This is a genomic window from Nitrosomonas sp. Nm84, assembly GCF_003201565.1.
Lineage (GTDB): Bacteria > Pseudomonadota > Gammaproteobacteria > Burkholderiales > Nitrosomonadaceae > Nitrosomonas.
Map to the genome: position 1 here is coordinate 1 of NZ_QJJP01000020.1, position 57,671 is coordinate 57,671.

Annotated in this window: 60 protein-coding genes and 5 tRNA genes (1 of these 65 running past the window's edge); 21 read left to right on the plus strand and 44 right to left on the minus strand. The window is 43.6% G+C overall.

Going from position 1 to position 57,671, the window contains the following annotated elements:
* The 6 genes from C8R34_RS10590 to C8R34_RS10615 form a co-directional block, all read right to left on the minus strand.
* Nucleotides 1-90: GTP-binding protein (locus tag C8R34_RS10590; protein WP_074720022.1), on the minus strand; the 90-nt coding region annotated here is incomplete at its 3' end.
* A gap of 55 nt (nt 91-145) precedes the next feature.
* Nucleotides 146-220: transfer RNA gene (locus tag C8R34_RS10595), tRNA-Thr, on the minus strand.
* A gap of 29 nt (nt 221-249) precedes the next feature.
* Nucleotides 250-323, minus strand: a tRNA-Gly gene (locus C8R34_RS10600).
* A gap of 91 nt (nt 324-414) precedes the next feature.
* Nucleotides 415-499 (minus strand) — tRNA-Tyr (locus tag C8R34_RS10605).
* A 160-nt stretch (nt 500-659) separates the two neighbouring features.
* Nucleotides 660-1,637 carry an ABC transporter permease gene (locus C8R34_RS10610; RefSeq protein ID WP_110340520.1) on the minus strand — a complete coding sequence of 326 codons (978 nt, stop codon included), beginning with the start codon at nt 1,635-1,637 and terminating at the stop codon, nt 660-662.
* 17 nt (nt 1,638-1,654) lie between these two features.
* Nucleotides 1,655-3,850 (minus strand): ABC transporter substrate-binding protein, encoded by a 2,196-nt coding sequence (locus C8R34_RS10615; RefSeq protein WP_110340521.1) that lies wholly within the window; start codon nt 3,848-3,850, stop codon nt 1,655-1,657.
* A 134-nt stretch (nt 3,851-3,984) separates the two neighbouring features.
* Between C8R34_RS10615 and fabI the strand changes: the two genes are divergently transcribed.
* Nucleotides 3,985-4,770: an enoyl-ACP reductase FabI gene (gene fabI / locus C8R34_RS10620; protein ID WP_110340523.1), complete on the plus strand. Its 786-nt coding sequence runs from the start codon at nt 3,985-3,987 to the stop codon at nt 4,768-4,770.
* A 2-nt stretch (nt 4,771-4,772) separates the two neighbouring features.
* Here fabI and C8R34_RS10625 read toward each other — a convergent pair whose 3' ends face one another.
* From C8R34_RS10625 to C8R34_RS10665, 9 genes are all read right to left on the minus strand, one after another.
* On the minus strand, nt 4,773-6,659 hold the full coding sequence (locus C8R34_RS10625; RefSeq protein ID WP_110340525.1) for a SurA N-terminal domain-containing protein: 1,887 nt from the start codon (nt 6,657-6,659) through the stop codon (nt 4,773-4,775).
* A gap of 66 nt (nt 6,660-6,725) precedes the next feature.
* Nucleotides 6,726-6,802: transfer RNA gene (locus C8R34_RS10630), tRNA-Asp, on the minus strand.
* Between the two features lie 18 nt (nt 6,803-6,820).
* Nucleotides 6,821-6,896: transfer RNA gene (locus C8R34_RS10635), tRNA-Val, on the minus strand.
* Nucleotides 6,897-6,910: 14 nt separating this feature from the next.
* Entirely contained in the window at nt 6,911-7,183 is a 273-nt protein-coding gene (locus C8R34_RS10640; RefSeq protein WP_110340527.1) for an HU family DNA-binding protein, read from the minus strand.
* A 237-nt stretch (nt 7,184-7,420) separates the two neighbouring features.
* Complete coding sequence (locus C8R34_RS10645; RefSeq protein ID WP_110340529.1) at nt 7,421-8,413, minus strand: NAD(P)H-dependent glycerol-3-phosphate dehydrogenase; 993 nt, start codon at nt 8,411-8,413, stop codon at nt 7,421-7,423.
* Nucleotides 8,410-8,814 carry an SH3 domain-containing protein gene (locus C8R34_RS10650; RefSeq protein WP_309146186.1) on the minus strand — a complete coding sequence of 135 codons (405 nt, stop codon included), beginning with the start codon at nt 8,812-8,814 and terminating at the stop codon, nt 8,410-8,412. The genes C8R34_RS10645 and C8R34_RS10650 overlap by 4 nt, the downstream gene beginning before the upstream one ends.
* Nucleotides 8,815-8,927: 113 nt before the next feature.
* Nucleotides 8,928-9,365: a protein-export chaperone SecB gene (secB, locus tag C8R34_RS10655; protein WP_110340531.1), complete on the minus strand. Its 438-nt coding sequence runs from the start codon at nt 9,363-9,365 to the stop codon at nt 8,928-8,930.
* A gap of 58 nt (nt 9,366-9,423) precedes the next feature.
* Nucleotides 9,424-9,681 (minus strand): glutaredoxin 3, encoded by a 258-nt coding sequence (grxC, locus tag C8R34_RS10660; RefSeq protein ID WP_110340533.1) that lies wholly within the window; start codon nt 9,679-9,681, stop codon nt 9,424-9,426.
* An 8-nt stretch (nt 9,682-9,689) separates the two neighbouring features.
* The gene (locus tag C8R34_RS10665; RefSeq protein WP_309146188.1) at nt 9,690-10,067 is read right to left on the minus strand and encodes a rhodanese-like domain-containing protein; all 378 of its coding nucleotides are present in this window, start codon (nt 10,065-10,067) and stop codon (nt 9,690-9,692) included.
* Between the two features lie 358 nt (nt 10,068-10,425).
* On the opposite strand from C8R34_RS10665, the gene gpmA reads away from it, so the two are divergent.
* The 4 genes from gpmA to C8R34_RS10690 are packed head-to-tail and all read left to right on the plus strand — an operon-like array spanning nt 10,426 to nt 14,723.
* The gene (gene gpmA / locus C8R34_RS10675) at nt 10,426-11,175 is read left to right on the plus strand and encodes a 2,3-diphosphoglycerate-dependent phosphoglycerate mutase (RefSeq protein ID WP_110340539.1); all 750 of its coding nucleotides are present in this window, start codon (nt 10,426-10,428) and stop codon (nt 11,173-11,175) included.
* Nucleotides 11,176-11,231: 56 nt separating this feature from the next.
* A complete protein-coding gene (locus C8R34_RS10680) occupies nt 11,232-12,431 on the plus strand; it encodes a murein hydrolase activator EnvC (RefSeq protein WP_258364463.1) in 1,200 nt (399 codons plus the stop codon).
* A gap of 46 nt (nt 12,432-12,477) precedes the next feature.
* Complete coding sequence (locus C8R34_RS10685) at nt 12,478-13,935, plus strand: S41 family peptidase (protein ID WP_110340541.1); 1,458 nt, start codon at nt 12,478-12,480, stop codon at nt 13,933-13,935.
* Nucleotides 13,936-13,946: 11 nt separating this feature from the next.
* Complete coding sequence (locus C8R34_RS10690; RefSeq protein ID WP_110340543.1) at nt 13,947-14,723, plus strand: molybdopterin-synthase adenylyltransferase MoeB; 777 nt, start codon at nt 13,947-13,949, stop codon at nt 14,721-14,723.
* Between the two features lie 18 nt (nt 14,724-14,741).
* On the opposite strand, the gene slmA is transcribed toward C8R34_RS10690, so the two are convergent.
* Both slmA and C8R34_RS10700 read right to left on the minus strand, forming a co-directional pair.
* Nucleotides 14,742-15,344: a nucleoid occlusion factor SlmA gene (gene slmA / locus C8R34_RS10695; RefSeq protein ID WP_110340545.1), complete on the minus strand. Its 603-nt coding sequence runs from the start codon at nt 15,342-15,344 to the stop codon at nt 14,742-14,744.
* A 92-nt stretch (nt 15,345-15,436) separates the two neighbouring features.
* Nucleotides 15,437-16,591: a glycoside hydrolase gene (locus C8R34_RS10700; protein ID WP_110340547.1), complete on the minus strand. Its 1,155-nt coding sequence runs from the start codon at nt 16,589-16,591 to the stop codon at nt 15,437-15,439.
* A gap of 608 nt (nt 16,592-17,199) precedes the next feature.
* On the opposite strand from C8R34_RS10700, the gene C8R34_RS10705 reads away from it, so the two are divergent.
* Nucleotides 17,200-17,493 carry a transposase gene (locus C8R34_RS10705; protein ID WP_110340549.1) on the plus strand — a complete coding sequence of 98 codons (294 nt, stop codon included), beginning with the start codon at nt 17,200-17,202 and terminating at the stop codon, nt 17,491-17,493.
* 31 nt (nt 17,494-17,524) lie between these two features.
* Entirely contained in the window at nt 17,525-17,716 is a 192-nt protein-coding gene (locus C8R34_RS10710; protein ID WP_110340551.1) for a hypothetical protein, read from the plus strand.
* 158 nt (nt 17,717-17,874) lie between these two features.
* On the opposite strand, the gene C8R34_RS17285 is transcribed toward C8R34_RS10710, so the two are convergent.
* Nucleotides 17,875-19,695: a methyl-accepting chemotaxis protein gene (locus tag C8R34_RS17285; protein ID WP_110340553.1), complete on the minus strand. Its 1,821-nt coding sequence runs from the start codon at nt 19,693-19,695 to the stop codon at nt 17,875-17,877.
* A gap of 258 nt (nt 19,696-19,953) precedes the next feature.
* Between C8R34_RS17285 and C8R34_RS17390 the strand changes: the two genes are divergently transcribed.
* From C8R34_RS17390 to C8R34_RS17395, 3 genes are read left to right on the plus strand one after another with little or no spacing between them, the layout of a single operon-like run.
* Nucleotides 19,954-20,118 carry a hypothetical protein gene (locus tag C8R34_RS17390; protein WP_165872559.1) on the plus strand — a complete coding sequence of 55 codons (165 nt, stop codon included), beginning with the start codon at nt 19,954-19,956 and terminating at the stop codon, nt 20,116-20,118.
* A gap of 28 nt (nt 20,119-20,146) precedes the next feature.
* Entirely contained in the window at nt 20,147-20,605 is a 459-nt protein-coding gene (locus C8R34_RS17075) for a transposase (RefSeq protein ID WP_110340555.1), read from the plus strand.
* Entirely contained in the window at nt 20,598-20,909 is a 312-nt protein-coding gene (locus C8R34_RS17395) for a hypothetical protein (protein WP_110340557.1), read from the plus strand. The genes C8R34_RS17075 and C8R34_RS17395 overlap by 8 nt, the downstream gene beginning before the upstream one ends.
* 410 nt (nt 20,910-21,319) lie before the next feature.
* On the opposite strand, the gene C8R34_RS10730 is transcribed toward C8R34_RS17395, so the two are convergent.
* From C8R34_RS10730 to rnk, 5 genes are all read right to left on the minus strand, one after another.
* Entirely contained in the window at nt 21,320-21,592 is a 273-nt protein-coding gene (locus C8R34_RS10730; protein WP_110340559.1) for a hypothetical protein, read from the minus strand.
* Between the two features lie 18 nt (nt 21,593-21,610).
* Nucleotides 21,611-22,933: an alkaline phosphatase PhoX gene (locus tag C8R34_RS10735; protein WP_110340561.1), complete on the minus strand. Its 1,323-nt coding sequence runs from the start codon at nt 22,931-22,933 to the stop codon at nt 21,611-21,613.
* Nucleotides 22,934-23,245: 312 nt separating this feature from the next.
* On the minus strand, nt 23,246-24,859 hold the full coding sequence (locus tag C8R34_RS10740) for a hypothetical protein (protein ID WP_110340563.1): 1,614 nt from the start codon (nt 24,857-24,859) through the stop codon (nt 23,246-23,248).
* 159 nt (nt 24,860-25,018) lie between these two features.
* Nucleotides 25,019-25,297, minus strand: coding sequence for a hypothetical protein (locus C8R34_RS10745; RefSeq protein WP_110340565.1), 279 nt, complete (start codon nt 25,295-25,297; stop codon nt 25,019-25,021).
* A 451-nt stretch (nt 25,298-25,748) separates the two neighbouring features.
* Entirely contained in the window at nt 25,749-26,162 is a 414-nt protein-coding gene (gene rnk / locus C8R34_RS10755) for a nucleoside diphosphate kinase regulator (protein ID WP_110340569.1), read from the minus strand.
* Nucleotides 26,163-26,307: 145 nt separating this feature from the next.
* Between rnk and C8R34_RS16500 the strand changes: the two genes are divergently transcribed.
* Nucleotides 26,308-26,478: a hypothetical protein gene (locus C8R34_RS16500; RefSeq protein WP_219999588.1), complete on the plus strand. Its 171-nt coding sequence runs from the start codon at nt 26,308-26,310 to the stop codon at nt 26,476-26,478.
* 246 nt (nt 26,479-26,724) lie between these two features.
* On the opposite strand, the gene C8R34_RS17400 is transcribed toward C8R34_RS16500, so the two are convergent.
* From C8R34_RS17400 to C8R34_RS10800, 8 genes are all read right to left on the minus strand, one after another.
* Complete coding sequence (locus C8R34_RS17400) at nt 26,725-27,624, minus strand: PEP-CTERM sorting domain-containing protein (RefSeq protein WP_375342125.1); 900 nt, start codon at nt 27,622-27,624, stop codon at nt 26,725-26,727.
* 334 nt (nt 27,625-27,958) lie between these two features.
* A complete protein-coding gene (locus tag C8R34_RS10770) occupies nt 27,959-31,141 on the minus strand; it encodes a TonB-dependent receptor (protein WP_258364464.1) in 3,183 nt (1,060 codons plus the stop codon).
* 211 nt (nt 31,142-31,352) lie between these two features.
* Complete coding sequence (locus tag C8R34_RS10775; protein WP_258364465.1) at nt 31,353-32,531, minus strand: lipopolysaccharide assembly protein LapB; 1,179 nt, start codon at nt 32,529-32,531, stop codon at nt 31,353-31,355.
* Nucleotides 32,532-32,555: 24 nt separating this feature from the next.
* The gene (locus C8R34_RS10780; RefSeq protein WP_258364466.1) at nt 32,556-33,194 is read right to left on the minus strand and encodes an energy transducer TonB; all 639 of its coding nucleotides are present in this window, start codon (nt 33,192-33,194) and stop codon (nt 32,556-32,558) included.
* 6 nt (nt 33,195-33,200) lie between these two features.
* Nucleotides 33,201-33,605, minus strand: coding sequence for a biopolymer transporter ExbD (locus tag C8R34_RS10785; RefSeq protein ID WP_110340575.1), 405 nt, complete (start codon nt 33,603-33,605; stop codon nt 33,201-33,203).
* Complete coding sequence (locus tag C8R34_RS10790) at nt 33,602-34,234, minus strand: MotA/TolQ/ExbB proton channel family protein (protein ID WP_110340577.1); 633 nt, start codon at nt 34,232-34,234, stop codon at nt 33,602-33,604. The genes C8R34_RS10785 and C8R34_RS10790 overlap by 4 nt, the downstream gene beginning before the upstream one ends.
* 8 nt (nt 34,235-34,242) lie before the next feature.
* Entirely contained in the window at nt 34,243-35,730 is a 1,488-nt protein-coding gene (locus C8R34_RS10795; RefSeq protein WP_110340579.1) for a MotA/TolQ/ExbB proton channel family protein, read from the minus strand.
* A complete protein-coding gene (locus C8R34_RS10800; protein WP_110340581.1) occupies nt 35,727-36,494 on the minus strand; it encodes a DUF3450 domain-containing protein in 768 nt (255 codons plus the stop codon). Before C8R34_RS10800 ends, C8R34_RS10795 begins: the two co-directional genes overlap by 4 nt.
* A gap of 333 nt (nt 36,495-36,827) precedes the next feature.
* Between C8R34_RS10800 and phoB the strand changes: the two genes are divergently transcribed.
* Nucleotides 36,828-37,556 (plus strand): phosphate regulon transcriptional regulator PhoB, encoded by a 729-nt coding sequence (gene phoB / locus C8R34_RS10805; RefSeq protein ID WP_110340583.1) that lies wholly within the window; start codon nt 36,828-36,830, stop codon nt 37,554-37,556.
* Nucleotides 37,557-37,586: 30 nt separating this feature from the next.
* On the opposite strand, the gene C8R34_RS10810 is transcribed toward phoB, so the two are convergent.
* The gene (locus tag C8R34_RS10810; RefSeq protein WP_110340585.1) at nt 37,587-38,261 is read right to left on the minus strand and encodes a tetratricopeptide repeat protein; all 675 of its coding nucleotides are present in this window, start codon (nt 38,259-38,261) and stop codon (nt 37,587-37,589) included.
* Between the two features lie 84 nt (nt 38,262-38,345).
* Nucleotides 38,346-39,017 (minus strand): ankyrin repeat domain-containing protein, encoded by a 672-nt coding sequence (locus C8R34_RS10815; protein WP_258364467.1) that lies wholly within the window; start codon nt 39,015-39,017, stop codon nt 38,346-38,348.
* 413 nt (nt 39,018-39,430) lie between these two features.
* On the opposite strand from C8R34_RS10815, the gene C8R34_RS10820 reads away from it, so the two are divergent.
* The 5 genes from C8R34_RS10820 (at nt 39,431) to purD (ending at nt 44,915) form a co-directional block, all read left to right on the plus strand.
* Nucleotides 39,431-40,603, plus strand: a complete 1,173-nt coding sequence (locus C8R34_RS10820; RefSeq protein ID WP_110340589.1) for an FAD-dependent monooxygenase — start codon at nt 39,431-39,433, stop codon at nt 40,601-40,603.
* A 183-nt stretch (nt 40,604-40,786) separates the two neighbouring features.
* Nucleotides 40,787-41,821: a tRNA dihydrouridine synthase DusB gene (gene dusB, locus C8R34_RS10825; protein ID WP_110340591.1), complete on the plus strand. Its 1,035-nt coding sequence runs from the start codon at nt 40,787-40,789 to the stop codon at nt 41,819-41,821.
* A complete protein-coding gene (locus tag C8R34_RS10830) occupies nt 41,799-42,041 on the plus strand; it encodes a helix-turn-helix domain-containing protein (protein ID WP_110340593.1) in 243 nt (80 codons plus the stop codon). The genes dusB and C8R34_RS10830 overlap by 23 nt, the downstream gene beginning before the upstream one ends.
* Complete coding sequence (purH, locus tag C8R34_RS10835; RefSeq protein ID WP_110340595.1) at nt 42,038-43,594, plus strand: bifunctional phosphoribosylaminoimidazolecarboxamide formyltransferase/IMP cyclohydrolase; 1,557 nt, start codon at nt 42,038-42,040, stop codon at nt 43,592-43,594. Before C8R34_RS10830 ends, purH begins: the two co-directional genes overlap by 4 nt.
* Before the next feature lie 16 nt (nt 43,595-43,610).
* On the plus strand, nt 43,611-44,915 hold the full coding sequence (purD, locus tag C8R34_RS10840) for a phosphoribosylamine--glycine ligase (RefSeq protein WP_110340598.1): 1,305 nt from the start codon (nt 43,611-43,613) through the stop codon (nt 44,913-44,915).
* A gap of 16 nt (nt 44,916-44,931) precedes the next feature.
* Here the strand turns inward: purD and flgL are convergent, their stop codons facing one another.
* The 11 genes from flgL to flgB form a co-directional block, all read right to left on the minus strand.
* A complete protein-coding gene (gene flgL, locus C8R34_RS10845) occupies nt 44,932-46,140 on the minus strand; it encodes a flagellar hook-associated protein FlgL (RefSeq protein ID WP_110340600.1) in 1,209 nt (402 codons plus the stop codon).
* A gap of 24 nt (nt 46,141-46,164) precedes the next feature.
* On the minus strand, nt 46,165-48,084 hold the full coding sequence (flgK, locus tag C8R34_RS10850) for a flagellar hook-associated protein FlgK (protein ID WP_110340602.1): 1,920 nt from the start codon (nt 48,082-48,084) through the stop codon (nt 46,165-46,167).
* An 86-nt stretch (nt 48,085-48,170) separates the two neighbouring features.
* Nucleotides 48,171-49,178, minus strand: coding sequence for a flagellar assembly peptidoglycan hydrolase FlgJ (flgJ, locus tag C8R34_RS10855; RefSeq protein WP_110340604.1), 1,008 nt, complete (start codon nt 49,176-49,178; stop codon nt 48,171-48,173).
* 22 nt (nt 49,179-49,200) lie between these two features.
* On the minus strand, nt 49,201-50,310 hold the full coding sequence (locus C8R34_RS10860) for a flagellar basal body P-ring protein FlgI (protein WP_110340606.1): 1,110 nt from the start codon (nt 50,308-50,310) through the stop codon (nt 49,201-49,203).
* Nucleotides 50,311-50,356: 46 nt separating this feature from the next.
* The gene (locus tag C8R34_RS10865; RefSeq protein WP_110340608.1) at nt 50,357-51,070 is read right to left on the minus strand and encodes a flagellar basal body L-ring protein FlgH; all 714 of its coding nucleotides are present in this window, start codon (nt 51,068-51,070) and stop codon (nt 50,357-50,359) included.
* A gap of 26 nt (nt 51,071-51,096) precedes the next feature.
* On the minus strand, nt 51,097-51,879 hold the full coding sequence (gene flgG, locus C8R34_RS10870; RefSeq protein ID WP_110340610.1) for a flagellar basal-body rod protein FlgG: 783 nt from the start codon (nt 51,877-51,879) through the stop codon (nt 51,097-51,099).
* 29 nt (nt 51,880-51,908) lie between these two features.
* Nucleotides 51,909-52,652: a flagellar basal-body rod protein FlgF gene (gene flgF, locus C8R34_RS10875; RefSeq protein ID WP_110340612.1), complete on the minus strand. Its 744-nt coding sequence runs from the start codon at nt 52,650-52,652 to the stop codon at nt 51,909-51,911.
* 68 nt (nt 52,653-52,720) lie between these two features.
* Entirely contained in the window at nt 52,721-53,971 is a 1,251-nt protein-coding gene (flgE, locus tag C8R34_RS10880) for a flagellar hook protein FlgE (protein WP_110340614.1), read from the minus strand.
* Between the two features lie 13 nt (nt 53,972-53,984).
* A complete protein-coding gene (locus C8R34_RS10885) occupies nt 53,985-54,653 on the minus strand; it encodes a flagellar hook assembly protein FlgD (protein ID WP_309146187.1) in 669 nt (222 codons plus the stop codon).
* 8 nt (nt 54,654-54,661) lie between these two features.
* Complete coding sequence (flgC, locus tag C8R34_RS10890) at nt 54,662-55,066, minus strand: flagellar basal body rod protein FlgC (RefSeq protein WP_110340618.1); 405 nt, start codon at nt 55,064-55,066, stop codon at nt 54,662-54,664.
* 2 nt (nt 55,067-55,068) lie between these two features.
* Complete coding sequence (gene flgB / locus C8R34_RS10895) at nt 55,069-55,479, minus strand: flagellar basal body rod protein FlgB (RefSeq protein ID WP_110340619.1); 411 nt, start codon at nt 55,477-55,479, stop codon at nt 55,069-55,071.
* 209 nt (nt 55,480-55,688) lie between these two features.
* Between flgB and flgA the strand changes: the two genes are divergently transcribed.
* From flgA to C8R34_RS10915, 4 genes are all read left to right on the plus strand, one after another.
* Nucleotides 55,689-56,408: a flagellar basal body P-ring formation chaperone FlgA gene (gene flgA, locus C8R34_RS10900; RefSeq protein WP_258364468.1), complete on the plus strand. Its 720-nt coding sequence runs from the start codon at nt 55,689-55,691 to the stop codon at nt 56,406-56,408.
* A gap of 157 nt (nt 56,409-56,565) precedes the next feature.
* Entirely contained in the window at nt 56,566-56,835 is a 270-nt protein-coding gene (locus C8R34_RS10905) for an acyl carrier protein (protein ID WP_110340621.1), read from the plus strand.
* A 138-nt stretch (nt 56,836-56,973) separates the two neighbouring features.
* Nucleotides 56,974-57,348, plus strand: coding sequence for an Mth938-like domain-containing protein (locus C8R34_RS10910; protein WP_181415495.1), 375 nt, complete (start codon nt 56,974-56,976; stop codon nt 57,346-57,348).
* 207 nt (nt 57,349-57,555) lie between these two features.
* Nucleotides 57,556-57,671, plus strand: the beginning of a protein-coding gene (locus C8R34_RS10915; RefSeq protein WP_110340625.1) for a hypothetical protein. The gene runs 133 nt beyond the window's last position; only the first 116 of its 249 coding nucleotides appear in the window; it begins with the start codon at nt 57,556-57,558; its stop codon lies off the right edge, out of view.

Here is a 57,671-nt window from a genome sequence, read left to right on the forward strand (position 1 = left end):
CGCTGTCAGCGTCGTCTTTCCATGATCCACGTGACCTATCGTCCCAACATTTACGTGTGGCTTCGATCGCTCAAATTTACTTTTTGCCATGACCTGTTCCCCTTTTACGTGCTTTAACCATACCAATCTACTATACAACCACCTATGGAGCCCATGGCCAGAATTGAACTGGCGACCTCTCCCTTACCAAGGGAGTGCTCTACCACTGAGCTACATGGGCAAGCATAAACAACCTTTAACCCATCAAACTGGAGCGGGTGAAGGGAATCGAACCCTCGTCGTAAGCTTGGAAGGCTTCTGCTCTACCATTGAGCTACACCCGCGTCTACCAAATACAAAGAGACAAAACCATCAATTAAGACAGGCTTCCCTCGCTTCCACAACAATCTAATAATATTGTGCTAATCAAAAACTTGGTGGAGGGGGAAGGATTCGAACCTTCGAAGGCAGAGCCGTCAGATTTACAGTCTGATCCCTTTGACCGCTCGGGAACCCCTCCGAACGAAACTGGCAATTATGAATACATTGCACTTATAAGTCAATCTAGTTTTAGATTGAAAACAATGTAAAACTTATGACCAAGCTATTCTCTTCACATTTCATAGCTCGAATTGATTTGTCGCATACTTTACATCAGTACTCGAGGATCATATCATCATTTATGACAATCGTATTCTTGGGTCGACAAATGTATAAGATATATCCGTCAGGATTAAACCAACGATATAAAGCATTGAACCCAAAAAAACCATCGCTCTTACAATCGCAAAATCCTGTGAATTGATTGCATCAATAGTATAACTTCCTAGCCCCGGTATACCAAAAAAAGACTCAACTAGCAAACTGCCCAAAAATAATAATGGCACCACCACAACCGCGCCTGTTAAAATTGGAATCATTGCATTCTTTAGTACGTGCCTAAACAAAACAATGTGTTCAGACAATCCTTTTGCTCTGGCCGTACGCACATATTCTTTATTCATTTCTTCCAGAAAAATTGTGCGGTACCAGCGGGTACTGGATCCAGCACTGCTCACTATACCTATAATAATGGGTAATAATAAAAATTTCCCGGCACTCAATCCACTGCCATAACCTGAGATAGGTACCAGATGCCAAAGCTTACTCACTAAAAATTGCCCGGAAATAATATAAAATAAGCTGGAAATCGACATTAGCGCAACGCATAGTACCACTCCCCAGAAATCGATGTAAGTAGCACGAAAAAAAACCATCAATAATGCACAAGTGATGTATACAATTAATCCCAAGACAAATACGGGTAGTGCAATAGCCAAACTGGGCATCATACGTGACTTGATCTCTTGCGTAATATCACGTCCGTCATCTGCTTGTCCAAAATTGAATATAAACATCGTCACTGATTTTTCAAAGAAAATTGTCTCAGTTAACTTTCTCCATTTCTCTTCTTTATGATTCAAAAGTAGTGGCTTATCATAACCTCGCTCGGTTTTCCATTTTTCTATAGCTTCAGGTGTAACATATTTAATGCCCAGTTGCATTCGCGCCATATCGTCAGGCGTATTCACCACAAAAAACAAAGTGAATGTAAGGAGATTGACACCGATAAGAATCGGTATTGCATACAGAATACGCCGAAGAATATAGTTAAGCATCGTAATTGTTCATCACTTTAAGATGATATCGCACCGCTAACCGCGGTACTGCTTTCACGACGACGAAAAATCATTACTGCCGGAATAAAACTGATTATCAGCATAACTACCGTCAATGCAATTGGCCACAACACCGGTCCATTCCAGTCGCGGCGTTTTTGTTCCCTCAGGTTTGCATCAATCTTGAAATACTTTACGTTGTTATTGGATATTCTGTTCGGCTTCACATTTTGATACCAGGAATGATACAACCCATAATCTTTTGGATGATAACCCCACAACCAAGGAGCATCGTATCGCAGTATCTCCAACATACGATCAATTATTTGTTGCCGCTCCGATCCATCTTCCATATTCTTCATCCGCTCAAACAATTGATTATATTCTGTATTATCATAGTTGGCAGCATTCTCACCATTATTACCTACTTTCCGTTGTGGCCCATACAGTAAAAACAGAAAATTTTCCGGATCAGGATAATCTGCGTTCCAACCCCATTCAAAAATCTGCGCATTGCCTTTGCGGATTTTATCTTGGAAGCGATTGTAATCCGTACTTCTAACAATCAGCTGTATATTTAATTTCTGGAATTGCTTACGCATCCAGTCGAGCTTAGACCTATCTTCTGAACTACGTGCGGTTACGTCAAAATGCAGGATCAATGGCGCACCTGTCCTCTGATCTATTCCATTTGGATAGCCCGCTTTCGCCAATAAAGCCTTTGCCGCTCGAATTGATTTGCGCTGCGGCTGGCCATTGATCCAATCATATACTACTGAGTTAATACCTTCCGCTCCATCGCGATAACCCGCAATACCTGGTGCAATAGGGCTTTGTGCCGGTAAACCGCGACCATTTGCAAAAATTGAAATAAACTCTTCATAATCCACAGCGATCGAAATTGCCTGTCGCAACTTTCTAGCCGACTCGCGTTGACGCTCATTACTTCCGCCGACAATCGGATCCAACATATTAAAACCCATATAATATGTTGATACCGCCACAGTTGTCTCCAACCTGATTCCCTGTACCGCCATTTCTTCCGTTACTGTCGCCTCCCCTTGGCCGACCAACTGCACGGCTTGATCAAAACTATCTGAACCAATTCCGGTAGCATCATAATAGCCTTGCAAGAACTTATTCCACCGCGGAATACTTTCTTTTTCCCGGGTAAAAATAATTTTGTCGATAAATGGCAATTCTTTACCCGCATCGACCAACAAACCATTTTCTTGATCACCCGGCATACCCTCCATTGGATAGTATTCGCCATGAAAATTTGGATTTTTTTCTAATACCATCCTCAGATTGGGATTATTTTCAGTGAGCATATAAGGACCCGTACCAATCGGATACCAATCCAATGTAATATTTCTTTGTATCAACCCCTTCTGAGAATAAAACTGATCAGCCTCCCAAGGAATGGGTGCGAAAAAAGGCATGGCCAGCCAATAAAGAAATTGTGGATACTTACCTTTTATTTTTATATGGTAGGTATAGGTATCGACCACTTGTGCCCCCTCTAATGGATAATCTCTTAGATCGAGATATGTTTTTCCTTGAGATCGCTCTTGATCGGCTTGCTTTAATGCATGCGCATAATCCGCAAGCCCCACTATATAGTCCGCCATGAGTCCATAGATCGGCGAATGCAATCTCGGATGCGCCAGACGCTTAATTTGGTATACATAGTCCTCTGCTGTTAGCTCACGTGTATCCGTTTGAGAAAAATCAGATAACTTAAATATCGCTGCCAACTCTTGATCACTCAGATTATGATAAAACCAATCACCCTGCTCATTTTTTGCAAATGCTGGATGAGGCTGAAAGAAAATTCCCGGTTTGACTGAAATTTCATAAATGCTATAAGCAATATCGGCGGCTCGCGTATTATCCGGCAACTGATTATCTTCAGCGTCGAAATACTTTGCGACAGGAATTTCCTTTGCGGTTGCCGGAATTAATGCGAAAGGGCGTTTTAAGTAATGATATTGCAATGGAGGCTCATAAATCTGTGCAGTAAATTGAATCTCATTGGAACTATAGGACTGCACCGGATCAAGATGCTTGGGACGCTCACTAAATACATTATAAAGGACATTCTTTCCAGCATCGGTTGTAGCGTATGGATTATTCCAGCTATGTTCACCGCAAGCGGATAGTAAGGCTATCAATAACATTAACAACCAAGATGTATTAACTACTTTTCTCATTGTAATAAATAAAGTCCATCTAAATTAACTTATCTTAAGAAATGTGCATCGCACATATCTTCTCTCACACAACGCCACTTTTCTTGTCCTTCAGCTATAATTCGTTAATTCTCTAAATTTTACAAGGAAATTTTATGGGGTTTCTCGCGGACAAACGTGTACTCATCACCGGTCTTCTCAGCAATCGCTCAATCGCTTACGGTATCGCCAAAGCCATGAAGCGCGAAGGAGCGGCGCTGGCATTTACCTATCAAGGAGAAGATATACGTGAGCGAGTTGAGAAGTTAGCCGCTGAATTTGACAGCAACTTGTTATTTCCTTGTGATGTAGCGAACGATAACGAAATCGCCCGATGCTTTGAGAACTTACAGAAACATTGGGATGGACTGGATTGCATTATCCACTCGATTGCTTTTGCACCACGTGAGGCATTAACGGGCGATTACTTGGAAAGCGTCAATAGAGAGGCTTTTCGCATTGCACACGATATTAGCGCATACAGTTTCTCCGCGCTTGCTAAAGCAGCCCTACCATTGATGCAAAACAGAAACGCTTCACTTCTGACGTTAAGCTATCTGGGTGCAGTACGGGTCATGCCAAACTACAATGTCATGGGGCTGGCTAAAGCCAGCTTGGAAGCCAATGTTCGCTTCATGGCTTCCAGTTTAGGCCCCAAAGGAATACGTGTAAACGCTATATCTGCTGGACCTATCAAAACCCTCGCTGCTGCCGGTATTGGAAATTTCGGAAAATTACTAGGTTATACTGAGAAAGTTTCACCATTACGGCGTAACGTTACAACAGACGAAGTAGGTAATGTTGCTGCTTTCTTATGCAGCGACTTGGCCAGTGGTATTACCGGAGAAATTACTTATGTAGACGCCGGCTTTAATACCGTCGCATTTGATCTCATCAATTAGACTTAGAAATTATCTTGTTTAACCTTTACCTCATACTGCTTTCTAAGCACTGAAAAATAAGAAGAAATTTCTTCTTGAGTAATCATTTGCTGCAGTTGCTTATTAAAATTATTAAGATTCATTTCTTCTGTAAATTTCGGCTCTGTGACTTTACTAATTCGTATCAGACTAAATCCACCGCTCGGGCTAACTGCACCTACATAAGCAGGTAGATTATTCACTTGTGCTCTAAAGATTGCGCGCAAGGTTTCATGATCCACCCCTTGTGATTGCATATAAGAAATCTGCTTTGCTTCAGTCCATTCAACATCAATACTACTATCCCCACCAGCTTGCAGGCGTGCAAGCTTCGCCTCTCCTTCCTCGATTGCTTCGGCTTTAGCCATTTGCATCTTAAGCTTCTCAACAATTTGATCCTTAACCACCATGAGTGATTGGGCAGTGGCTGGTTTATGCTCAATAATACGAGCCGACACAAATGTATCTGGCTTTATTTCTATAGCTTCAGTATTACGCTGCTTGGAAACTGTATCTTCTAAAAAAATGGCTGACAACAGCTTTTCATTAGCAAGAATCGACGGTTCTGTAGAACTTCTTGTGATCCAGTCACTTTGTTGTATCGTTAACTCAAATTTTTCCGCCGCCGATTGAAGGCTATCGCTTTGCTCATAAACCGCATTACCAAAATCTTCAGCAATTTCTCCAAAAACACTGCCTGCCATCTGTATTTTGAGCTTATCCGCAATCTGCTCTCGCACGTCTTCCAGAGTCGAACGTTTTTCTTCCTTAATGTCAGTTAATTTTATTACATGCAAACCAAAATCCGTTTCCACAATATCACTGATTTCATCCAGTTGCATCGAGAAAATTTCATCCTCAAATGATTTCACCATGACGCCACGACCAAAGAAACCAAGATCTCCACCCAAAGTCGCCGAACCAGAATCATCCGAATGCTCCTTTGCAATCTCCGCAAATTGCTCTGGATTCTGTTTAACTTGTTCTAATAAATTTTCTGCCTTTTTTCGCGCTATTTGTTTTTCATCTTCCGATGCACCAACCGGCAAACTAATCAAAATATGACTAGCTTTCCGCTCTTCAGGTTGACTGAATTCGTCGCCATGTTCCGTAAAATATGCATTGATTGCTTCATCGCTTACCGCTTCATTCTTAGCTACCGCATCCAATGATAGAACCAGATACTCAACTCGAGCACGTTCAGGCAGATGAAAATCCGCCTTATGTTTCTCATAATAAGCGTCAATAGCTGCTTCTGCTGGTATTACTTGTGATAAAAACTGCTCCGGTTCAATTTGCAATTGACTAATTTCACGCTGCACCTCACTTAAATACCTCACTCTTTCAGCAACAGCCTTTGGTGCAAATCCATTCTCGCTATAACCATCCAGTAATTGCTGTAATAAGAGTTCCTGGCGCACACGCGATTCAAATACTGCAGGAGTAAGTCCCTGAGCACGCAACAACTCCTCATATTGCTGCTTAGAAAACTTACTATCCTTCTGAAATGCGGGTATATCACGAATTGTCTTTACTAGCTGTGAATCCAGAACAATAAATCCATTACTAACAGCTTCTCTATTCAACAATCGTTGTTGAATCAATCTTTCCAAAACCGAGTTTCTTACTTCGAAAGTATCCAGCATTGCACTGTCAAAATTTGCACCCAACATGCCACGCATTCTCTCATGATGATCACGCAATGCTTGCTCATACTCGCGGCGCGGTATCTCTTCGCCGTCAACTATTGCGACATAGCCTTCGCCACCCTGATCACGGTACGACTCAACGCCCCAAAATAAAAAAGGCAATACTGCCAAGCCCATGATGACCTGAACGACACGTTTCTTACGATTGACGAAATCAAACACAATTAAAGCCTGAGAATACTAAAAAATAAAATTGAAGAATTTCTATTGTATCAAAACTGACATTTTTGGCGGAGTGGACGGGACTCGAACCCGCGACCCCCGGCGTGACAGGCCGGTATTCTAACCAACTGAACTACCACTCCTAGAACTAATTATTTGACTGGTGGGTGCTGACGGGATCGAACCGCCGACATTCGCCTTGTAAGGGCGACGCTCTACCAGCTGAGCTAAGCACCCAGTCATAAAGTCCGCTAGTTTACTGCATCTTTGAGTGCTTTACCAGCACTGAATTTAGGAACCTTTGCTGCCTTGATTTTAATGGCAGCACCTGTGCGTGGATTACGACCTGTGCGAGCAGCTCTAGTACCTACTTTAAAAGTCCCAAATCCGACCAGAGTTACACTTTCATTCTTTTTAAGCGCTCCTTTTATTGCAGATAATGCTCCATCCAATGCACTACCCGCAGAGGCTTTGGAAATTTTAGCTGATTTTGCGATAGCTTCAATAAGTTCGGATTTGTTCATATAATTCCCCTTCTAAGTTAATGGTAATTAAATCACAAGCAAGTACTGCAAGCGTTCTTATATCAAGCCGTCAACGCCTGGTCAAGCAAATTAAGGGTTTCCGTTACCTTATTGATTTCGCCATCGCGTTAATTTTAGTAAGCACCACTCATTAATATAAATTATATAACTTCATAAAAACAAATAACTAGTTATCAAATCCACAAACTACTTGAAGTTCTGTCAATTAATTTCGTATTAATAAATTTCTGTTTTCTGTTCACGATTTAACAACACTTCAACAGCATTCCTAGCCGGCACGCCTTCATGAAGGATACTGCAAACTGCTTGTGTTATCGGCATTTCAATATGCAATCGATTACCTAATTGCAACACCGATCTTGCCGTATGCACCCCTTCAGCAACATGCCCTAATTCATTCAAAATATCATGCAATGACTTTCCATCTGCCAGCATCAATCCTACTTGCCGATTTCGCGACAGGTCCCCAGTACTCGTAAGAATTAAATCACCAACCCCAGCCAATCCCATAAAGGTTTTCATACTTCCACCCAAACCGAGCCCTAAGCGGGTAATTTCCATCAATCCGCGCGTTATCAATGCTGCACGTGCATTATGTCCAAATCCAATACCATCAGAGATGCCTGCTGCGATAGTAATAACATTCTTTATCGCACCACCTGTTTCCACACCAATGACATCCTGGCTGGTATAAATACGTAATCTTGGGCTATGTAATTCAGAAGCTACTTTGCTGGAAAAATCAGCATCCTTAGACGCTAATGTTAATGCAGTGGGCAGACCTTGCGCTACTTCTTCCGCGAAGCTGGGACCGGATAACACACCACAGTATGGCAATATGTCGGAATATTCTTCTTCAACTACTTGGTGAGGCAATTTGGAAGATTCTGATTCAAATCCCTTGCATCCCCATATGACAGGCACTTTAATTTTGCTTGCAACAATCGCACGCAGAGTCTCACGTAAACCTACAATAGGCACAACGATTAAAGCAAGATCTACCCCGTCTAACGCTTCATTGAGTACTGCTGTAATTTGCAAAGATTCTGGTAATACATGGCCCGGCAAGAAACTTTGATTAATTCGATGCTTATCTATTTCAATTGCATGATCCGGATCCTTCGTCCACAGCCTGATTTGATGACGTGCCGATAAACTGATCGCTAATGCCGAACCCCATGCACCTGCACCCAATACAGCAATTCTCATGAACCCCAAACCTGACTGACTTTGACATAACCAGTTTGCCCATCAGAATGACGCACTTTCACCCAGCCCTGCGCATCAGAATCCAGCCACTCCATAACGATATTCTCTTCCGCTTGAAAAACCAGCGTTGAACTCATATCAGCTGACTGATGTATATCAGCCAACGGCACTGTCACAACCACATAGCGTTGCGGACTTAATGCCTTCTTCTCAACCCAAGCAAGACTGCCGCTACTATCGCGCACTTTTGCCCAGCCTTCAACGTTTACCACAATCTCAACCGGAAGATACAGGCTCGCCACATACAACTTATCAGCTCTAAGAGACGGTGCGTCATACATAATGACCGCATTCTCAGCGATCGAGGAATATTCGATCTCTGCCATTACATAGCTAGACACACATAGCAAAACGCCTGTCGCTAGCACGCGCCCCCGGCTTATTAATCTCAATAACTTATACAACAAGCTTTTTCGCATCGACATCTTTACCTTCTACGATTTTCGGTTCTTTTCTAGTTTTGATTGGTCTCTGCCTTTTTCTGATGATAGACAGCTTCAAAATTTACTGGACTGAGAATTACGGGAGGGAAACCGGCTCGTGTCACAATATCCGATACAACCTCGCGCAAATAAGGAAAAAGAATATTGGGACATCCGATCCCTAATACAGGATCAATCTCTTCATCGGACAAATTACGAATACGAAAAATACCTGCTTGCTGCACTTCAACCAAAAACATAATTTTGTCTTTAATCTTTGCGGTTACCGTCACAGTTAACAGCACTTCATACAATCCTTCATCGATACTCTGATTCTTACCTCCGAGCTGCATATTAATCTCGGGGGTGTCTCTCTCCAAGAAAATATTGGGGGCATTAGGAATTTCCACAGATAAATCTTTTACATAAATCTTCTCTATGGCAAAAACCGGTTGCAGTTGTTCATTCATATTTATCTACCAAGTATATTTAATTAAGAAGTAACCTACACTCACTTCAATCATGCGATCAAGTTGCAAGCAACGCCAACAACTCACCCTTACGATCGAGCTGCGTTAAATCATCATAGCCACCAACATGTCTTTCTCCGATGTAAATCTGTGGCACCGTACGACGGCCTGTTTTATCCATCATCTCAGCACGTTGCGCTGGCTCCAGATCAATACGGATTTTCTCAATATCCTGAACTCCTTTAGCACGCAGCAAATTTTCCGCCATCTTGCAATAAGGGCAAAAACCGGTTGTGTACATAATAACCTTTGCCATAGCTTCCTTTAGCGCTTGACGATAGGCAAGTTTGCGCGTTTCCAGGTATCAATTCCTCCCATTAGATTAAATACCTGAGCAAATCCATTCTTTTTAAGAACCACGCTTGCGCGATTTGATCGAATACCGCTACGATATATGATTACAATAGGTTTCTCCTTAAATTTTTGTATCTCAATCCAACGCTCCTCTATCTTTTCAGATGGAATGTGTCTTGAGTTAGGCAAATGGCCCGCGGCATATTCACTGTCATCACGCACATCGAGCACCAATGCGTCTTGATGATTGATTAATTGGATAGCAACGCGTGTATCTATCTCCTTGATACCACGCTGTGATATCAATGGCCATAATAATAATAAGCCGCTGATCACAGCTGTAATCACAAACAACAAGTTCTCCAGCTTAAGAAGAAAATGGTCTTGAAACAATGATAAGTCCATATAGTTTTATTCTATTATTTAAATGTTAATTTTATCAGAAACGAAATTGAAAAATCGCAGACACATAAAGATCCAATGAATCTCACCAACCAAACCTGCGCATATTAACATTATGCATACAAATGCATAATCATTCGACATTTCCGCTATATCATTTTCCACAAAAATGTATATTACCCATAAATATTCGCACAGAAAATCAGTCAGATGCTGCATTCCCCAATAAAATATAATAAAATATCACCCTATCAGTGGCTCTCACTTACCTGATAATCATCTCCTTTTTCACGAAAAGATAACTATGAAGAAAATTGTTCTCCTACGACATGGAGAAAGTACTTGGAATAAAGAAAATCGTTTTACTGGTTGGACAGACGTCGACTTAACACCCAAAGGCTTACAGGAAGCCAAAAATGCTGGGCGACTTCTACAAGAACAGGGATATAGATTTGATATTGCCTACACATCAGTTCTCAAGCGCGCCATCCGCACGCTATGGATAGCGCTTGACGAAATGGACCAGATGTGGATTCCGATTCAACACACTTGGCGACTGAATGAACGACATTATGGTTCACTGCAAGGATTGAACAAAGCTGAAATCGCTGCCAAATACGGCGATGAGCAGGTCTTAATTTGGCGCCGTAGCTATGATACTAGACCGCCTGCATTAACCACCGATGATGATCGTTACCCAGGCGCTGATCCTCGTTATAAAAATCTAGCTCTCGACGATATACCTTTGACTGAATGTCTCAAAGATACTGTTGCAAGATTTTTACCTTATTGGAATACAACCATCGCACCACAAGTTCAAGCAGGTAAAAATGTCATCATTGCAGCGCATGGTAATTCATTACGAGCACTTGTAAAGTATTTGGATAACATGTCTGAAGAAGAAATTCTAAACTGCAATATACCTACCGGCATTCCACTGGTTTATGAACTTGATGACAATATGCAGCCAATTAAAAACTATTATTTGGGAAACCAAGCAGAAATTCAGGAAGCGATGCAGATTGTGGCTAATCAGGGCAAGGCAAAAATTTAAAGTATTTATCAGCTCACTTATTCACGAACAAACGTATTATCTTGAAAAAATCATGCTTGGAAATCAGTACGTTTAATTTTATTTACTTTCAATACCTCAAATTAATGCTGATTTTCGCTTTGGCTTCTCTCTATCCACTCTCAGCTTTCTCGGATAATCAGGAAAGTCTCAAAACATTACGTGAACGTATCCAATTATTGCAAAAAGAACTGGCAAATAAAGAAACTCTAAAGCAAAAAACATCAGATGCAGTGCAGGAAACTGAGCGTGCGATCAACACGATAAATCACAGATTGACCAAACTCATTGAGCATGACCGGCAGGCCAATGAGGATTTCAAACAATTACAAACACAGTATCAGCAAACTGACAACGAAATTCAGATAGAACGCAATCAATTAGAGCAGCTACTCTATCGACAATACTTAGGAGGACGGCAAGACTATCTGCAATTAATGCTGAAGCAGCAAGATCCTAATCAAATCGCCAGAGATATTCATTATTACAAACAGCTTTCACTTGCTTACTCGGGGAGTATTGAAAACCTTCAAAATAATCAATACAAAATAGCAGCATTGACTCAGGCTAGTCGCCAAAAGAAAGAAGAAATCACTACTATTCAAACCGAATATTTCGCGCAACGAAAAAAACTTGAACAAGAGAAAAATAAGCATCAGACCATGCTTTCACAGATATCCGGGCAAATTACCCAACAACAACAAGAAATTAACAAGCTGGAGAATGATGAAAAACGCATAACCAACTTGGTCAATGAAATCAATAAATTGCTAGTTCAAGAAAAACCCAGGGGCGCGTCGATTAACAACAAGCTCCCCGATACTTCTACAGCAGGCATTCCTTTCTTATCACTCAAAGGCAAATTAAATTTACCAGTGCGCGGGAAACTTATGAATAGCTTTGGTGGTCAACGCTCAGGTAAGCATGTGACATGGAAAGGATTGTTTATTCAATCATCTATCGGTAATGATGTAAAAGCTATCTCTGAGGGAAGGGTGGTATTTGCGGATTGGTTGAGAGGCTTCGGTAATCTGATTATCTTAGATCATGGCGGCGGATATATGAGCCTTTATGGTAATAATGCAACACTTCAAAAACAAGTGGGCAATATTATTCGCGGAGGCGATACAATTGCAATCGTTGGAAATAGCGGTGGTAATGCAGATTCAGGTTTATACTTTGAACTTCGTCATAAAGGCAAGCCATTTGACCCTTTGACGTGGATAAAAATAGAGTAATCGTAAAATACATCTTCATAAATTCGATTAATGCGGAGATAGCATCATGAGTAACGGAATTAAAAAAACAGGCCTAATTCTAATTGGCATAATCACTGGAATGATGCTCAGTCTGAATTTCTCTGCGATTGCCAAAAAAGACAGCATAGAAGCAATTCATCCGCTGCCAATCGAAGAATTGCGCACATTCGCCCAAGTATTCGGTCGCATCAAAAGCGATTACGTCGAATCTGTAGAAGACAAGAAGCTCATTACTGAAGCTATCAATGGCATGCTAGTTGGACTGGACCCTCATTCATCCTATCTCGACAAAGACGATTACAAAGAATTGCAAATCGGCACACAAGGTGAGTTCGGCGGGCTAGGCATTCAGGTCACCATGGAAGACGGTGTGGTAAAAGTCATCTCGCCGATTGAAGATACACCCGCATTTCGTGCAGGTATCAAAACCGGCGACCTGATTGTTAAACTGGATGACACGGTGGTCAAAGGTATGACACTGAATGATGCGATCAAGCTCATGCGTGGCAAACCCAAGACTTCGATAAAAATCACCATTATGCGTGAAGGTGAAACAGAGCCACTAATTTTCAATTTAGTACGCGACATCATCAAAATCCAGAGTGTCAAATCAAAAATGATTGAACCTGGCTACGCTTATATCCGCATCACACAATTTCAAGAACAAACCGGTGAAAATCTGGCACAAGCCATTAGAACACTGTTTGCTGAAAACACCGGATCCATGAAAGGATTGATATTGGACTTGCGTAATGACCCGGGCGGATTACTCAATGGTGCTGTTGCCGTATCTGCTGCTTTTCTGCCAGAAAATGCATTGGTTGTTTACACCGAAGGACGTAGCGCCGATGCCAAAATGAAGCTGCACGCGAACCCTGAGTATTATCTGCGCGGACCGGATGATGATTACCTAAAAGGACTCCCTTCTGAGGTCAAGACAGTACCGATGATTACGTTAGTTAATGGAGGCTCCGCTTCAGCATCTGAAATCGTAGCAGGTGCCCTGCAAGATCATAAACGTTCTATCGTAATGGGATCGCAGACCTTTGGCAAAGGATCGGTACAAACCATATTGCCGTTAGGAAATAATACCGCCATTAAACTCACTACGGCGCGCTATTACACACCCAATGGTCAATCTATCCAGGCACAAGGCATTACACCGGATATTCTGGATGAAACAGATAACGGTGATGATCAGCGCTTGCGTGAAGCAGATCTGAATCGTCACCTATCCAATGGCAAGAAAGCAGAAAAGAAAAAAACCGCCTCTGAAGCTGAGAAAGCAGCACTGAAACCTGCCGGCGACAAAAAAGAGAAAAAGAATAAAGATAAAAAAGACAAAGAAAAAGACAAGGACAAAGATAGAACTCCTATTGAATTTGGCTCTGCAGAAGACCTCTTATTAACTCAAGCCATGAATTACTTTAAGGGCATTACGTCATCACCCGAGAAAAAAAGTGATGAAAAAACCGATAGCTGATCTCAAGGATCGTGAATGATAACCAGTTGCTCCGATATAGTCGTCATATCCTGCTACCGCAAATCGATATTGCGGGGCAGGAAAAACTCAATCAGTCACGCGTACTCATTGTCGGTGCCGGCGGTTTAGGTTCTCCCATAGCACTGTATCTTGCTGCCAGCGGAGTTGGCAATTTGATCATCTGCGACGGTGATCAGGTCGATCTGACCAATCTGCAGCGGCAAATTATCCATAACAGCGATTCAGTCGGTCTCGCAAAAGTTCTCTCGGCAAAGCAATCACTCGCCAGAATAAACCCTGAAATCAACGTCATCACAATCGAAGAACAGGTTGACGCAGAGAAACTGCTACAGCTCGCTGCAGAAGTCGATGCTGTAGTCGATGCCAGCGATAACTTCAGCACACGCCACCATATCAATCAAGCCTGTGTCGCCTATAAGAAACCGCTGATTTCCGGTGCCGTCGTGCGTTTTAACGGCCAAGTCAGCGTATTCGATTTACGCCATGCCGACAGTCCCTGTTACCACTGTTTATATCCCGCAATCGATGGAGAACAAGAAGACATGCCTTGCGCAATCATGGGTGTATTTTCGCCATTGGTTGGCATTATCGGCTGCATGCAAGCTGCGGAAACATTAAAAATTTTGTTAAATATCGGAGAAAGCCTGAGTGGTCGTCTACAATTACTGGATAGTCTCGCGATGAACTGGCGCTCGATCAAGTTACACAAAGATCCAGCCTGTCCAGTATGTCATTCGGCGGCATCTACAGACACTACGACTCAATGAGCAATCAGTTTCCGAATTTTAAAGAAGCTGTGGCGGCAATAAAATCAATCGCTGTACTTCCCAATTTACCAGAGGGTCACGCCTGAATCCGCTTTTGACAAACTGATACCAACGGCCAATAACAAAGCACATGAATAAGTTGGCCTGCACCGCAACATCCAAATTGGCATTTATTTGACGTTCACCGACTGCAAACCGTAATGCCTGTTTTAAAGTAGCTTCCAAACGATCATGCAGCCGATTGATACGCAATTGCAAGTGCGCAGTCTCATTGACCAGCGCATCGCCAATCAGAATACGCGTCATACCTGGATTTTTTTGTGAAAAACCCAACAGCAACAACAGCAAATTTTCAATCCGCTTAATGCCACACTGTTCTTCCTGTAAGATATTGTTAATCAGCACAAACAATGTCTGCTCAATAAACTCAATCAACGCCTCAAACATCTGTGACTTATTGGAAAAACAGCGATAAATCGAGGACTCTGAAATTCCCAACTGAGCGGCTAACGCACCCGTGGTAATCTTTATTTGCTGAGGATGCTCCAGCATTCCTGCCAAAACTTGCAGAATCCGGTCTCTTTTTTCATCTGATTTTGCTGACTGGTATAAACGCTTCAATTTAGGTAACGGTGAACGGTGAAAAACAAAAATAATAGCTGAAAAATATATCAGACTAACAAGGCAGCGAGAAACCTATTCCATAATCCAGGCTAGTCTACACAAGCAAAATAAGTGCTGGGGCAAGTTGCATTCAATCCACCTGCAGCATCACGCGTTTGATTTTTCCAGCTCATCGCTTTTAACACGCTAGGAAAATAATCCGGACTTCGTGTCCAGAAAATGTAATTGACATCCAACTCGTGCCGCGCAAAAGCCAGGAGTTCGGAAATAGTCGGCTGATAACCTTTCCTATCAAACCGAGTATTTTCATAATTTGCTTTCTCTATTTGAACCGTCAGGGGTATTTTCCCGGAAAGTTCAGGATAGTAACTATAGATACCTTCCGGCGGATTCCTAGTTGCATCGTAAAACAATCCTGGCTCATCCAGAAAAACATCCGGACAACCCAATGCTATTCCTGTTTTTTTCATATTATTCACGAATGACGCAATAAGTTGACGCGGGTAATTGACGAACTGAAATACCATGGTGTTTGGAAAGTGCTGACGCATCTGCTGATTGATGCTGATAATATTATTGTAATAGCCATCTATTTGAGCATTGGATAACGTGATTAATGGCTTACCCATGGAAGTCTCTGTCAGACCCACGCCTTCAAAATAAGGATGAGAATTAAAGCGACTCCCCAATTCACGCATCAGTGCAACCAAGCGATCACGCACTAGCGGATTCCACAACTTGATGCCGTATCCTTTAATGCCTGTGCTACGCCAACCGCTGTAAGGAAATAACCCCCCTTCATACAATGTGCCCGCTTTTACGTAATCCGGCACAAGTTCTGCTTGCGGATAATCCACTGATGACTTTAACTCCAGCAAGATGATAAGTCTTTTTTTATGGATAGTCAGTTCTTTCAGATGCTCGTCAATAGCGGAGAAATCATAGACACCTTTTGCAGACTCCAGCTCTGACCATCGGTAGCGGATGGTTATGCCTCGTAGTGTTGGAGTTTCTTTGAGCTCGCTATATACTTGTTTCATATACCAGGGGTTATTCGGGCCTGGACTGACGAGTGTCACGTAGTGACCGGGATGCCATTTGATCGGATTATCCACAGGTGGAATGAATACAGCACCGGCATGCGCCATTCCCCACGGCAAAACCATTCCGATGGCAAATAATAATGCAATCGATGCGGTACGCATTTGTTTAGCTGCACTGCTGAGACTGATTTCAATTCGCATATAAAAATTCCTTTCTTTTCAGTTAGGCTTCATCCTTTTGATTCTCATTCAAAAGTAATCAGTAGGTTAATTAATCAAGATTGTCAGCGATACTGCATACTATGCTCCAGGTCTCACCGTGCAATAGTGCGAAAAATGCAAACACCACTGCTGCTAGTATTAGAGAAATTAGCGCTAGTTCGACTCAGTTTGTTCTTTAGGAAATTTTGCACAAGATAACTACACGTCTGATTCAGCGTGTTCATCTCGAACATCATTCAAACGTTGTCGTACGTCCTGAGCTTCTCAAGAAACCAAATGAGAACTTACTTCGCTTCTTTCTTACGATATGACATTAGCTTGCAGCAACTCATGGACTTCATGCAGTTTTGCGCTTAATCTCGGACCGCTTCCTGCCACATTCCGCGTAGATTTGTGACAAGCTGGAATTACAACAACAGGTAAAATCACAACTTATCGATTTTTACCATCCTTGACTGTACCATTAAATAGCGTGGGTTGAATACCCACTTTATCTGACATTGTGTAGGAGAAACACCGAAAAAAAGATGTGGCTACACTAAACTGGACACATTCCTTAAAATAACTGAAAGAAGGAGTGTATCTAAATGAACCAAGAGAAACCCAAAGTTTATACAGCTGAATTTAGGGAATCATCAGTAAAGCTAGCCATTGAATCGGATAAATCGGTGGCTCAAACCGCCCGGGATATTGGTGTCAATGAAAACACCTTGCATACATGGATGAATAAATACAGTCGACCGGTAGATAACATAAAGGCAGTGCGCACTGACGCACATCTCTATGAAGAGTTAAAGCGGCTAAAGAAAGAGGTTGCCCAACTGACCGAGGAGCGTGACCTATTAAAAAAGGCGGCGTACTTTGCCAAGGGGCAACGGTGAAGTACGCCTGGATCAAACAGCATCGGGATGAATGCGCTGTGTTATCGATGTGCCGGTTTTTACAGGTCTCACAGAGCGCCTACTACGCTGGTTGCATCGAGTTCCTTCATTCAGGGAACGAGATGATGGGCAATTCAGCAGTATTGTAAAAAATGCATTTGAAAAAAGCCGGAATACATATGGCACGCGCCGCCTCAAAATAGCCCTGTCCCACCAAGGCTGACCTGGTTTAATGGAACTGGACAGTCCAGTCCCATTAAACCAGGTCACATATCTTCTATCTCGTAACTACATTATCTAGCCAGTATTATGGGGAATTACAGCGAAATAAATAATTCTCGTGGTTTAGCAAAGGTCTCAGTACAATTGTAGAAGACCACCTCAATCTTCAGTACCTGTTGCTACAGATTTAGAGCCAAATTCAGTTAAACGCGAAACGTTCTGAGCACGGTTAGGAGCACGGCGCTCTACATTACGCTCGGATGAAGATGCAGAAGCTTCTGATTTCCCGTTAGCGTTTAAAACTGCTGTTTTCTTACCTTGATCAATTTGAAACATCGCAATCGCATGTACCAATTGTTGCGCTTGATATCTCAAGCTTTCTGCAGCCGCTGCAGTTTGTTCAACCAATGCAGCATTTTGTTGGGTTGTTTCATCCATTTGTGTAACAGCTTGATTGATTTGTTCGATACCAGCACTTTGTTCATTTGAAGCTGCGGAAATTTCGTTCATGATATCGGTGACACGTTTTACAGAATTGACAATCTCATCCATAGTCATACCGGCTTCATCCACTAAATGTGTACCTTTATCAATTTCACTGACTGAATCATTGATCAGCTCTTTGATTTCTCTAGCTGCGACCGCAGAGCGTTGTGCTAACGTGCGAACTTCGGTCGCAACCACCGCAAATCCTCGGCCTTGCTCACCTGCGCGAGCTGCTTCTACGGCTGCATTCAGCGCCAAAATGTTGGTTTGGAATGCGATACTATCAATGACACTAATGATGTCAACAATTTTATGCGAACTTTGGTTGATCGATTTCATCGTATTGACAACTTCATTGACTACCTCGCCACCTTTAATTGCAACAGTCGATGCGCCTTCGGCTAATTGATTGGCTTGACGAGCATTGTCGGCATTTTGTTTGACTGTCGAAGTCAATTCTTCCATTGACGAAGCGGTTTCTTCCAAACTGGATGCTTGCTCTTCCGTACGATTGCTTAGATCAAAGTTACCTTGTGCAATTTCAGAACTAGCTGAAGCAACACCTTCAGCATTTATGCGAATGGTGCCAACAACGCTGGCAAGCTTGTCTTGCATCATATCCATGATAGATAGCAACTTACCTTCTTCACTATGATCTGAGACATTAATCTTTTGGCTTAAATTACCCTCAGCAATACCTTCTGCAATGTTGTTTACTTGTGTCAACAAAGCCGAAGTACGTTTTCTAACAACAAATAACGCTATCAAAACCATAACTGACATAATAATGGTTGACGTTATAGCCGCATATTCCCAATATCTACTTAGGATTTGAGCATTAGTGAATTCATTTTGCGTACGTTGATCGAGCAACAGAAAGAATTCATTGACTGGCTTCATAATTTTGGCTTTATATTGATGGTAAGCCAAGTTATGCATCATATCTCGAGCTTTTGCAAAATCGGGTTCACCTTTCACGGTAAAACCACCAGCGCTATCCGCATATAAGCCTTTCACCATGTTCATCGCAATCGTTTCGGTTTGCACCAATTCGTTTGAATTGGCTTGCGCTTCGGAAAGTTTAGCAAGTTCGATTTCTGAAATACCATATTTTTTCATCAAATCGATTAAAGCAATTGTTTCACCTTGACCTTTCGAAGGATCAATATCGGCTGCGCGAAAATCCCAATAGATCTGCTCATAGCCTTGCGGGCGAGGTATTTTGCCGTTACGGATATCGAGAATCTCAAAATATTGCTTTTCCCATTTGGCTTCGCCACCACTGACAACATAAGTGCGAGCTAAGCGCGTCAAATCATCGGAGCTTTGGCGCATCTCATCGGCTAATTGATACATTTGGTAGCGATTCGTTGCCGCTTCACTTAATACACCTGAATAGTGCCTACTCATGATAATGCTACCAATAGCAATTATCGCTAACAAAGCAATCAAACTTCCCATTGCCATAAAAATCTGCTTAAGACTCCAGTTCATCACACAACCCCTCTAATAGAATTGATCAGCTAAATAAGTTTATAAATGAATCAAAAATGCAGCTGTGACAAAAGCTATGAAATTTCTCTGGAAAATATAACAAATTTATTTGTAATTCTTTCTTATAAAAAAACTACTTTAGGTAGGTATTTTTAAATATGAATCGTCCTGGTTTTACAGGAGGCTCTATTCCTTGAGAAGATAGCGTAATGAAAAGACAAATGAGATGAGAACTCTGCACATGCTCGCCTAGACCAGATGATTGATCTGCACCACCCCTTGGCGGTGCTGGCAAATCGATTGCGTGATCGCAGATCGAAGCAAGCGCTTACATCAGCTTTTGAACGTAAGGATCGTCAAGGAGAAGTAGTGGAGATCAGCGGCCTTTTCGGCACAACGCTGGTATTGCCGATAGGGGCGTAAGTGCTGCTGGGCGGCAGCGTTTGCCGATTTGGTTGATGATTTCCATGCTGTATCTGGAGCATGTGCATTCAATCTCAGTGACGAAGAACTGATGATTCGCTGGTCCGAGAATGTGATCTGGCAGTATTTCAGTAGCCAGACGTACACACCGAAGTTACCCTGTGACACTACTCAGATAGGACGCTTGCGCACTGCCATTAGTGAATCCGGTGTTAGAGCGCTGCTGAAGGCAACGATTGACGTTACCGTGCAGGTGAATGTAGCGAAATCGGCTGAACTTGAACGCGTCATCGTCGCTACGACAGTACAAGAAAAAGCGATCGCGCATCCAGTGGATAGCCGCTTGCTGGAAATTGCCCGTAGCAAAATCGTACAGGCGGCCAAACGCAGCGGCATCATCTTGAAGCAAAGCTACACAAGGAAGGCAAGGAACTACACCGCAAAGCTGATGGTTATAGCCTGCCAAGCAATTTCGTCGCATGCGTAAAACCGTTAAACGCCAGCGCACAATCCTTGGCATCGTGCTGCAAGAGAGCAAAGTTCAAGTCGCTGACAAAGCTGCAACACCGTTGGCTCAAGCATCGGCAGGCCGTGGAGCCTGCCATCGGGCATTTGAAATCAGAGATCATCGCATGGATCGCTGCTGGCTGATAAGAACAGTACTCTGCTTGGGGTTAAAGGGTATTTTGTTGCGTTTTGTTATGCCTCGACTGACTAACTTCTGTCTAGAAAAAACAATCATATATCTGCAAAGCTTGTGTGTATACAAAACCATAACCATGGCTATGTGAATTTTGCAGAGGCGACCAAAGTAGTTTCATCTAAAATTCTCCTGCCTAAAAAGCAATGGGCAATGGCGCCTAAATCAGATGAAATCTTAATCAGATAGTATTCAAGGCGATGACAAGGATATTGCTTGAAAGGATGGAAGCCCCCCCAACGGCTGCCAACAATTCGCTGGCTGGGAGGTGCGTTAGTGGAGGTAGAAACGAAATATAAAACCCAATTCAACACGCCCCCGATCCCCTGGATCGTTGTGACACTTCCACTCACAGAAGTGCTTGGGTTAAGCGGTTTATCTACACAAACAAAGGGGAGTATAGATATCTGTAGAGACCGTTGGAATCCTGAAAGATTCCTTGAATATAGGAACACCTTAATTGACAACAAAATATTATATTAATAAACAATCGCTTGGCTTTTAATATTCATATACGTCATTGCGATATACCTGTGGATTTTTTCCATGCATTCCATGCAACGCCGCTCTTTGAGAAGATTGCAGCCGATTTTTGGGCTTGACACAGACAATATTGAGCAAAAGGTAAGCCACATAGAGATAAACTCCCAAGATAATGCCCGAAATGCTGTCCCAATCTACATCAAGCTCATACAATGAAACGCCATACACTACGCCTAACAGAATCAAGCAAATGCTCGTGGCCACAACGATGAAAGTATTGTCGTTTTTCATGATTTTTACTCCCAGGAATTATTCTTTAGACTCAACGGCTCTACGGGTAATCGCCATGGTTTTGTCATTGCCCGTTTCGGAATGCTGTACGTTGACGAACAAAGTGTACGGATCCTTGCCGAAATAAATGCCTGTTCCTTCCGCACCTTTATCTTTTAGAGAAGCAAACAGGTGCACACCATCGCTGTAGCCATCATCATCTTCATCAGGCAAAGCCACCCAGATATCGCTATTCTCGTTATCTTCAACAATCCATAACTTATCATCCGGGCCTTTTGCCAGATTATCCGGGCTCTTGAAACCGGTTACTCCAGGCGCAGTGCCGGTTGGTTTAACTTCAAATGGCACATTCACGCCGGGCTGTACAAAATAATTCACCTTCGGTACGGCGGCAAGGTGCACGGCAAGTATCGCTCCTGGACCGCTGGTGTTAGCAGGATCGGTGGCATCTTCGCAGGTAAGCGCAGCGTAGAGTGTACGGCCAATACGCTCCAAATCTTCCGGACGGCAGAAAGGAGTGGCATTCACTGCCTGTGCAGCGATTCTGGCATTGATTTGCACCTGATTCATATCCAAAGCCACCCATTCGGCTTCCCCGGTTTTCTGACCATTTCTCACCCGCAGCGCATACAACTGACCGCTGCTCAGGTCACCAAAGTTATTGGGAGCGAATTTATAGATAGCGCCTTTTCTATCCTCATCGATCACATACACATTACCTTCTTCATCCACCTCAATACCTTCGTGCGCTAACGATCCCAGCATAGGTCGCACTTTGATTTCCTCGACAATCGTCGGATCGTCTTGCGCAAATTTCAATTCATATAACATGCCGCTTTGTGCATTAGGCGCATCAGGATCGGGCAATTGCGCTGTGATGGTTTCTTCCGCAAACAGCAGCGTTTGCCAAGGTGTCCATACCAGACCGTCCAAGGCTTCCCAGTCAGCACGCTGCGCCAAAATTTCGGTCACACCAGTTTTTAAGTCTACGATCGACACTGCACCACCCAAATAAGGACTGGCACTCGGGCGTACTTCATGCGTGCGGTAAAGATACCTACCGGCATGCTTCCCGGTTTCATTGGCGGTATTCATGTCATTCCAATCGTTAGAATTTGGAAAAATATCCAAGTTACTCTCATCAGAAATAATGTACTGAGTAAAGCCTGCTGGAATCACCCAAGGTTTACTATTCAAAATGAGCGGATCGGCCGTCGTTTGCTCATAGGCGGAAGCAGCGATCGGCTTGAACTTCATAGGGCCATTAATATATACCGCATCAGCATAGACAATGGTGGTTAAAGCAGCACAAATAGGCAGCATTAGCATCGATTTCTTCATGTGGTTCTCCATAGAAACTGAGGATTACATTCGATAAACTTCGGGACGATAAACCAAATAAACTGCATTCGTCGCTGCTACTCTATCGACCTGACATGAAACGCTGATGTCAGCAAAATGAATTTTTCATGAATGCTTTATTGCAGTTCTCTTTCTCTCAGAATTCATGCGGGCCTTTAAAAGAAAAAATCACTGATTGCATAAAGACAATCAGTGATTTCGTCATGAACTCAGCGGAGAGAGGAACCCACTGAGTGGGTGAAAGCTCCCTGTTCAGTATAGAAGCAGAGAAATCTTTCAGATCAACAAGGATTAGTTAAAGTTGAAAGTCCATTCTTGCGTCCAGTCATCGTTCGCATCTTTGAATGCACCGGCATAATCCACCACATCAAAGAATGAGTCATTGACAGCGGCACCACCCAGAATCAACGGCGATCCGGTTGCCGGCAAGTAGCCACTCAGAAGAGGATCAATCGCTTGGTTTTCGGATTGCGACAAGAACCAATCGGATGTGGTAAACGCAGCACCCTCGCCATCGGCAAAATTGGCAGCACAATTGACAAACGAATTTTGCATGGTTAATCCACCTGTCAGACTACCTGGTGCACCCGCATTCGCAAAGGTTCTTTCACCATCGATCATCAAGCAAGTTGGAGCGCCGGTAATGACGGAATTCCAAATATTCGCACCCGTTCCACGACGCAATAACACACCTTGTGTTGCTGAATCACCAGTACGACCAATAATGGTCAAATTGGACAGAATCGGTTGAGCACGAGGAATGCTGTCATGATTTCTCTCATTGTTGTCAGCTTCAATGCCGCGATCACCAATGGTATCCGATTGTTTAATCAAGACAAACTGCGCACGACCTTGCCAGCCATTGGTCCAGTCCAAAGAGTCATCCTGAATGTTCGTGAGCACCAGATGCTTCATCTTTACCGTACCGCCAAAAATTTCGACACCGTCATCCAAACCTTCGTGGACTTGTACATAGTCAATAATCGTTCCTGAACCCACACCATTGAGTGTCAGACCATTGAGTTCTTCATCCTGACGTACAGCACTTCCGGCAAAACGTATCTGTGTATATTTAAGTACGCCACTGTTATCAGCCGGATTGTTGCCACCGTAGATTTCACTGACAAAAGCCTCAAAAGGAACTTCACAGACTGGCACGCCTTCATTACATCCGTTCACCGGCGCATTGCCGGAGATAAGCAAACCGCCCCATTCGCCAGCCGATGCCTCAGTGGGGCCAGTCATGACAATTGGATTGTCCGGTGTTCCTTCAGCCATGATCTTTGAGCCACGTCTGATCCACAGGAAAGCTGCTTGGTCCCCCTGACCACCCACACCAACGATTTTAGTTCCAGGATTAATGGTAAGCGTAGCATTTTGGGCATTATCAGCACCCACAAAAACATTGCCCTGCAATACCCATTCAATGTTCTTTGTCAAAGTGACATCCGAAGTAATCGTGCCACTTAAGACACAAGAATTCGCTGAGGATCCCGGTTGTGCAAAGCTTGGGCAACCGATAAATACGTTATTGACCAACTGATCGATGGTAAAACGCATTGGATCGGAACCAGGCACCAATTTCAATTTGGCATAATAGCTGTCGGCGCCCACCGTTACTGAAGCTACATGCACTGAATTCGTATCCGAATCAAACACATTACGCTGCCCTGTTACCGCAGCAACCGGATTAGCAGAAACCAGTTGTAATTCGCTTCCAACAAGCTGTAATTGTGCGTTATAAAATGCTGAAGATCCGCCGCTCAGCACTTCAACAACGGGAAGACTTACTGTATTAGTTGCAGGATCATACGTTGCTGTCGCATGCGCATTAAATGCAATGCTGCTTAATAGGATTGCTGATGTTGTTAGTAATTGCTCTTTTATATTTTTTAATTGATACATAATAAGCCCACCTCCGATTTTTATTTAGGGTGAGCCAATCTAACAGGCCAACATGACAGGCGTATTACATACACATGTCAATACATGTGAAAAAGAAACCAACGACGATCAAAAAATATTGCTCCACAAAAGGTTTTGCTTTAAACAGTTTCTTATCAGTTAAAACCGTGACCAATGATCTGCGACAATCTGTCCGTTTTCAATAGTGAAGCGATAGTTATACTCATCTATTCGATAGGTCCACACTTCCCGTTTAATGTAGACAATGCCGCCAAAGGCACGAGTTTGGATAAGCCCCAGATCAGTCCGTATAGTCGGCTCACCTAAATTGATCAGCAACTTATCCGACAAATCCCCTTTGGAGATGATATTGCCATTGGGCGCACGAAAACCGCTGAGCAACATCACTGCGACAAGAATGAGTAGTAATTTTTTCATGATGCCTCCCCTGTTTGACTTTAACCATAGTGCTCATTGATGGCTTTACTATAGCTTGGAGAAGATTAATGCACGCTGAACGTAAGTTATGCTGATTTTTGCGGGGTCCGAAGTTTCATGAAATGGGGGATGGAGATGAGATTACTGCGTACCAGATATAATCAGGAATTTCGAGATCAATCAGTTGAGTTTTTTAAAAGAAGGTGGATTGACGCTGGTAGAGGCATCAAAATGACTGTTGTTACCTACCTCTTGGCACAATATCGACAATGCGGAGTTCGCGACCTTGGAATAAATAGATTGGTTTAACAAGCACTGGAGCCGATCGGAAATATCCTGTCGTCAGTACAATTTTCCCAGCAATACTATGTGCGATTTACTCGCTGCTTAAATCAATAGACTCCATTCTTGACAGCACACTCAGTCAAGCTCGGGCTCCGAACAGGCATATTTAACGAAGGTACTCACCAGAACGTTCTGGTTGATAAGTAACTTCTTTGATGCGCACTTGCAACACCCCGCCACCAGGTTTCGGCCACTCAATTTCATCTCCTTGGGAAAGACCCAGCAGCGCACTTCCCACAGGCGCAAGTATGGAAATGGTGCCGCCATTGGCATCAACATCTTTGGGATATACCAATGTCAAATAAAAATCTTTTGATGTAGATACGATCTCGAATTTTACGGTCGAGTTCATTGTCACCACAGTCGATGGAATCTCTTTAGGATCGACCACTTCTGCGCGAGCAAGCTCAGCCTCCAAATTATCTTTGCCTGGGAACATAGAATCGGGCAGTGATTCCAGTAGCTTTTCCAGTCTGATAGCGTCAAGTGACGAAATGATAATCTTCGGTCTAGTAGTCATTCTAATTCCTTAATTGGGGCTTTTATCCATTATCGCAATTCAGGCATGAAATGACCATAGCAGCATGGCTGAATCGTACTAAAAATGGCGCACCGCGGGAGGTGTGCCGTTAAATGCGGATGCAGTGGCAGTTTTACAGGAACAAATGGTTAAGCGTGATCAGCTTTGCTTTACTTATCGCAATCAGCTGGTTCTTTGGAATTTAACCAATACTGCTCGGATGAATGCGCTGAGTTATCCGGCTGGTAGTTGGAAGGCTCAAAGCCTGATGAGGGAAGCAGTCGTACATGTCACTCGCTGCAACAAGAATGCGTAGTAATTTTTTCATGATGGAATCCCCTTCTGATTGGCTCTAACCATAGTATCAATTGATGGCTTTACTATAGCCTGGAGAAAATTAATGCATGCTGGACGTGCGAATAGGTCTGAAGTGGATATCTGGAAAAGCAGTCAAGTTGAACGTGCGGATAAAAACGGCACCAGAGGATTGGAATTCAATTCTAAAAAAACAAACCCCGCTGTAGCAGCGGGATTCAGTGAAATACTGCCAGCTGAAATCAGTTTATGCCGTTTCCTTCCTGCGGCGCACAGCAAAACCCAGCAATCCCAATCCGGCCAATAGCATGGCGTAGGTCGTCGGTTCAGGAACAGGAGGAGGAGGTGTAAAAGGATCGGTGATAGCCATCACGTATTCGTAACCGAAGCTGATCGATTGGTTATTGGCGATGGTACCCAGATCATAAGCCAGATCGATTAACACATCGGAAAAGCCATAATTGCCAGGTGCTTGCCCAGACATTAACATATTATGAGGATCTAGATCGCAGCAAGAGGGATCGACATAGGCAACCACCGCATTTGCCGATCCGCCAATCAAGTCTGCCAAAGTGATCGCCCAACCATCCGAACTTGTGGCAGTTACCGAAGCACCATCCCCCAGTGCATTAATTACATTGCGCGTTTCATAACCAAGGCCCGCCGGCACGCCTTGGTCCGGGTCAATACCGACACCCCATTCAACATTGGTCGCGGTAGCGCCGGTATTGTTCGTCAGTTGAATCTGAACCGCGACGTGCCCGCTCGAAGGAATAGTGACTCTCTCGACAATTGACCAATCACTGCCGAGGCCGCTCGTAACCAGCACTGAGCCGTCGATATCAGTGATCGCTGTAGAATTGAATGGATTAGATCCACCGTTTTCATTGGCAATTCCGATGGACGAACCATTTGCATTGAGCGAGTAAAAAGACCAGAAAGTACCGTGATTAACAAATTCTCTGTCCATAAAACTGAGTCCGAACGAACCCGTTTCAGAAAAATAACCGGCATCATCAATCGTAGCCAGCGTATCAACACCATTGGTAATCACGCTGGGTGCGGTGTGCGCAGTGAGCGCGAACATACTGCCCAGCGCTATTGTCACGACTTGCACAAGATGTTTTTTCTTTAATCTTAGATTCATAACGATTGCTCCCTGAATTGATGTTAGCAGGCCGTTGAAAACTATCTATGTTGCCGTCACGATGTCAAAAACAGGTTCAAATGCGCATTGATGACGCATAAACCGCGCTTCTTCGCCTGTTTCTGCTTGTTACCGATCTCGAAAATGTTTTTCAACAACTTGCAGAGGACTGCTTAGACAACGTATTGACGTAGCATAGCGTGACCAAACCTCTCTCAAACCACATCAATGTTTTGATTGTAAACCTAAAAATAGAATAATCAAGAGCGCGGCATTAAAGTATTTCTCAGACGACCGCTGGACGGAGCAAATTTGTATCACGTGACTCCCATGACTAATATGCCAGACGCACACTCAGATTAAAAAAGCGCCCGCGGCGGAACTGGCGTGTAATTTCATCGCCCTGTGTAATGCGTATGTCATCATCCAATAAATTTTGCATGGAAGCCTGCATGGATAGCCCTCGATATAGATTCTGGCTGAACACGAAATCCAGTTGATGTACAGGTTGTTCATATTTGTCCGGCGCGGTCAATACACCGGCCGCCATGATGCGCTTGCTGGAAACATTGTATAGCAGTGTTGCTTGCGTTTTCCATTTGGGATTGTCATACCCGATCTGAAAATTGATGATATGTTCAGAGTGTCCTTGCAATGATCGATTGTTCGTTGTCTGAGCAATCAGATTCTGCGCACTCAACTGAGCATTCGATAAAGACCATGTGTAGTTACCGCCCACATAGAAATTCTGCAACAGCGGATGTGCAAAATCCAGTTTCTTTAATACTTCCCATTCAAATCCATACACATTTGCTTTTTCCGCATTCTGATAGGTATTTAAAGCGCCAGTACCTGGTTGAGCAACCAATTCAATAGGGCTAGTTAAATCTTTCCAGAAAAAACCGGCGAAAACATTTTCAGTGGGTGATAAGTAATATTCCCAGCGAAAATCCCAATTGGTAATCGCTGTTTGTTTCAGTTGGGGATTACCAACGGTTTCCTGATTAGTATTCATATCAAAGAAGGGAGCTGACGATAATTCCCTGAAATCAGGTCGTGATAGTGTTTGACTGAAACCTGCCCGCAATTGCTGTTTATCCGTAAGAAAAACAGTAGCCACTACCGACGGTAGCATATCAATTCGATCTAATCGCGCTGTTGTAGGCAAGCCTCTTAAAAATGTATGCACTTTCTGATCATTGTCTTCCCAGCGTAAACCACCCGTAATATTCACTCTTTCATAGGACATTAGATCCAGCTTGCCATAGTAAGCCAACAAATTCTGCGAAGCGGTATATTGATCGCTCAAGCGCGTCACATCGCGAAGCTGGAATCCATTGGCACCGATATACTGCGGCTGCAAAATACTTTCAAGCGATGATTGTGAAGTAATGGCAGTATTCGATGCATCGGGGCCAAATCGAAAGTAACTAAAGCGTCGCGCACTCGCATCCCGGCTTTTACTCTGAGTAATCAATCCACTACTCAACGTCAATTTATGATGGGGTGTCAGTTGCAGCGGCAATTTTCCATCCACCCGCCAGCTCTGGTCTTTGTCGACCAAGTCGGCAAACGTGGTCACATTACTATCCGCTCTTTGAGAAAAAATATAATTACCAGTTGTTGGACTCACGTCGTAGCGATAATCCCTCGTTTTAGGCTCATCCCGGTTGGCAGTGGCATCGGTATATAACCAATTGACAGAAAAATCTTTCAACCAGTCAAATCGATGTTCACCGCCAAATTGATTCATCAATAATTGATTAGAGAAAAACCGCAATCGCGTCCTGCGAATATCAGTTGTTTCGGAATCAACAAACCCTTGAGAAATCCGCGCTTCATCGACCGACTGACGCAAAAACATGGTCTTGGCAAATAACCGGTGAGTGTCTTTATATTCCAGTTCCGTCGCTGCATAGCCGGTTACCGCAACTTCTCGCAACGATCGCTGTACATCCAAATCCTGAGTCTCTACCAATCTCGAAGAAGCAAACTCACGATTGAGCTCATTTTGCTTTCTGAATTCCTGCTTCCAACCCGCCGCGGCAATATAGCCCACCCTGAAGTCACCAAAATTAAAGCTATCTCCCATCGAAGTCTGAAAGCCGGTATCCGGCCCGCGTTTATTTCTGTTCACATCCCATACACCGGATAAGTTCTCGCCCAGCTTTTCGAGTTGCCCGGGTGTCACGCCATTCGGATTAAAAGCGGAGGCTGGCTGCAGATTTCCATTTTTGGTTGCATCAGCGAGTGAATCCGGTAATGCGCGTGCGCCATCGTCATAGCTGGTAAAGTCTGTACCACCTCCTTTGTAATTCAAGCCATCCTGGAAGGTAGTATTATCATTGATACCCGTTTGCAAATTTAAATTGAAGAAAAATGCATCGGGAATGCCGCGCGTGCGCAATTCCACCGTACCTCCTGCAAACTCCGCAGGACGATCTGGCGAATAAGTTTTTTGCACCATCACGCTTTCCAGAATATTGGTTGGAAAAAGATCCATCGGCACAACGCGCCGCGTTGGATCCGGACTGGGAACTGCTGCACCATTCACCAGGGTGGTTGAAAACCGCTCACCCAAACCCCGGATAAAAATGAACTGACCGCCCACTAGCGTTAATCCGGAAGCTCTGCGTAACGCACTGGCAGCATCGCTATCCCCTGCCCGGCTGAATTGCTCGGCACCGATAACCGTTGCAACGGATGTCGCGGTGCGCTGTTCTTCGATGATCGATGCAACAGTCCCCGCAAGATGAGGTTCCAATACCACATACTCTGCCAACTCAACACCGGCTGGCGTCAATTTAAAATTGAGATCGGTCGTCTGTGCGTCCTTAATGCTCACTTCATCTTGCGTTTGGCTGCTATAAGCGCTGTGCAACAACGACACACTGTAACTGCCGGCAGGTACCGTTGCCGTTACTTTCCCTTGTTCATCCGTTCTTAATTTCTGCTTTGAACCACTTAAAAAAACCTGTACATCCTTAACGGGTTTTGCAGTTTCCGCAGATAAAACCTGCACCGTGAGAATTCCATCGCCCTGATCTTGCGTAGCCACTGGAGCCTTATCCGTGCCTGCCATCGTACCTGCGACAGAGCTCTCAATATTGAGCAGCGGCCTTTTTTTACTGGCATAAAAAGTAACCAGAATCTGCGCGTTCTCTGCAGAACGCAGCGGCAAATCAAAGGTAAATTCCCGGGCTCCTGTTTTGATCGTAAACTGGTAAAGCCCGGGAGGTAATTTACCAGCCAGACTGCCATTTTCGTTGGTTTTAAGCGGTGCATCGCCGACCTTCCAAGCATACGTAGCAGGCATCGCCTCGAAAATCAGCTTCGCGCTGGATTTATCAAAAGACTCGCTACTGATGAGCAATTCGGCATCGGCTATCGGCAGGCCATTTTGAAACAAGTGCAGGGAAAACTCAGCCTTTTCAGTTTCTCCCCAAGCAGACGGGCTTACCAGAACAGTAACTACAATAACCAATACAGCAAAGACATATGTTTCAATGCCAGGCAAACCGCAAAACCAGAGAGATTTGTTAGATTCAGTGCACATTCGGCGTATCAGGCCCCCTCTCCACCCGCAATCCAATTGCTCGTGAAGATAAATTTTTAGTTATCAGTTAAGGAAAGTGTCTTTCTTGATTAAGGCGATTAAGGCGGCATAGAGAGAAATGCAACGGATGGTGCTTGCGGGCCAGAATTCATAAGCGGCTGCAGTATTCGTATTAAGTACATTGCCATGGCTCGTTTTTACAAACCTCCATCAGGCGACGCAGTTCGGTGCCTTTGCGAAAAAGCTCGGCATTCTTTAAATGATCCAAGTGCTTGTTGGCTTCGGAAAAACGGCGGCTTGAAAACAATGCATACGCCAATGCGTAACGGACATCCTGATCTTCCAGTAATCCGTTGCGATACAAGCCGGATTCCATATTGGCCGCATGCTCATACCGCTTGAGTGCCAAAAAAATGGATAAGCGCTGCTTCAATTTTACTTTCTGATCGCTGATGCTTTCATTCAACGTCAATGCCATATGAAATCGTCCCGCGCGCCGGTAAATCTCTGCCGCTTCGGCTTGCAAACTTGGATTCTGCAGTGCCGCTTGTTCAAGAATAAATGCCGCAGAATTGAGTTTTCCTTGATCCAGATAGGTATGTGCCAGCAGCTTGGCAACCATCTCATCATGAGGAAATTGCAGGCGCGCAATTTCCAGGATATTCAATGCTTCCTGATATTCTTTACTGAGCCGCAATGCATTTCCCAACGCAATATAATCGGCTGCCGCAGCTTTGGAACGATGCAAATATTGTCTGCCAAGCCGAACCGCTTCCTGGTAGAGCCCAAGCTCGACAAAATAAAAAACCTTACGCTTGAGAAAACGGAAGTCTGCCGGAAAAATCCGCTGCCCATCATTCAGTGCATTGATAGCGGCCTCGGTTTGTTTCAGATGCCAGTAAGATTCCGCTTTTAAACTTATCAAAGTGGCGTCTTTACTGGCCTGTTCACCAGCCTTACCAATCGCATCAACAGTCCGCTGATAGTCTTTAAGTCCGAAATAGATTTGTGCTAAATAAATATAAATTGCCTGGTCTTTTTGCCCATTCTTGATCGCTTGCTGCAAACTGTCCCTGGCTGCCTCAAGGTCGTTCAAACCCAGATAAGCCAAGCCCTGCAACGTATAAAATCTGGCCAAATCTGTTTTCTTGTTTTCCAGATCAACGCTTTGTAATGCCAATAAAGCACGATCGTTATGACCGTCTTTCAACATGACGGCAGCCAGCTCGAGAAAATCTGTCGGCTGAGTTTTGTTCTCAGCTGCCCATATTGAGTTGCTGTAATATCCCAGGATAATGGCAACAACGAAGTAATGAATCTGCCTGGTTATCGGGAATTTCATTTTATTCATCGAAATTAGTATTCAGCGGAAACATCAGGAAAGATCAAATCGAATCTTTTGTTTGGCCCATACCCGAACGGTATCGCCTTTATATTTTGCCGGCTCGAAATGCCATGCGCGAATGCCTTGTAAAGCAGCCGAATCAAAAATCCCTGATGGGCTGGATTCGAGCACTTGCACCTGATTCACCGAACCATCCGCTTCAACCAGTACCGACAAAACGACATAGCCCTTGACGCCATTTTTTTTGGCTGCCGGTGGATATTTAAAAGCGCCGCGTGTGATCGGTTTAGGCGGAATATCGACCAGATCTGCCGTCATGACGGTGTTGCCGGTTTTACCCAATAAACTGTCATCCAGCCCCCCGCCCTGCCCGTTATCCAAACCCAGTAGCCCCAGATCAATACCGGACAGCGCAGTATCCAGTCCTTTAAAAGGCGCGGGAGCTTGCGGCCGGGTCACTTGTTTTTTCGGCTCCACTTTCTTAATCTCTTTTTTGGGTTCTTGTTTGATCTCCCTGGTCATGCTGATTTCTGTGACTTCCTGGGGAGGCGTCTTTTCAATCTTCCCCATATAATGATTCATTACCACGATCAGACCGAAAACCAATATCAGTCCAAATAGCATGGATACCGCGCCTGCCAAGTGTTGCTGCAATTTCATCGTTGTCATTTTCCCTTACCCCGCTTCTTTTTTAGTTGCCACACCCACGCTCTCGGCTCCCGCCAGACGTGCCTGATCGACTACTTCAACCAGCTTGCCCGCTGGCACACCTTCGTCCGTTACCACCAGAATCACTTTGCTGGAAGCAGTACTCAACAAATCACGTAACTTGCTTTGTATCAGCCATAGCCGCACCGGCTCGCCATCCACATAAGTATCGCCGTTGCGATCGATAAACAGGCGAATCGCCTTACTCGATGCCGCGACAGAGCTGTTCGCTTTAGGCCGCTCCAATTCCAACTTCATATCCTTGACAAAAGTCGTTGTCACCATGAAGAAAATCAACAAGATGAAAACAATATCAATCAATGGCGCCATATCGATGGTGGCTTCTGCTTCAGCCGGTTCGTGATTTCTCATTGTGAGTGACTCTTTGTTTGGGTTGCGTGATGGCTATGCGTTTGATGGCACAGCAGGTCTTTGACTTGGGCAAGATCCTGTTCGATCTGATGTTGCTTCCGGTTTAGGATGCTATGCGCTAACAAACCCGGGATCGCAACGGTTAGCCCCATTTGCGTGGTAAACAAGGCTTGCGAAATGCCGCCGGCAATACCGCCGGATTGGGAGTGCAATGTCATGGTTGCCAAGGAATCGAACGTTTCGATCATGCCAATCACCGTGCCCAATAAGCCCAACAATGGAGAAATCAGAATCACCACGCGCACCAGAACAGAAAATTTACCGATTTCCCTTTCATACGCATAAAAAGCCGCATCCAGGTGGCGCCGAAGATTTCTGACACCTTTCTTCTTTAGCGCGATGCCTTGCTTGATTGCTTGTGCCACAATATTCTTAGCCGGATGGTCATCGTGCTGCTGATAATATTGCAACATGTCGCGCACCCCCATCAATTTGGGCGTTTTCATGACCCAGAACCGATACCCCAATCCGTACCACAGTAACAAGACACAAAGCACCAGCGGCGGCATAACAATGCCACCGGCAACAAACAACTCCTTAATCAAAATAATCAATTCAGACAGATTCATTTCAAGGGTTATGCGATAACAAGGGGATTTTCATTCACAGCAGGGCCAGCAGCTTCTTCCAGATCAAGCCCACCACCCAGAAAAACATTAATGATTCTGAGTGCCGCATGTTCCATGTCACGTTTGATGTTTCGCGCCCAGGAAGACAGCAAAGAACCCAGCAGCAACGCCGGGATGGCAACAATCAAGCCCAGTTCGGTAGTTACCAGTGCAATGGCAATACCTTCGGACAGTAATTTCGGATCGCCGGTACCAAACTCGGTGATCATGTCAAACGTTTCGATCATCCCGGTTACCGTTCCCAGCAAGCCTAGGAGAGGCGCTATCGAAGCAATGACCAGAATGGCCGGGCCAAACCGGTCCAAGGGCCCGGATTCTTGCAGAATCGCCTCGTACACAATGCCTTCCATATGATCTCGATCATCTTTCAAATGACGCAAGGTATAGTGCAAAACACGCCCGATAGCGGATGAATTGTCTGCGCAGCTTTTTTTAGCGACTTCCAGATCGCCGCAAGCCAATTGCTGCATGATCTGATCAGAAAGCTGTTTGGTATTGGCGCTATTGGAGCGTAACAAATAAGACCGGATCAGGATAAGCAGGACTGCAACGCCTCCCAGTATCACGATAACCCAACCAATCGGACCACCTGAATCAATAATACCGATGATGGTTTTTTCAGGCACTTCTTCGATCGCATTTGTCCGTGATTCAAACAAATACAACTGCAGCATGTCAGGTTGCTGGTTCTTGCTCAACGCAGCGGCACTTTCCGCACCGGAATCTTTCCATACCTTGAAATCACCGCCGCCCGCGGGCACCAAACTGCCGCCACCTTCGCTACTGACACCATACGCTGCAATATTGCCTAAATGAATCAGTGTTCCTTGCGTTTGCTTACCATTCTCGAGGAAGAAATTCCCTGATTTTGTCTGGATTGCACCGAGATTCTGAAGTAAAGACAGCGCTTGCTTAAACACGAAATCAATTTTAACTTGATCATTACCTTTTGCTTCTTTCATTGCAGCAGGCATTTCAATACCATGATTTTTCAGAGTCGCTTCGGCCTGCAAATAAGTTGTTTCCAACGCATCACTGCGCTCGCTGACAGCGGCTTCTTTGCGTTCAACTTCGGTTAGCTGCGCGGTCAGTTGATCAATTTTTGTCGAACGCTCAACGGAGCTGCGTTCAAGCGCATTAATCTTGCTGTTGAGCGCCTGTTCTTCACGGTTTGCACTGGATTGATAACCTTTCAACCGTTCAGTCAGTTCCCGCTTCTGTGCTTCCAGGAATGCATGCTCACGTTTATAGGCAGTTTCCAGACTAACGGTTTCCTGCTTAGGCGCGCTTTGCTTCTTCGATGGCGCAGCTTCGGATTTACCTTCCGACGCTGACGCAGATACGTCCTCGGCACTAACCGCTGACTTATTTTCTTTGGCATAAGCTGAACTGACCATCGTCAGCAGCAGTAACGCAATCAATATTATTTTTTTCATTTTCTCAACGGATTGGGTAATTCAAAATAACCTTGGCGTATCTGCTTCTTCAACGAATCAAATAAATTTCTGATGCGCTCCAGATCACCTGCGTTATCAACAGTTTCAAATTTCCAACTACTTTCTGCTGATCGCCTGGCCATTCCCCCTCGGTTATCCCGAGTTTGGAAAAAAAGCAACACCGTGCCGAGCTTGGCAATATCCACCAGTATGCTTTCTCCATTCAGCAATATGGTTTGCTGGTAAATGCCATTTTCCTTGCCTAACCGAATTTCATCTTCAATTAATGACCATGCTTGATTAACCGCTTTATTAGGATCGATCAGTTGATTGGTAATATTAGTTTCTAGATTATTGATCGCCTTGATGCGGTCTTCCATTTTGAATGGAAAACCCGTCTGAATATGGCGCTTATACTCAGCCAGCACCGCTAACAAAACAGGCTTCAGTGTCTCACCTGACTGCTCAACTTTTTTTGCACTTTCGGTCATCTTGTCGATGGAATGCTGCAACTTCTCGATACTCAGCTTTTGCCTGCGCTCTTCCACGCTCAAATCCGCCAATTGCGAATTCAATGCGGACATCCGGCTACCATGTCTATCCTTCTCGGTGTCGAGCTGTGTCTGCAGTGTCTCGACTTCACCGCGAATCTTAGCCAGCGATTTTGCCAAATTCTCCAGACTGCTTCCCATCGCCACAGAAGCGGAAAACAGCAGCGCCAATCCAGCACATGAAATTATTTTTTTCGAAAAATGGTTATGCATAAATACCTCATCAACAATGCTTGTGCATACTACAAGTTGAATATTGCATTTTCATGACAGTTCGATGTCATTGAACGTGATAGCGCTCGAACTGATTCTTATCCTAAAGTCTTATTGTGCAATGGGGTGCGTCAAGATGATTTTTATTCTGGATGTGACGCATGGAAGGTTATGACTGAAAAATTGACCGATCTTTGGTAAGGAATTAGCCGATAAATCAGACTATTTGATAGCTGTCATTTAAATTAAATTCTTATTTTCACCATACTGTCATAAAAATGTAATGCTTTATTTATATGATCTGAATACTTTTTAACTTCATCTTATATAATTATGGCTGTAACAATACTCGTTGTTGAAGATGAGCCTGCAATCCAAGAATTGATTACTGTCAATTTGAAGCGAACAGGCCATATGGTGTTATGTGCTGATAGCGCGGAACAAGCAAAATTATTAATCAACAACGTGCTACCTGATCTCGTATTACTGGATTGGATGTTACCGGATGTCACGGGCCTAGAATTTGCGCGACGATTACGGCGGGAAGAACGTACTAAGGCCATTCCGATTATCATGCTGACTGCTCGGATTCAGGAAAATGACAAAATCGCGGGACTGGAAGCTGGGGCAGATGATTATATTACCAAGCCTTTCTCACCACGTGAACTCATTGCCCGGATTAAAGCGGTACTGCGCCGGCGCTTGCCGGAAATGGCAGATGACATTATTGAGCTAGGTGGGTTAAGGCTTGATCCAACCACGCACAGGGTGCATGTATGTAGCAATGATGAACCATCAAGACCAACGGAAGTCAGCTTGGGGCCTACTGAATTCCGCCTGTTACACTTTCTGATGGCGTATAAGGAACGCGTACATACGCGCGCGCAATTACTGGACCGCGTGTGGGGTGATCATGTATTTATCGAGGACCGCACCGTTGATGTCCACATCCGCAGACTGCGCAAGATTCTTGAGTCTGTTGGTAAGGAGAATCTGGTACAAACAGTGCGGGGAACGGGTTATCGATTTTCAGTCGAATGTAGCGAAGAAAGTATAGGGTAAGAAATCTGATTACACTGTGGCGCGCCGGTTTCACTTTCCAGCTGCTCTGATCGCATCGAGGTTAGCTTGTGCATCTTCATTTCCTTGCGCTGCAGCTTTCTCAAACCATCCAATCGCTTTTTTCTCGTCTCTTTCTACCCCTTCACCGGTAAAGTACAGTGCGCCCAGATTGTTTTGCGCATCCACGTGGCCCTGTTCCGCAGCTTTCTTAAATAACTCAACAGCCTGCATCATATCTTTTTCGACGCCTTCACCATTGGCATACATTAACCCCAGGTTAAACTGGGCATCCGCAAATCCTTGCTCGGCTGCACGAAAGAACCAGCCTGCCGCTAATTCAGGGTCATTATTGAGTACTTGCCCCGAGACAGTCTTTGAAATGGCTTCACCGGTATAATACATAACGCCCAAGCCGTTCTGAGCAGCAGGATCCCCTGCCTTTGCATCCTCCAGCAGCGCTTTGAATTTTTTCTCCGCCGCTTCAACATCCCCTACCCCTGAAGGCAGAATCTGCTCTTTTAATTCAGCTTTTTCTTCTGGTGTCAGGCCTTCGCTGATCGTTGATGGAATCTCACCCAGCTTGGTCACTTCAGCCATAACTCCTGACGAAGTACCAGCCTCTGATTTATCACTTTGTGGTTGCTCACCGCAACTGATTAGTAACAACAATGCTATAGAAAGCAATAAAACAGTGAAAGCATTCATGTGTAATTTCCTTATTTCCTTTGTTAGTTTAACGACACAGCTCCGTAGGATACTGTAACGTGATGAAAACTGTTCGTTATTTTGCTATCTTGCACCAGCTTTCTTCAATAATTCAATCACTTCTTTATAACGATAAAGATTAGCAAATTGCATGGCTGTCATACCATTACTTGCTTTCAGATTGAGGTCCGCATTTGCTGCAATAAGCGAATAAACCGCACCCAAATGGCCATGTTGCGCAGCCAGCATCAACGCTGTTGCGCCATTTTCCAGTTGATAATTGACATCAGCATGTGCTTTGATCAAGATTTGGATTGTCTGTTGGTATCCCTCTTGAGCAGCAATCAAGAGCGCTGTCATGCCATTACTTCTTTTTGCATTGATGTCTGCATTGGCAGCTAGTAATAAAGGAATGACTTTTTTCCTATCCTTCTCAGATGCCAGAATTAAAGCCGTATCATTGTCTTCAGAGACAGCATTAACATCTGCACCGGCAGCCAGTAACATTTCCACAACTTGATCACGACCGTCGCGAGCGACCTGCATCAGCGGGGTATAGCGATCCTCTCCTCTCAGATTCACATTCACACCTGCTTGCAAAAATCGTTCGACAATCGCAGCATTTCCTTTTTTGATAGCCGCCCAAAAAGCGACATTTAATTCTTGTTGTTCAATTTGCTGAGTATCCAGTATTTTTTTTACCAAGGGAAAATTACCTTTGTCCGCCGCATTCACAAGCTCTGTTTCAATTTTCATGGACCAAACACTGGTAGCAGCAAAAGCCAATAAGAATAATAAACATCTTGCCCATTTATTGCCCAATACGCTTATCATGCAAAAATTCCTATATAATACAAAATACTATAGTTTTAAGAACAAATCAGATCAACACTTGCACGCCACTTAAAATAAGTTCGCTTTCTCAGCGCTTATCGCAAGATAATGCAATTATGCCATTTTCCTAACCGCATATCATTATCGATTGTCAGTCGACTTATTCCATGACTGTAAGCGCTGTGCTATGCTTAATCATGCAAAATCAGCTTGGTTGAATCGCGGTTTTGGTATAGTCATGAGTAAAATGAATCACAAAACCCGAGTAGCTTTGCTGATAAACCTAACCAATATTTAATCCCGTGCTCCTGTGAAAAAATTCCAAAGAAAATCATATGGCTGCTGAGCAATATGACATTATTATCATCGGAGGTGGTCCTGTAGGCATGGCATTGGCGCTTGCGCTACACGATACTGGTATTTCCAGCTTCTTACTCGAGGCTCGCGGTCTACCCGAAAAGATTGAGGATCCGCGCCCATTGGCCTTGTCACATGGAAGTCATTTAATTTTGCACCGCTTAGGCGTATGGAACAATCTGACACAAAACACGCCAATTACTACGATTCATATCTCTAACCGCGGCAATTTCGGCCAAACTATCTTAACGTCGCATGACGCCGGTGTGCCCACGTTGGGATTTGTAGTGAATTACCATGATCTTTTCCGATCAATGCATAAAAAATTAACTGCGAGCAAAGCAAATTATATTGCTGGCGCAGCAGTTACCCGATTGGAAACTCATGAAAGCTCTGGTACGGTATATTTCGATTACCAAGGCAAGGAAGAAAGTGTCGCCGCCAAACTACTCGTTCTCGCTGACGGTGGCCATCTTGCCAAGCAACTCCCTGATATCACTTATCAAACCCATGATTATCAACAGTGGGCAGTGGTCGCGAATGTTAAAGCTGAGAAAAAACAAACAGGTATTGCATATGAACGTTTTACCATTGACGGCCCCGTTGCCTTGCTTCCACATCAGGAAGATTTTTCCTTGGTTTGGACTGTCTCTCCCGAGACAGCCAAAGAAATCACCGCACTGAATGATGAGGCATTTCTAACTCGATTGCACCAGCATTTTGGTGATAGGCTCGGAAAATTCATTGCGGCAGGCAAGAGATCTGCATTTCCACTCACCCTTAAGTATGCAACACCGATTACAACACAAAGAATTGCGTTAATCGGAAATGCTGCGCAAACACTGCATCCGGTTGCCGGACAAGGGTTTAATCTAGGATTGAGAGATGCTTACGAATTAGCCAATGAAATTATCACTACAAAAAACACACGCAATGAAGTCGGCACATCGACCATGCTGTCAAAATACCGTCAAAGCAGGCAAATGGATAGTAGCGCCGGCAGAATTTTCACAGACTCGCTGGTCAAGCTTTTTTCTAATGAAAGCAAAATGCTAAGACAAGCCTGTGGATTAGGATTAAGTACACTGGATTGCATGCCGCCGTTTAAACGATTTGTTGCACGTCGCATGATATTTGGCGCTAGAGGATAATTTCAAATCATAGTTGCCCAATCCGATCGGACAAAAGTTATAATTGGCTATAAAGCAATTGTAAAAAGCTTACTCATATTGCTTTAGCGCTAATCAAGTTATTATTTATCTTCTTAAATATATGAAGATAAATTATTTTATTAAATAAAAATACTTCATTCATTGACTCACAAGCATTCCCACATGCAAATCGGCTCACATATTTTAAAAAACAAGCTCATTGTTGCTCCAATGGCTGGTGTTACCGATCGGCCATTCCGACAATTATGCAAGCTCATGGGCGCCGGCATGGCAGTTTCTGAAATGGTATCGAGTAATTCTTTATTGTGGGGCTCAAAAAAAACTGAACGCAGAGCTAATCACGAAGGTGAAGTTTCTCCAATTTCCGTTCAGATCGCAGGTGCCGATCCTGACATGCTTGCCGCTGCAGCACGCTATAATGTTGAGAATGGGGCTCAAATCATCGATATCAATATGGGTTGTCCGGCAAAAAAGATATGCAATGTCATGGCAGGCTCCGCCTTGCTACAAAATGAAAGTTTGGTTGGAAAAATTCTCGATGCTGTGGTGAAGGCTGTCGATATTCCAGTAACACTCAAGATCCGCACAGGCTGGGATAAGCAGCATAAAAATGCGTTATCCGTTGCACATATTGCAGAAAACGCCGGTATCCAAGCACTGGCTATTCATGGTCGCACACGTGCCTGTGCCTATATGGGTGAGGCAGAATATGACACAATCGCTGCAGTCAAAGCGGCAGTTAAGATTCCTGTCATTGCAAACGGTGACATCACCACCCCTGAGAAAGCAAAACATATCCTCGCTTATACCAAAGCCGATGCCATCATGATAGGCCGGGCTGCGCAAGGACGTCCGTGGATTTTTCGCGAGATAAACCATTATCTGACAACAGGCCAACATCTACAGCCACCTGAAGTCACCGAAATACACCAGGTACTCATTAATCATTTACATGATCTATATGATTTTTATGGTGAATACTCCGGTGTTCGCATCGCACGTAAACATATTTCCTGGTATACCAAAGGCTTGGTTGGCTCTGCCGGCTTTCGTCACGCAATGAATCAATTACAGACCAGTGAACAGCAACTATTAGAGACAAATATCTTTTTCTCGAAATCAGCTGAAGCAAATCAAAGATTGAGTTATATCAATAATGGGGAGACGTCAGTTTATGAATGCAATGAAGGAAAATGAGATTGTATCCTGTATCCGCAAGGCTATTGGTAGCTATCTCAATGACTTGGATGGGGAAAAACCAGGGCATTTATATAGCATGGTAATCAATAGTGTTGAAAAACCTCTGATTGAAATTGCAATACAGCACACCAAAGGTAATCAAACCCAAGCGGCTGAGTTACTTGGAATTAACCGCAACACACTACGTCAAAAAATGAAACAATACCAAATTAAATGACCATTAAATATGCACTCATCAGCGTCTCAGACAAAACCGGAATAATTGATTTAGCGCAAACATTAATCCAGTACGGCATAACCATCCTATCAACAGGCGGTACTGCCAAACTATTGCATGATGCCGGAATAACTGTTACCGAAGTCAGCGACTACACTGGTTTCCCGGAGATGTTGGATGGCCGGGTAAAAACGCTACATCCAAAAATTCATGCAGGCATACTTGCTCGTAATGATCCGGATCACCAGGAAGCACTGAATCATGCAGCCATCCCGAATATCGAGCTAGTCATTGTCAATCTGTATCCATTTCGAGAAGCAATTGCAAAACAACACTGTAGTCTGGATGAAGCTATCGAAAATATAGATGTTGGCGGCCCAACCATGGTGCGTGCGGCAGCCAAAAATTACCACAAAGTAACCATCGTCACGGATCCTCAAGATTATTCGTTGCTCAGTGAAGAATTTGCGATGAATCAAGGATCTATCAGTCTGACTACGCGCTTTAAATTGGCGCAAAAAGCGTTTACACACACAGCCTCTTATGATAGCGCCATCAGCAACTATTTAACTTCCCTTGATGCGAATTATCAGTGCAAAGATTTCTCCGACTCGCTCAACCTGAATTTCAATATTGCCCAGCATTTACGCTATGGCGAAAACCCGCACCAGAAGGCTGCTTTCTATCGGGATGAAACCGTTACTCCGGGCAGTTTAGCGAACTATCAACAATTACAGGGCAAGGAACTGTCCTACAATAACATCGCCGATACCGATGCTGCCTGGGAGTGTGTCAAAACTTTTGATCATCCGGCCTGTGTGATTGTTAAGCACGCCAATCCTTGCGGGATAGCCATTGCCGAAACCACACTACGCGCTTATCAACTGGCGCTTGCAACGGATCCGACGTCTGCTTTCGGCGGCATTATTGCATTTAATCGGACTGTAGATAAAGATACTGCGGAAGCCGTCTTGAAACAATTTGTTGAAGTGATCATCGCACCGGAAATTACCCAAGAAGCGCAGTATCTCTTGGCACAAAAGAACAATATCCGCGTATTGATTTTACCTTTACAGCATGGATTTCATCGCTATGATTTGAAACGTATCGGTGGTGGCATTCTTGTACAAACACCCGATACTCGGAATATCACGGTTTCGGACCTTCAAATCGTTACAAAAGTAAAACCCACACCGCAACAACTGGAGGATTTATTGTTTGCATGGCGGGTTGCAAAATTTGTTAAATCGAATGCGATTGTATTTTGCAACAATGGCCAAACCGTCGGCATAGGTGCCGGCCAAATGAGTCGCGTCGATAGCGCGCGTATTGCATCGATAAAAGCGCAGCAAGCAGGTCTTACGCTGACAGGATCGGTAGTCGCATCGGATGCATTTTTCCCCTTCCGAGACGGATTGGATGTCGTGGTGCAAGCGGGTGCAACTGCGATCATTCAACCCGGTGGCAGCATTCGTGACAACGAAGTCGTTGCTGCTGCCGATGAACAAGGTGTTGCAATGGTGTTCACCGGCATCCGCCATTTCAGACACTAGATAATCTCAGGATATTATGAAACTACTGGTCATTGGTGGCGGCGGCAGAGAGCATGCACTGGCATGGAAATTAAGCCTATCGCCCCGAGTACATAAGGTATTTGTGGCACCAGGCAATGCGGGTACCGCATTAGAGCGCAAGCTTGAGAATGTTCCGATTACGTTGATCCCAGAATTAGTCGAATTTGCAAAAAAAGAACACATCGCAATTACGATAGTCGGCCCAGAAATTCCACTTGCAGCGGGTATCGTCGATGCCTTTCAAGCCGCTGATCTTAAAATTTTTGGCCCGACGCAGCAAGCAGCGCAGCTTGAAACTTCAAAAATATTTGCCAAGGAATTTATGCAGCGGCATCATATTCCTACCGCAACTTATGCAAGTTTTACAGACCCTGTGCTCGCGCATCAATACATTGATCAGAAATCTGCACCTCTGGTGGTCAAAGCAGATGGCCTCGCAGCGGGAAAGGGCGTGGTGGTTGCTCAAACCAATGAGCAAGCACATTCTGCAGTCAATGCCATACTCGTGGAAAAAAATCTGGGTAGCGCTGGCAGTGAAATTGTTATTGAAGAATTTCTACAAGGAATAGAAGTTAGCTTTATCGTGATGACTGATGGTCAACACATTTTGCCTCTAGCGACTAGTCAAGATCATAAACGTCTGTATGATGGTGAATCAGGCCCCAATACGGGGGGAATGGGCGCATATTCACCCGCGCCATTTATTTCCCCAAGCCTGCATGCAAAAATCATACGAGATATTATTCATCCAGTCATCACAGGAATGAAACAAGAGGGAATCAGTTATAGTGGTTTTCTCTATGCAGGGTTAATGATTACTGCAGAAAATCATGCAAAAGTATTGGAATTTAACTGCCGATTAGGAGATCCGGAAACTCAACCGATTATGCTGCGCTTAAAAAGCGATCTTTTAACATTAGTCGAACATGCCGTGAATGGAACGCTGGATAAAGTGGATGTTGAGTGGGATCGACGTGCTGCGCTGGGCGTTGTAATGGCAGCTCGCGGGTATCCTGAGAATCCGAGGAAAAATGATGTCATCCATGGTTTGTCCAACCTGATTATCGAGCAGAATAATACAGACAGTTTCCATGTTTTCCATTCCGGAACCGCTATGGGGGGTGATGGCGGAAAGGAATTTACAACTACTGGAGGGCGTGTTTTATGTATAACAGCGCTGGGGGAGAGTATTAAAATTGCGCAACAAAATGCTTACAAATTAATTGATAGCATTTCTTTCAATAATTATCAAGTTCGCCGTGATATAGGATATCAGGGAATTAATTTTTATCGAAAGTAGTAGTGTCCCATAGAGATTAAATAAAATTAAACAAACTCAAGCCAGAAATTTTAATATACGATTGTTGTGCAGCTTGCAGATATAATTGTTGTCGTTGCAAGTCAGAAATTGCTTTCGCGAAATCAACATCCTGTAGCTGTGATAGCGATTGCGCAAACTGGATATTCTGATCGCTGCCCACGCTCTCCAAGGTATCTATCTCTTGAAGTCGAGCGCCAATAGAAGATCGCTTCTCCAGCACATGCTCCAGACTGTTATCAATATTCTGTAACGTCGTGCTTAAAGTATTCGCAAGTCGGGTGCCCCCGGGTTGACCACTAGAAGGCGTCTCAAGCGCTGTGATCAGATTAGACACTGTCTCAAAAACACTTTGATTACTACTGGGAGAAACAGTAAATTTGTCTCCATTTGCAGGGGCACCTTTAATATTCAGCTGCATCCCATCGAAGCTGATTGTATTGTTTTGTACATAGAGATTACCTGATGAAACCGGCAATCCTGTTGTCGTATTAACAATGTCGTAAGTTGTCACATCAGCAGCAACAGCAAAGCTTATCTCATAATTATTACCGGTAAGACTAGCCGGTGTAGTAACCGAGCCTACGTCAATAACACCCGTACCTGTATTAACTGAATCAGCTGCTGTTGCGAAAACACCATTTCCGTTCTTGATACGCTCAAACATATCTATTCCAGAATCACTAACAGCGAGCTGACGCGCAGGCCCCACTTGATTTAATCTCTGCCCTTGATCTCCCATATATTGCACATTTAACCCAGTCTGAACAAAAGGCTTTGTACTCGCCTGATACCCTGAAAATAGAAATTGTCCTTTTTCATCTGTGGTATTGGCAAGGCCGACAAGCGACTCTAATCGGCCGCGTAACTCTGTCGCGAGCATCTTTCGATCAGCGTCTGTAAACGAAGCAGTCCCAGCACGGACTGTTGATTCATGTACATCTTGAAGTAGTGATGTCACTTGCTTTAGTATATTTTCTTCCAATCCCAGAGAAGAGCTTGCGCTGGCACGATTAACTGAATATTGCTCATTAAGTGATGCTGATTGTGAAATATTTAGCGCTTGTGCAGCAGAAATTGGATCATCTGAAGGCGTTAGGATGCGCCGACCGGTAGAAAGCTGTTGCTGCGTTTTAATTAATGCATCTTGTTGCTGAAGCATTAAGTTGGTCCCAGTCTCATAAATTGTATTTGTACTAATACGCATAATACTTCCCCTAGTCTAAATTTCTCAGCCGATTCGAAGAATTGAGTCAAACAGTGAATTACTAATTTCAATGACTTTACTTGAGGCCTGAAAAGCCTGTTGATAACGCATTAAATTAGCAGCTTCTTCATCCAGATTGACACCCGATATTGATTGCATTGATTTTTCAGTTTGTGCAAGTAAATTTGCTTGAGCTTTACTGGTTACCTCCAGTTCACGCGTCTTATTACCAATTTGACTCACAAGCTGCCCATAAGCGGATTGAAATGTTGCGGAACCATTCTCCAAGATATTGGTTGTCTGCAAAATACCCAGCGATAACATATTACGATTATCAGCGGACCCACTATTATTAGGCGTCACTGTAAAAATATCACCGGCAGCAGGCTTACCATCAATTTGGAAGGTATAGCCATTAAAACTAATATCAGTTCCTGCGGCATAAACTTGATTGGTAGCCGGCAATCCGGTACCCGTGCCCGTCACATCATACTGCCCATCATAGGGTGTATGAAACGTAATAGTCAGTGGTTGCTGTAGATTAGGATCAAGTGGTAGTGATGAATTTACAGCTCCAGCACTGATCGTTCCAGTACCGGTATTCGACAAGGCTGCACTGGTCCGATTAGGTCCCGCTGCAGCAATTTCAGTTGTATCAGTAATATTTACCGCTATATTCTTTGCGCCATCAATAGTTGGTTGAATTAGAAATCTCTCATTTGGAAGAATTGTCGTTCCCGTAACAGATACACCGTCAAGTAGCAGAGGTGTCGCACCTGATGGCGCCACCAATGTACTCACTGAGCTATTATCTGATAGTCTTGTCAGTGTATAGTTTGCGCCATCATAGGAAAACTGATAATCGCTTGTTGTAAGAGCGCTAAAATCGCTAATTCCAACAGTGATATTCGAAGACGCGTCATTAGTCGAGGCAGAGACCACTTTCGGCTGAGACACAGTGAAGAAATCTTTTCCCATGTCTCCATTAAGATCCAATCCTAGTTGATGTTGCTCGTTAAATGTTTGTGCTAACGTTATCGCAATTCTTCCCAGCGCATTTTGTGTATTATCAAGCGTGACGCTCCGGAAAGATAAAAGACCACCTAAAGCTCCACCTGTGATCTGGCTTTCGGGTAGTTGAACAGTATTGCCGCCACTCATTAAGCCGATTGTTAAATTCTCTGGATTATCGGGAGATGGAATCGCTTGCAGTGATAGTGTTTGAGAACCTACAACCAGTGCCTGACCATTACCAATATAAACATTTATAGAACCATCATTTTGCCTTACTGTATCGGTGTTAATCAATTTACTTAATTGATTAACAAGCTCATCCCTTTGGTCCAACATATCATTAGCAGGTTGCCCACCAGCAGCACCCTCAGCTAACAAAATCTGATGATTCATTTCAGCTACCTGATCGGCCAAGGAATTTATCTCAGTAACACTACTGGTAATCTGAGAATTTACACCGCCTCTAATTTGAGATACCCGCTGATCCATGCTATGAAAACGTGATACCAGCGCTTCTGCATTACTCAACATAGCTTGGCGTGACGGAATCACAGAAGGATTAGTTGCAACATCTTGTATAGCAGTAAAAAATTTCTGCAGTGTTGGAGAAAGACCCGAAGTAGCTTCAGCAAACATATTATCCAGTTGTTTTATTTGCGCAAAATTACTATCCAATGATTGGCTTTGTGTTTGGACTTGTAATGATTGACTCACAAGAAATTGACTGTAAATACGCTGTACCGTAGTTGAATGAACACCCCGTCCAACAAACCCAGCGCCTGATGATTGCGGAATATTTGTGTTAAGAATGACCTGCTGACGCTTATAGCCGGGTGTGTCGGCATTACTGATATTATGACTTGTTGTTTGCAACTGGCTCTGTGCAGTTAATAAGCCACTAATTCCAATATCAAGAATACTATTTCCCATAATTTCAACTCAATTCTTAATTATATAAAAAGTTTATATTGATAATATCGGCCAATTAATAAAAGAATTAATGAGGCCTTTAAACATTAAATCAACTCTTGGCGCTGTAACATCTCACTATTGAGTATCCGAATTAACTTTTCAGCATACAATGGATCAGTTGCATATCCAGCACGTTGCAAACCATTTGCAAACGTTGCGGCATCGGCGGATTTCAAAACTTTTGCATAGCGCGGATTATCCAGTAGTAATCTGGCATAGTCATTAAACCCTTCAGCGTACGAATTATAAGCACGAAACTTCTCGACCATTTTCTGTGGTACACCATTAATGTATTCGGTAGTTACTGTTTCAACGACATCTCCTTTCCAGCTTGCACCTGCTTTGATACCAAATAAATTATAACTTGGGCTATTATCTGCATGGCGAATCTCATGTTTTCCCCATCCACTCTCCAAAGCAGCTTGTGCCAGCATGAAATGAGGAGGAATACCGGTTGATTGCGATACAGCCTTTGCATGTGGTAAAAGTTTATCGACGAAATTCATTGAATGATTGGGTGGTTTTCTAAATTGTGTTTCTGCTTGGATAGTAGCAGCAGACCCTCCAGCAGGGGAACTTGTTATTCCTAGTGGAGCTCCTGCATTGGATGAAGTCTGAGAATTTGGCCATAACTGTCTTGATTTGTCATTTGGATGCCCATTCTCAACTAAAGAGGAATGATTGATGGAATTAATCGTGGATAAAATGGCATCTGTTCGGCTAATAGAAGTTTCTGGATTTATTGAATTATTAGCTCGAGTTAACTGTTTCACCATCATGTCAGCAATCCCGATGCCTCTGGTTGATATATGTTGAGCCAACTGTTGATCATGCATTTGCGTAAAAAATTGGGTTTGTTGACTATCGAACAACCCGTCTTTAGGAGTCGCTTCGCGCATACTCTTCAGCAACATATTCATAAACAATGACTCAAACTGTTGCGCTACCTTTTGCAAAGCTTCATCTGGATGCTGCTTGGCCATTAAATGCAGATCATCAATACTCTTGGCATCAATTGCAAGCTTACTCGAAGTATCTGGCGAGATAATCATATCTTCATATCACACTATATTATTAAATAATCTCTAGATCGGCACGCAATGAACCCGCTGCTTTTAATGCCTGCAATATGGACAGCAAATCTTGCGTCGTTGCGCCAATCGCCGTCAATGCCTTAACAACCTCACCAAGATCCGCGCCATTAGGTAAAAGCATTAGATTTCCCTCTTCAGTACGTATTTCAACTTGAGATCGTTGCGTAACCACTGTTTCACCCCGTTGCGCAAATGGACCGGGTTGACTGATTACAGGTTCAGTATTGATAATTATTGATAAATTACCATGTGCAATAGCACTGCTCTCAAGTGTTACCGCTTGATTCATAACGACTGAACCGGTGCGTGAATTAACAATAACCTTGGCAGGCGCCTTTGCGGGCGTTACATCTAAACTCTCAATTTGAGAAATAAACATAATACGCTGACTATTATCAGCAGGCGCTCTTACCTGGATCATTCGGCCGTCTACAGCAGTTGCAGCTGACGGATAAATTCCATTAATTGCACCAACAATACGCTGAACCGTTGTAAAATCAACCGAATTAAGTTCAAGGTTAATATAATCGCCTTGCCCAACTGCAGTAGGAATCTCACGCTCCACAATACCACCACCTGCGATACGTCCAACATTGAGATGGTTAACTTGCACACTGCTGCCCCCAGCCGCCGCACCAATCCCCCCTACTAGAATATTTCCCTGAGCCATTGCATACACCTGATTATCAACACCTTTGAGAGGAGTCATCAACAGTGTTCCGCCACGCAAACTTTTCGCATTGCCCATGGAAGATACTGTGATATCAATTTGCTGACCAGGTTTGGTAAATGCGGGTAATGTAGCTGTCACCATCACAGCTGCGACATTGCGTAATTGCAAGTTAGTACCAGGTGGTAAGTTAATACCAAGCTGCCCCAACATACTGATGATACTTTGTACTGTAAAGGGTGTTTGAGTTGTCATATCGCCACTACCATCCAAGCCCACAACCAATCCATATCCGATTAATTGATTATTACGTACCCCTTGGATGGATGCTAAATCCTTAATGCGATCGGCAACACCTAGACCCGGTAGAAGCAAACCAGTAGCAAGAAAAAAACAAATAATTATGTTTTGTACTCTCATAGTGTTGCGCACCTCTAAGCTAATGGTTTTTCGTACATTTAATTTTTTAGAAAGGAGAAACGGTAAGGAAAAACCGTGAAAACCAACCCATTGTCTGGGCCTCATCAATATATCCATTGGCTCTATATTCAATACGCGCATCAGCAACTTGCGTTGAAGAAATTGTATTCCCCATAATATGAATTGGATTCACAACACCCGAGAGCCTTATAAACTCTTGCCCTTGGTTGATACCTATTTGTTTTTCCCCGCTGACAACCAAATTCCCATTCGGTAATGCTTCTATCACTGTCACGGTAATCGTTCCTTTAAAATCATTCTTACTTGAACTTTCACCACCGCCATCAAATTTATTGTTGGATTTAGCCTCAATCGTTGCATTTTTCTGTAAGAGGCTTACAGGAATCCCTAGCAGATTCGGAATCGAGAAATCAACACTTCCAGAACGATCGACATTACTTCCCGAGCTTTTACTAGCATTTGTTTTTTCGTTTAAAGTAACAATGATAGTATCGCCGATATTTCGTGCTCGCCGATCTTCAAACAGTGGGGTATAACGAACTCCTCCTGCTGTGCTATTTACGGTCTGAAAGATTGCCCCATTCGGTTGAACTGCTATCCCACCCTGATAAGGTGGTCGTAACGAATAAGGCTGATGGGTAGTTGTTGATGGTGTCACACAACCTGATATAAGCAAAACGAGTATCAATAAGCATATACACAGGTTCTGATTTCTTTTCAGTAAGCTGCTATTCACCATCACATTACTCCGGATAACCATCCAAATTACAGTTGAGCTAACCTTTGCAGCATCTGATCTGAAGTTTCAATCGACTTGGAATTCATCTCATATGCACGCTGGGTCTGAATCATACTCACTAATTCTTCCACAACATTCACATTAGATGTTTCAACAAAACTTTGTTCTAATAGCCCTAACCCATTCGTACCGGGAGCATTCTGATTAGGCGTTCCACTGGATGCGGTTTCCATATACAGGTTTTCACCCATTTTCTGCAATCCTGCCGGATTGACAAAGCTGGCCAATTGGACATTGCCAACTTGGATGGATGCGGTAGAGCCAGGTACTGTCGCCGATACTGTCCCATCTCGTGCGATTGTAATGCCCAGTGCGTTCGGAGGAACAACAATCGCTGGCTGTACTGCATATCCACTGGATGTTACAAGCTGACCATTCAGATCGGACTGAAACGCACCATCACGGGTGTAAGCCGCGGTACCATCAGGTAACAAAACTTGAAAAAAACCCACTCCACGTATGGCAACATCGCGTTGATTATCCGTTTGTTGCAATCCACCCTGGGTAAATATGCTTTCTGTTGCAACCGGTTTGACACCAGTACCTATTTGTAACCCCGAAGGCAGCTGAGTTTGCTGTGAAGATTGCGCACCCGGTTGACGCATTGTTTGGTACAGCAAGTCTTCAAAAACCGCACGCGCACGTTTAAATCCGTTGGTACTGACATTCGCCAAGTTATTGGAAATAACATCCATCTTCGTTTGTTGTGCATCAAGACCTGTTTTGGCAATCCATAATGAACGTATCATAGTAATTAACCTTTTGAATTTTATCCCAATTAAACTCTTAGAACCATTATTTCACTGGCCTGCTCTGCGTTGCGTTTTGCATTTTCGAGCATTTTCATCTGCATATCGAATTGACGGGCCAGATCAATCATGCTGACCATTTCATGCACAACATTCACATTGCTACCCTCCAGTGTTCCATCTACCAATCTAACTCTGGCATCAACCGGTGCTTCGCCGCCAGCTTTGAGACGAAACAAGCCATCAGCACCCTTAACAAGACTATCTTCAGGTGGATTGACCAGTTTAATACGCCCCACTGATGCAACTGTGTTCGGCTGGGGATTAATCGGAACAGACGACACAGTCCCGTCGACACCGATCGTGATGCGGGTTTCCGGAGGGATCGCTATAATCCCTCTGTCGCCTTTCACTTTAAGTCCATTTTGCGTTAATAAAATACCATTGGAACCCACTTGCAAACTGCCATTGCGGGTATAGGCTTCTTCACCATTATCCAACTGCACAGTAATCCAACCGGGACCTTTAATTGCAACATCCAGGTCGCGACCAGTAGTTTGTAATGTGCCTGGCGTAAAATCCGCACCTATTGTTGAGTCAACAACAAACGCACGTGTAGGCAGTCCATCACCAAATACCGGGATAGCACGAAACGCATTATTCTCTGCCCGATAACCGGTTGTAGCAGCATTGGCAAGATTATGAGCAACCGTAGCTTGTTGACTGATTGTATGGTTTGCTCCGGTCATTGATGTGTAGATTAATCTATCCATTTTTTACTCAATTTCATGAAATAAAATGATAAGCAACTTCCAACAATTTGTAAGTCAGTGACAAATAATCAGAGATTAACCAATGTTTGCAAAATTGCATCCTGCGTTTCAATTGTTTTGGCATTGGCTTGATACATGCGTTGTGCTGTAATCATTTCTACCAATTCAGTTGTCAGGTCAACATTGGAATCTTCAATGGCAGAAGCTTGAAGTGTACCCAGTGTTCCTGTTTTTGGCGGTCCGACTACTGGTTGGCCAGAATCTGTTGTCTCTAACCAAAGACCATCTCCGATGGGGTCCAATCCTTGTGGATTAACAAAATTTGCCAAAACAATTTGCCCAACTGTTTTAGTCTGACCATTTGTATAAGTACCTTGAATCACGCCATCGGCAGCCGTGGCAAAACCGGCTAATCGGCCAGAGGTAAAGCCATCCTGTGAGATAGAATTCTTACCGGAAGCTGCCCCAAACTGGGTCGCTTTGGCTAGATCCAATGAGAAATTCAACGGAGAAACAGCGCCTAATGTTGGATTTATAATTGCCCAGTCAACACCTACAGTCATGGGTGCTGTAGGTGAGAGTAATGCTCCAGTTCCGTCAAATGTTATAGTGCTCCCCCCCAAAGTCACCCCTGTAGGTACACCGGCGGTATCAACCTTTCCATCAACAGATGCGTAAATATTCCAAGTATTAGCTGCCGATTTCTGGAAATAAGTCGCAAGAACATGTTCATTACCTAAGCTGTCGACAATCGTCCCTGATGTTTGCCAGTTATAGGTTTTGGGATCAGTTGCACTAAATGTTGTTATCGTGGGTATAGCATCACCCGAATTCAAATTAAAACCCATTTCGAATATTGATGTGGCTTTCGGAGCAAGATCAGAGGTAATTAATTTCAAATTGGTCGGTTTGCTGGCGTCGATATTTCCACTTACGTCGGCCATATATCCGGTTAAGTTCGCGCCAGTCGCATTGGTAAGAAATCCGTTACCATCTAAGCGAAACTGGCCGTTTCTACTATAGCTAACCACACCGCCTTCATTCATACGAAAAAAACCTTGACCATTGATGGCAATATCCAATGGATTGCTGGTTGGCGCGATATTTCCTTGACCAAATGACTGTGCAACGGTTGCTACTCTTGTACCGATACCTACTTGAGATGAACCCAAACCACCTAGGGAATTTGCAAAAATATCGGTAAATTGAGCTTGAGATTGTTTAAACCCGACAGTATTCACATTGGCAATGTTACTTCCAATCACATCCAAGTTTGTCGAAGCTGCACTCAGTCCACTCAAACCATGTTGAAAACCCATAACAGCCTCCTAATTAAAATACTCGTTTAATATCAGATAAATTGGCAAACCCTAGTTCGCCCATATCAAGCAGCGCACCATTCTCACCCAATGAAACACTATTGACCAAACCTAGTGAAAGTGTACTTGCTTTTATTTCATTTCCACCCTGCTTCGCGCTCACAGAAAAAGTGTAGTTTCCATCAGCCGCTTTTGCACCGCTATCTGTTTGACCATCCCACGGAATTGTGCTGACGCCTGTTGGATGTGCGCCAAGATCCAAATGCCGAACAGGTATACCCGCACTATCCAATATTGTTATTTTAAGCTGATCAACCGGTTGTGCTAATTCAATTCCAGCCACCGCTGAGTCTTTTTCAAGTTTAATAGCCGTGCCAGGAACAAAAGCACTGTGTCCTATCATTCCCGTCGCTTCCATTGATAGGCTATCTTCAACATCCGAGGTTAGCAGTTGCAGTGTTGTATTCAATTTATCAATACCTGTTACAGTACTGATTTGTGCCAATTGACTGGTGACTTCTGCATTATCAAGCGGTTTAAGCGGATCTTGATTTTTCATCTGAGTAACTAACAGTTTCAAAAAACGATCCTGTGGATTTTCAGCATTCTTTTTAGCGGTGATACCTGTCGTTGCTGCCGATGCAGCAGTCTGTGAACTGGCTTGTTGGATTGCACTCATCATGTACTCCTTTATTGACCGATAGTCAGCGTTTTTTGTAGTAGAGATTTGGTGGTATTCATCATATCCACACTATTCTGATATGAGCGCGATGCAGACATCATGTTAACCATTTCGTCCACCACGTTAACATTCGGCATCGTCACATATCCATTCTTATCCGCGAGCGGATGTTTGGGCTCAAACACTTGTCGCATCGGCGAGGGATCATGCACAATACCAGCAACCTTAACGCCGCTTGCACCATTGGCTGCTGCCTGCAATGTGCTAAAAACCACTTGGCGTCCACGATAGGGTTCACCCGTCGAACTGGTAGCACTATCAGCATTTGAAAGATTACTGGCTACTACATTCAAACGCTGAGATTGTGCCGACATTGCTGAACTTGCAATATCAAATACATTAAATAAAGACATTATTATCTCTCCTGCATAGCTAATGTTAAGTTCCTAAATTCATTCGTAATGAACGTGATACTCGCATCATATTTAATTGAGTTATCCGCGAATCGAGTACGTTCCATGTCCATATCCACTGTGTTACCATCTGCACTCGGTTGCAAAGGAACGCGATACAATACGTCGTTTCCAAGCGTCCCTGGAATAGCGGAATTAATATGCATTGAAGATGTCGTATTTAAATTTACGGCATTTAGATTAGTGGTTGGTGAAAGCTTTTCACGTAGTACGCCAGCAAAATCAATATCCTTCGCTTTAAAATTTGGAGTGTCTGCATTGGCTACATTACTTGACAGCAATTCTTGCCGTGCAGCTCTTAAGCTTAAGGCTTGATGGTAAAAATTTAACTCTTTATCAAGTTTGTTTATCATTCTATTAATCCTGATTAAATATATCTTTCAATCTTTCTATCAGCATTTAGCATGCCAAGTATAATAAATGCTTTAATTAGTCGACCAACCAGCGAAAAAGACATGAAATAGATGCTATCTTTAAACATAAATTTCTGTGTGCCTGTTTAAGATAACGATATGGCGGCAATGATTGCCGAAAACGGCAACAATTAATGGTCGAATAAATTATGATACGTTACTTAGTGTTAATGCTTTGTCTACCAGCAGTTTCAATCTTTCCGTTTCCTTTGTTGGCATCACAGCACAAACCTACTCCCCAACAGCAAGAAATTTCGATCATTAAAAACGCGGTAGAAAATTTTATTTACAGCAATACTGCAACACTATCCGGACAGGTTATTGCTAATGTCGACAAAATTGATCAGCATCTGAGTTTACCCAAGTGCCCGGAACTGGAGCCTTTTATGCCTACCGGTAGCCGTTTATGGGGAAAAACTTCTGTTGGCGTTCGCTGCAACAGTCAATCCGCAACTTGGACTATCTACGTTCAGGCTGAAGTAAATGTGATGGCCAATGTACTGCATACAGCACGCTCCATTTCAACCGGACAAACACTCGTACATGAAGATGTAACGCTACAGAATGTTAATCTAACGCAAATGCCTGACGGCATATTCACAAATGCAGCACAAGTAATCGGTAAAGTTGCCACCACAAACCTTACAGCCGGACAACCATTGCGCCCACAAATGCTACGCGCACCCTACGTTATCTTGCGCGGACAAAAAATCAATCTGGTTGTTCAGGGGCGAGGATTTAATATCAGTTCGGAAGGCCAGGCTTTGGCTGATGCCGCCGAAGGCCAAGTCGTTCAGGTTCGCAATAAGTCGGGGAGAATCACTAGCGGAATTGCTCGCACTAATTCAATCGTTGAAATACAACCTTAGCGCCAGTAGTCAAGAATTTTCACAGTTGCACTGACCGTATGCTGTCAATTAATTACTCGCCATGCAAACAAAGTAATCAAAATCCTAAATCAGACTTATAATTACAGGTTACTTAATTTACCTATAAAAACACAAAGCTTTCCAACAGTTAATCCGAATGGACTATACCACTGAAATAAAAACAATCTTATCTGACATCTTGGGGTTAGGTGAGCGATGCGATTCCATTACAGCAGATACTTCTTTACTAGGCAATATTCCCGAGCTTGATTCAGTTGCCGTGGTAACAATTATTTTAGCCCTAGAAAAAGAATTTTCGATCTCAATTAATGATGATGAGATTAGTGCGCAAACATTTCAAACACTCGGCACTTTAGTTAATTTTGTTGAAAAGAAAGTAACTCTTGAGAACAGACAATTGCGCTAAAATTATTCAATATATAAAAATGTGCTATTCCACAGCACATGTAAAACTCAGGTAATAAAGATGTATTGATTGTCTTTGATTACATTAATGCACATAATTACTGCTATTAAAATTATCCTTATCCTGTGGAGTACACTATTGAAATTACATCTGGCAAATTTTGCTCATCAATATATTTTTACCGGTTATGGCGATGGATATGTACTGATTAACCAAAATCGTTATGAAAAAAGCTTGATTGTATTACCGGATTATCTAATTGAGAACTGGCCAATACTATCGGTCTCACAACTCGAAGCTCAACATTTTCAAAACCTACTGCCGCATAAACCTGAAATCGTAATCTTGGGTACAGGCGCCAAACATCAATTTCCAGATCAATCTCTACTAAGCCAATTAGTCAAACTAGGTATCGGTATTGAAGTTATGGATACAAAAGCCTGTTGCCGCACCTATAACATATTAGCTGAGGAAGGACGTCGTGTTGCTGCAGCCATACTTATTGAACCTTGATGAGACTCAACAATTTCATAAAAATATGAAAATAGATTATTTAACGGCAGCTGCAGGAACAGAAAATTATGCTATAGTTCACTGGCTCAAATCATAAGATTCTCAAAAGAAATGGCCATGATATTTATGATTGTGATAAATTCATGTTTGGAAAGTCAGGCGCATTAAAATTGGCTTCCTTGATAATATATAATATAGGAGTTAAAAATGAACAAATTTCTTATTGCAGTATTCGCTTCAGTATTTTTATTCGGTTCTTCTGTTACTTTTGCAAGTGGAAACCTAGAGTCTGGACTGCCACCAGTATCTGCTCAAGATATTCT

Coding starts and splice junctions, on each gene's coding strand:
- C8R34_RS10735 (WP_110340561.1), bottom strand. CDS start 22,933: ATGAAGAAATCGATGCTAATGCTGCCTATTTGTGCTGCTTTAACCACC.
- C8R34_RS10710 (WP_110340551.1), top strand. CDS start 17,525: ATGCGCTGTGTTATCGATGTGCCGGTTTTTACAGGTCTCACAGAGCGC.
- C8R34_RS10745 (WP_110340565.1), bottom strand. CDS start 25,297: ATGAAAAAATTACTACTCATTCTTGTCGCAGTGATGTTGCTCAGCGGT.
- flgA (WP_258364468.1), top strand. CDS start 55,689: ATGATACGTTACTTAGTGTTAATGCTTTGTCTACCAGCAGTTTCAATC.
- C8R34_RS10705 (WP_110340549.1), top strand. CDS start 17,200: ATGAACCAAGAGAAACCCAAAGTTTATACAGCTGAATTTAGGGAATCA.
- C8R34_RS10780 (WP_258364466.1), bottom strand. CDS start 33,194: ATGACAACGATGAAATTGCAGCAACACTTGGCAGGCGCGGTATCCATG.
- phoB (WP_110340583.1), top strand. CDS start 36,828: ATGGCTGTAACAATACTCGTTGTTGAAGATGAGCCTGCAATCCAAGAA.
- C8R34_RS16500 (WP_219999588.1), top strand. CDS start 26,308: ATGGTTAAGCGTGATCAGCTTTGCTTTACTTATCGCAATCAGCTGGTT.
- flgJ (WP_110340604.1), bottom strand. CDS start 49,178: ATGATTATCTCGCCAGATACTTCGAGTAAGCTTGCAATTGATGCCAAG.
- C8R34_RS10775 (WP_258364465.1), bottom strand. CDS start 32,531: ATGAATAAAATGAAATTCCCGATAACCAGGCAGATTCATTACTTCGTT.
- C8R34_RS17390 (WP_165872559.1), top strand. CDS start 19,954: ATGATTGATCTGCACCACCCCTTGGCGGTGCTGGCAAATCGATTGCGT.
- flgE (WP_110340614.1), bottom strand. CDS start 53,971: ATGGGTTTTCAACATGGTTTGAGTGGACTGAGTGCAGCTTCGACAAAC.
- C8R34_RS10865 (WP_110340608.1), bottom strand. CDS start 51,070: ATGGTGAATAGCAGCTTACTGAAAAGAAATCAGAACCTGTGTATATGC.
- rnk (WP_110340569.1), bottom strand. CDS start 26,162: ATGACTACTAGACCGAAGATTATCATTTCGTCACTTGACGCTATCAGA.
- flgB (WP_110340619.1), bottom strand. CDS start 55,479: ATGATAAACAAACTTGATAAAGAGTTAAATTTTTACCATCAAGCCTTA.
- C8R34_RS10685 (WP_110340541.1), top strand. CDS start 12,478: ATGAGTAACGGAATTAAAAAAACAGGCCTAATTCTAATTGGCATAATC.
- C8R34_RS10615 (WP_110340521.1), bottom strand. CDS start 3,850: ATGAGAAAAGTAGTTAATACATCTTGGTTGTTAATGTTATTGATAGCC.
- flgK (WP_110340602.1), bottom strand. CDS start 48,084: ATGGGAAATAGTATTCTTGATATTGGAATTAGTGGCTTATTAACTGCA.
- purH (WP_110340595.1), top strand. CDS start 42,038: ATGACCATTAAATATGCACTCATCAGCGTCTCAGACAAAACCGGAATA.
- C8R34_RS10885 (WP_309146187.1), bottom strand. CDS start 54,653: ATGATGAGTGCAATCCAACAAGCCAGTTCACAGACTGCTGCATCGGCA.
- C8R34_RS10700 (WP_110340547.1), bottom strand. CDS start 16,591: ATGCGAATTGAAATCAGTCTCAGCAGTGCAGCTAAACAAATGCGTACC.
- grxC (WP_110340533.1), bottom strand. CDS start 9,681: ATGGCAAAGGTTATTATGTACACAACCGGTTTTTGCCCTTATTGCAAG.
- C8R34_RS10810 (WP_110340585.1), bottom strand. CDS start 38,261: ATGAATGCTTTCACTGTTTTATTGCTTTCTATAGCATTGTTGTTACTA.
- C8R34_RS10640 (WP_110340527.1), bottom strand. CDS start 7,183: ATGAACAAATCCGAACTTATTGAAGCTATCGCAAAATCAGCTAAAATT.
- flgG (WP_110340610.1), bottom strand. CDS start 51,879: ATGATACGTTCATTATGGATTGCCAAAACAGGTCTTGATGCACAACAA.
- C8R34_RS10815 (WP_258364467.1), bottom strand. CDS start 39,017: ATGAAAATTGAAACAGAGCTTGTGAATGCGGCGGACAAAGGTAATTTT.
- C8R34_RS10610 (WP_110340520.1), bottom strand. CDS start 1,637: ATGCTTAACTATATTCTTCGGCGTATTCTGTATGCAATACCGATTCTT.
- secB (WP_110340531.1), bottom strand. CDS start 9,365: ATGAATGAACAACTGCAACCGGTTTTTGCCATAGAGAAGATTTATGTA.
- C8R34_RS10730 (WP_110340559.1), bottom strand. CDS start 21,592: ATGAAAAACGACAATACTTTCATCGTTGTGGCCACGAGCATTTGCTTG.
- C8R34_RS10795 (WP_110340579.1), bottom strand. CDS start 35,730: ATGAAAAAAATAATATTGATTGCGTTACTGCTGCTGACGATGGTCAGT.
- flgF (WP_110340612.1), bottom strand. CDS start 52,652: ATGGATAGATTAATCTACACATCAATGACCGGAGCAAACCATACAATC.
- C8R34_RS17285 (WP_110340553.1), bottom strand. CDS start 19,695: ATGAACTGGAGTCTTAAGCAGATTTTTATGGCAATGGGAAGTTTGATT.
- C8R34_RS10800 (WP_110340581.1), bottom strand. CDS start 36,494: ATGCATAACCATTTTTCGAAAAAAATAATTTCATGTGCTGGATTGGCG.
- C8R34_RS17395 (WP_110340557.1), top strand. CDS start 20,598: ATGCGTAAAACCGTTAAACGCCAGCGCACAATCCTTGGCATCGTGCTG.
- C8R34_RS17400 (WP_375342125.1), bottom strand. CDS start 27,624: ATGAATCTAAGATTAAAGAAAAAACATCTTGTGCAAGTCGTGACAATA.
- C8R34_RS10820 (WP_110340589.1), top strand. CDS start 39,431: ATGGCTGCTGAGCAATATGACATTATTATCATCGGAGGTGGTCCTGTA.
- C8R34_RS10645 (WP_110340529.1), bottom strand. CDS start 8,413: ATGAGAATTGCTGTATTGGGTGCAGGTGCATGGGGTTCGGCATTAGCG.
- C8R34_RS10860 (WP_110340606.1), bottom strand. CDS start 50,310: ATGAGAGTACAAAACATAATTATTTGTTTTTTTCTTGCTACTGGTTTG.
- C8R34_RS10740 (WP_110340563.1), bottom strand. CDS start 24,859: ATGTATCAATTAAAAAATATAAAAGAGCAATTACTAACAACATCAGCA.
- dusB (WP_110340591.1), top strand. CDS start 40,787: ATGCAAATCGGCTCACATATTTTAAAAAACAAGCTCATTGTTGCTCCA.
- C8R34_RS10790 (WP_110340577.1), bottom strand. CDS start 34,234: ATGAATCTGTCTGAATTGATTATTTTGATTAAGGAGTTGTTTGTTGCC.
- flgC (WP_110340618.1), bottom strand. CDS start 55,066: ATGTCTTTATTTAATGTATTTGATATTGCAAGTTCAGCAATGTCGGCA.
- C8R34_RS10905 (WP_110340621.1), top strand. CDS start 56,566: ATGGACTATACCACTGAAATAAAAACAATCTTATCTGACATCTTGGGG.
- C8R34_RS10785 (WP_110340575.1), bottom strand. CDS start 33,605: ATGAGAAATCACGAACCGGCTGAAGCAGAAGCCACCATCGATATGGCG.
- C8R34_RS10830 (WP_110340593.1), top strand. CDS start 41,799: ATGAATGCAATGAAGGAAAATGAGATTGTATCCTGTATCCGCAAGGCT.
- fabI (WP_110340523.1), top strand. CDS start 3,985: ATGGGGTTTCTCGCGGACAAACGTGTACTCATCACCGGTCTTCTCAGC.
- flgL (WP_110340600.1), bottom strand. CDS start 46,140: ATGCGTATTAGTACAAATACAATTTATGAGACTGGGACCAACTTAATG.
- gpmA (WP_110340539.1), top strand. CDS start 10,426: ATGAAGAAAATTGTTCTCCTACGACATGGAGAAAGTACTTGGAATAAA.
- purD (WP_110340598.1), top strand. CDS start 43,611: ATGAAACTACTGGTCATTGGTGGCGGCGGCAGAGAGCATGCACTGGCA.